Here is a 56,944-nt window from a genome sequence, read left to right on the forward strand (position 1 = left end):
ATAAAATTGATTGAGCTTTTTCAAAGAGTAGGCCGAAAGAAAGTTTTCTTTTTCATCAATATAAAAAAGTTGTTCTTTTAATTGCGGATGCTGATCCAGGCGTTGGTTATCGATGGAAATCTCCCCATCATCTAGTAAATAATGCCCAGCAATCGTCCGAAACAACGTGGTTTTCCCAGAACCATTGCGGCCGATTAATCCTACGAGCTCTCCTTTTTCCAAAGAGAAGTTCACGTTTTCTAAGACAATTGTTTGTTCCATTTTCTTGGTCACATGCTCGATCTTCACTGTGGATCGCCTCCTAACTCTTGTTCAAAGCCATTCATCCAATCGCTCAGCTCACGCATGCTGATCTGTAAATGGCGTGCTTCGATCACCAATTCTTTCAAACGTTCTTTCACTTGTAAGATCCGAATCTCATCGCGTGGCAGATCCTCAGTAACTTTCACAAAGGTGCCTTTTCCTTTGATGGTGACAAGTACTTGCTCATTTTCCAATACTTTGTAGGCTTTGCTGACGGTATTTGGATTCATCAACAGGCGCTTGGCCATTTCACGAACCGAAGGTACTTGGTCTCCGGCGGTTAGAACACCGTTCAGAATATCTTCTTTGATACTTAAAACCAATTGCTCATAGTAAGGTTTGCTGCTGGCTTTGTTAATGCGAACCACAAAATCAGCTCCTTTCATTTATGTGTACTAGTATACGTAGTACACTGGTGGAAGTAAAGTCATTTATGATAAAATAAACAAAAAGGAGCTGATGAGGACAATGGAGCGATGTGAATGGGCCAACAGTACACCAGCAATGCAGGAGTATCATGATACGGTATGGGGAAAACCTGAGTATGAGGATCAGCAGTTGTTTCGAAAACTGGTGTTAGATATGAATCAAGCAGGATTGAGCTGGCAAACGATTTTAAACAAGATGGCGAATTTCGATGCAGCATACGATCAGTTTAATATCATAAAAGTAGCGAACTATACGGAAGAAAAAGTGGAAGAACTGATGATGAATCCAGGAATCATTCGCAATCGACGAAAGATTGAAGCAGCGATCATCAATGCCCAAGAAGTTTTAAAAATCCAGCAAGAATACGGCAGTTTCTCCGCATTCTTGTGGCGATATGTCAATCATGAGCCAGTCATCAATGAATTTCAGCAGCAATCCGATGTACCGACCCATTCGGAAATCTCCGATCAGCTAGCAAAAGACTTGAAAAAGCGAGGCTTTAAATTTGTCGGAACGACAACTATTTACGCGTTTATGGAAGCGGTCGGCATGGTTAATGATCACTTAGTCACTTGTGTTTGTCGAAGGTCAGAAGCAATCGTAAAAATAAAGGAATGAGCCTAATTGGGAAAAGTGGTATTTTATGGTGCAATCAGCCTCGATGGCTATTTAGCAGGTATGGAGGATCAACTGGACTGGCTGTTTCAAACTGATACCGGTGTTGCAACGACCTATGAAGCATTTTTTGCAACCATCGACGCGACCGTGATGGGAAGAAAGACCTATCAAGAAGCAAAAAAACTGATGGATGATGGACTGCTATATCCTGAAAAGACCAACTATGTTTTTTCTCGTACCCGAAAAGAGCCGCTGCCGGATGCAACCCTAGTGTCAACGGATCCAGTTGCATTTGTTTCAGCATTAAAACAAGAGGAAAACGTATGGGTAGTAGGTGGGGGTTCCTTATTAAAACCATTGCTGGAAGCTGATTTGATCGATGAATGGTTTATTCAAATCGCGCCGGTGTTTTTAGGAGAGGGCAAGCGACTGTTTGAACCGGGGGATTATGCGAGACGCTTGACGTTTGTTGAAACAAAACAGATGGGGGAACTGACAGAACTTCATTTTGTCCGAAAGTCTGTGTCAGGCAGCGAGTAAAAAGCGCAAACGATTATTCTTCACAGTAAAAAGACCAAGAAACTCAGTGCCGAGTTTCTTGGTCTTTTTGTTTGGATTCTTAATTAGTTGAATCGTTGAAAGAGTTCAATATATTTTGCAATGATCGTTTCAAAGAAGCTTACTGTATCTGGGTTGATTTCGTTGTTTTCATCAATCAAGTTGGTGATTCCACCGATATAGGCTTCTGGTTGTTGTAGAGTAGGCATATCCAAAAAGACTAATGATTGACGTAGGTGATGGTTTGCACCAAACCCAGCGATCGCTCCTGGAGAAACGCTGACAACCAAAGCTGGTTTGCCACCCCAACTGCTAGCACCGTAAGGACGAGAACCAACATCTAATGCATTTTTTAATGCTGCAGGAACAGAACGATTGTATTCTGGTGTAAAGAAGAAGACCCCGTCAACGGCGCTTAATGCTTCCCGAAATGCTGTCCATTCAGCAGGAACTTTTCCTTCAACTTCCAAATCTTCATTGTAAAAAGGCAAGTTGCCGATTTCGATGAAAGATGCTTCAAAACCTTCTGGTAATAATGATGCGAATTTTTTCGCTACGAGTTTATTAAAGGATCCTTCCCGTAAACTGCCGACGATAAAACCAATTTTTTTTGTCATGTAAATTTCCTCCTTGTTGTTTTCTACTCATTAAGCTTACCAAAAGTAAGTGGATGGTGCAAATAAAACGATTTGACTTTAAAAAGTTTCTCTATTACTAATGATACGCGTCCTGATTCATTCTGGCAAAAGATAACCATGCTTAGAAAATAAGAAAGAAGAAACTTTTTTTAGCTGTAAAGAAAAAACTCTTTACACCATCGAAAAAACCTGTTAAACTAGCTCTTGTGATTAAATCAATGGAGGTGTAAATAATGGCAGTAAAAATTCGTTTAAAACGCATGGGTTCTAAAAAGAAACCTTTTTACCGTATCGTCGTAGCAGATTCACGTTCTCCTCGTGACGGACGTTTCATCGAAACAGTTGGTACTTACAATCCTTTACTAGACCCAGCTGAAGTGACAATCAAAGAAGATTTAGTTCTTGATTGGTTATCTAAAGGTGCGCAACCTTCAGATACAGTTCGTAACATCCTTTCTAAAGAAGGCGTTATGAAAAAACACCACGAAGCAAAATTCACTAAGAAATAAGGTGACTTTGGATGAAAGATTTGCAAGAATTAGTCTTAACGATCGTTTCACCACTTGTTACCAAACCTGAGGATATCAAGCTTGAGCTAGTAGAGTCAGATGATTTCTTGGAATATAATCTTACTGTGGCACCAGAGGATATTGGTCGTATCATCGGTAAACAAGGTCGGGTTGCCAAAGCAATTCGAACAATCGTTTACAGTGTACGGACAAATGGACCAAAAAAAGTTCGTTTGAATATCATTGATGGTAAATAAGCAAGAATGAAAAGCATTTCTCTTTGAGGAATGCTTTTTTTGTAAAATTCATGCTTAAGATGGAGGACAAAAAAAGGTGGTTTTGAGATAATCAAAAGGAGGAGGTGCTTGTATGTCTCAACTAATCGCATGGATCGTCGTTCTTTTGATCCTCGTCTTTATTTATAAAATTGGTTCTTTTCTTTGGCGAACGCTAGGGATCTTGTTGTTGCTCTTTTTAATTTGGGTCTATCGTGAGGAGATCATGACGCAATTGAACCAATGGACACAAAACTTTCGTTGGGGCGACCTATCGACGATCGCCAATCAAGTTTGGCAATGGATCAAGGATGGCTTTCAATCACTGCAAAATTGGGTGACAAATCTTTAAAAAATCAACAAAAAAATGACAGACAATCTGACTTGTTTGTCATTTTTTTTATTGAGGGGTATTCTTTGTATAAGGAGGGGAACATCATGAAAAAAGAACTAGGATTATTCGTTACGCTGCTGACGATGGGCGCCTTAGCTGGCTGCAATAATCAACAGGAACCAGAAACCAGTCAAGCCAGTAGTGCCGAAACAACAGCGACGAGTATGGTGGAAAGTACCCAAACGCAAGCAAGTAGTCAATCAGAAAAAAGTCAATCAAGTACGTCTTCTAGTCAGGCGGCTTCTAGGGATTCTTCAAACACGAATAGTACTGCAGATATCTACGCTCAAATACAAGCGGCATTCCCTGATCTTGTCTTGCCCAAGGACATTCCACTTGCTTCAGGTAAAGTGTTGAATGCGGCCACAGCTGGCAGTCAGTCCGATGCTTCGATTCTTTATTATGGAATTGATAAGCAGCTGCCTCTCAATGACAAGGCTTTGAACGAGGAAACACCGATTGCTGATTTTCAATCAAAAGACTATCAATCAGCGGATGAAGCTGCTGCAGCGGTCAATGTAACAGCTGATGATGGCGGACAAGCCGTTGATCTCGGATATGGCATTACTGGGCATATGCAAGGAGCTGCTGGCTCCAGTTATTTGAGCTGGCAAGAAGGAAATTGGTCATTGACTGTTCGAGCAGTCAATCAAGAGGAACAAGATCCAGTTCCGGTTGCCAAAGAAGTGGTAGCGTATCTGGAAGAAGCTATGCTCCCAGCGCCTGAGGTCGGTCAAATCACTATCGATATGGGAAAAAATGACCATACAGCAACTACAGTGGTTTGGCAACAAGAAAAGACACTTCGAACGGTGCAACATCAAGATGCACGTTCAGCATTGAAAATGGCCGTTTCTATGAATCAATAAGGTTCATATTAGGACAATGCCCCTTTGATCAAGCGTCGAAGGGGCAGTTTTCGCGCGATGATTTTGAGGAAAACATGGGGCGCTAGTAAACGGCTAGAATTCGCTACTTTGCTATGCTAAAATAGAACAGAAGTTAGAAGAAATGGGGAACGAACGTGACAGAATATTTAAACGTAGGAAAAATCGTCAATACACATGGAATCCGTGGAGAAGTACGTGTGATATCACAAACGGATTTTCCAGAAGAACGCTACCGTAAAGGGGCCGAATTGACACTTTTTCGTGAAAATAAAGAGCCAATAACATTGATTGTTTCAGGTCATCGCAAACACAAAAACTTTGATTTAGTGACGTTTGAGGGCTATCCCAATATTAACGATGTTGAACCGTTTCGTAACGGCATTTTAAAAGTTACCAAGGATGATTTGGTGGATTTAGCAGAAAATGAGTTTTACTACCATGAAATTATTGGTCTGGAAGTCGTCGAAGAAGATGGCACAATCATTGGTAAAGTCAAAGAGATCCTTTCACCAGGTGCCAATGACGTTTGGATCGTTCAACGAAAAGGGAAGAAGGATGCCTTGATTCCTTATATCGAGTCGGTTGTCCACACGATCGATCTTGAAAATGGTCAGGTCACTGTGGAAATCCCAGAGGGGTTGTTAGACGATGAGAATTGATGTATTGACACTATTTCCGCGAATGTTCGAAGGTCCTCTAGGAGAATCGATCATTGGCAAAGCAAGGGAAAAGGGACTGTTAGAAATCAACGTCTCAAATTTCCGTGACTATTCCGACAACAAACATCAAACAGTGGATGACTATCCTTATGGTGGCGGAGCAGGAATGTTATTAAAAGTCCAACCTGTCTATGACAATATCAAAGCGATCGAAGAAGCAGCACCAGAAACGAAGAAACGCGTGATCCTTTTAGACCCAGCGGGGAAACCTTTTGATCAAAAGATGGCAGAAGAATTTTCTACCGAAGAGCACCTCGTCTTCATTTGTGGTCATTATGAAGGATACGATGAACGAATCCGTTCATTGGTCACTGATGAAGTGTCACTGGGAGATTACGTCTTGACTGGCGGCGAATTGGGTGCAATGGTCATGATCGATGCGACGGTCAGACTATTACCAGAAGTTTTAGGCAATCAAACCTCCGCACAAACCGATTCTCATTCCACTGGTTTATTAGAACATCCGCAATATACACGCCCAGCAGAGTTTAAAGGCATGAAAGTACCAGAAGTTTTGATGAATGGCAATCATAAATTGATCGAGCAGTGGCAATTAAAAGAATCATTGCGCCGCACCTTTCAGCGCCGACCTGATATGCTAGAAAATTATCCGTTGACGGAAGAAATGCAGAAGCTTTTAAAAGAAATTGAAGAAGAAGCGAAAGCTGGCAACTAAAATAGTGCCAGTTTTTTTGATATTCTGCGCGATGACAAGAAAATTCTCTTTACAGACTGTGGTCGACTGTGGTAAGATGTTTCAGTGAGTGTAAACTCAACTATTACGATGTTCCGCTGGAGCTTTCATGCTTTAAGAATGTTTGGGAATAAGGAGAATGATAAACATGAATCCATTGATTCAAGAACTAACTCAAGAACAATTACGTACTGACATCCCAGCTTTCCGTCCTGGGGACACTGTTCGCGTTCACGCGAAAGTTGTCGAAGGAACTCGCGAACGTATCCAGTTATTTGAAGGTGTTGTCATCAAACGCCGCGGTGCTGGTATCAGCGAAACTTATACAGTTCGTAAAGTATCAAACGGTGTAGGTGTTGAACGTACCTTCCCATTGCACACACCACGTGTTGCACAAATCGAAGTTGTTCGTTACGGTAAAGTACGTCGTGCAAAATTGTACTACTTACGTGCATTACACGGAAAAGCAGCTCGTATCAAAGAAATTCGTCGTTAATCATTTATTATCAGATGAAGCAAAAGCCCTTGATTTCAAGGGCTTTTTTCTTTTGTCTGAGGTGAAAAAAACTTTCTATTCGTTGTGATAAAATCATGAAACGACTATAAGAATAGGAGGGGATCATTGCTGCATACCACTGGGTAAACTTGTATTTTGATGGGAACAGTCGTCTGAGTGAAACACAATGCCATCGACTGAAACTTTTTGTGGTCATTTATCGGCTATCCGATAGTGACAGATTGCAGGTTGAAGATTGTTTGATCGATCACCTTTCAGCATTATTTGCTTTTATGTGCAGAGAAGGAGAAAAAGGGAGTGAAAATTGTTAGAAAAACACTGATGAGGGACATCACGTTAAATACCAATATGACATTCAGTGCCTGAAAGAAAATAAATCGTAAATCACCGAATTGATAAAAAAAGGATTAGAGAATAATGGGGAAGACCAAGATTACATGTTTATGTAATTTCCTCTTGATAGGTTTTATTAAAACTTTTGTTATTTATCTGATGATTTTTTTCGTTTTTTTAGTCCTTGTAGTTTATGGAATTTGAAATCTAAGAAAAAAACTTGAATTATTTCATTATTTTTTTCTCATAAATGATTACAGAAAAAAAGCAATATATTCCCCTTTTTTTGATGGTTTCTATGGTAACCTTCTCGATAGGGAACTTTCTTTTATCTAGCTATTACTGACCTCTTCGTGTTAGTTAATTACTTCACAAATAAAAGAAAGTTCTTTATTTAAATGAACTGAAAGAGGTGTCTTTATGAAAGCAGCTGTAGTATCAAACGATAAGGTTGTAAAAATTGAGGAAAAAGAATTGAGAGCGCTTCGTCCGAATGAAGCATTATTGAAAATGGAGTGTTGTGGTGTCTGCCATACGGACTTGCATGTAAAAGATGGTGACTTCGGAGATGCATCTGGAATCGTACTTGGACACGAGGGAATCGGTAGAGTGGTCGCGATCGGTGATGATGTTACTTCTCTAGCAATCGGTGACCGTGCAAGTGTCGCTTGGTTATATGAAAGCTGTGGATCATGCGAATACTGTGTGAACGGGAATGAATCATTATGCCGTTCCGTTAGAAACGCCGGATATTCTGTAGATGGCGGTATGGCTGAAGAGTGTATCGTTGTAGCTGACTATGCAGTGAAGGTACCAGAGGGCTTAGGTTCTGCTGAAGCCAGCAGCATTACTTGTGCAGGTGTAACCACATATAAAGCGGTAAAAGTTTCTGACATTAAACCAGGTCAATGGATCGCGATTTATGGTTTAGGAGGATTAGGAAACCTAGCCTTGCAATATGCAAAAAATGTCTTTAATGCAAAAGTGATTGGGATTGATATCAACGAGAAACAATTGGACTTTGCAAGAGATCATGGCGCTGACCTTGTGATCAATCCTGCGAAAGAAGATGCGGCAAAAATTATTCAAGAAGCAACCGGCGGCGCACATGCAGCTGTAGTAACAGCTGTTTCAAAAGCAGCCTTCAATTCTGCTGTCGATGCCGTTCGTGCGGGTGGTACGATTGTAGCGGTTGGTCTTCCACCAGAAAGCATGGACTTGAACATTCCTCGACTTGTATTGGACGGTATTAAAATCGTCGGTTCCCTTGTTGGAACACGGACTGATTTAGCAGAAGCTTTCCAATTCGCAGCCGAAGGAAAAGTCGTTCCAAAAGTTGTCATGCGTCAGTTAGAAGAGATCAATGATATTTTTGATGAAATGCTTTCAGGAAAAATCAAAGGGCGAATGGTCATTGATTTTCAAGAGAAATAAATAGAAATAGAAAAACCAACGGGTGAATATTAAACGAAGGAGAAGATTTCGTGTGTAACTTATTGATCATTGATAGCAAAGAGCATGGAGCAGTTAACGATATGATTCGTTTGATCGATCGTCATTTTCCAAATGTCATCTTGCTTCCGACGGTTTGTTCAAAAAAAGCGCTTCAGCGTACCTGTCTTGAGCAGCCGGTTGAAATTGCAGTGATTAATGCGGATGGCGAAGAGGACTCTTTTGAATTATATAAAGTATTGCTTTCATTTTGCCCTAATGCAAAAGCAATTTTGTATTCTGCTGTAGAAAGTTTTGCTACCGCTCAAAAAGCGTTGCGTTACGGCTTGATTGATTACTTGGTCGAACCGATCACAAATGATTTTGTTTATGCATTGGATCGGGGAATTCAATCCATCAATCAGATTTCCTTGCTACACATCGAGAAAAATAATGAGGCTTCTCCTTCGCTTTCTTTAAGACATAAGATATTGCGCTATATTCATGAAAATTATAGAGAACATATTACGTTAGATACTTTAGCAGATCACCTGCATTTAAGCCGGTATCACACCAGTCGTTTGATCAAGAATACATTAGGAATGACCTTTTCATTGTACTTGATGATTTATCGTATTGAAGTTGCCAAAAAAGAACTATCAACAAGTGATCGATCAATCAGTGAAATCTCTGTCAGAGCAGGATTCAATGATCCAAATTATTTTAGTAAGAAATTTAAAAAAGCAACTACTTATACGCCAAAAGAGTATCGAAAAATTTATCGTGGGAAAGCTACCGTGATCGATTCAAGACTTGAGCTTTAAGTATTGAAAAAAACAGATCAGCTTGCAGTTGAATTGATTAGCGAAAAAATGGCTTCTATGCGATGCGTATCTGGTTACTTTTCCATAGGTGATAAAAGCAAAAGGCCTTTCATGCAAAGGTTTTTTTGCTTGGAAAAACGAGTTTTGAATGAGCTGATAGAAACCAACGGCGTAGGATAAGGTCTGATGTTTTTGTGAATCCAACGATAGATGCTATAATGAGAGCGGATTCATCAATACAACTTATCAAAGAAAAGAGGCAAGAAAATGGCGAATAAAATGGTGTTTATAAATTTGCCTGTCACTGATATCAAACGTGCAACCTCCTTTTATGAAGCGTTGGGATTTGTCAAAAATGAAGAGTTCTCAAACGAGACTAGCAGCGGAATGGTTTGGAGTGAATCGATTTGGATAATGTTGTTAGAACATGAGTTTTATCAACAGTTTCTGAATGGCAGACGTATTGGGGATACGAAGAACACGAGTAGTGCATTGATCGCGTTTAGCTTTGATACGCCAGAAGAAGCGAAGAATTTTGCAAAGATTGCAGAAGCAAATGGTGGCCAATCGTTCCAAGTTGATATGGGGATTCCAGAGGATATGATGGTCGGCTATGAAATCGTTGATCCCGACGGCAATCAGCTTGAATCAGCATGGATGAATGGCTATTAGCAAAGTGATCGTTTAAATAAAAAGTAAAAAAGTGGTTCAGGATGCAGTTCCTTCAAGAAGTTAGGCTTTTGTGCTAACTTTTTGAGGGCTGTTTTTTTTGACGGGATTCTTGAGTTTTGTAAGATTGATCAGTCCCCTTTGTCTAAATGCTAAAAAAGAGGTATGATACAAGAAAAAGGAGTGGAGACGAAGTGAAATATTCAACCAAATACAGCGACGCCATTCACATCCTCGCTTACATCCACCTCTTTAAAGGAACTGATTTATCAAGTGATCGGATCGCCCAGAGCGTTGAAACGAATCCTGCTTATGTTCGCCGGATTATGAGTGATTTACGGGTTGCTGGATTGATCGAAAGCCAAAGAGGAAAACCAAACCCTAAACTAACGAAGGAACCAAATGAGATTTCTTTGTTAGACATTTATGCGAGTGTTGAAAAAGATCACCATCTTTTACATGCAGACAAAAAAACCAACCCCAACTGCTTAATTGGGGGGAATATTCAAGGGGTATTAGAAGAAACCTATGATGTGCTGCAAAAGAAAATCGAGCAGGAGATGAGTGCCATCTCGTTGCAATCAATCATTGAAGGCATTCGAGGAGAAGCCAAACAGTAGATTGAACGGACACAACACAGTAAAAAGAACTTTCACCTGCTAAGCAATTTCTTGACAGGAAAGAAAGTTTCTTTTATACTCTAGTTGTAACTTGATTAGTAACAACTGTTTTAGTCAAACAAAAGATGAGGAAGGATGATTATCATGAAAATCGGTGTTATTGGCGCAACAGGAAATGCAGGTTCAGCTATTTATCAAGAAGCAGTACAGCGAGGACATGAGGTGACTGCTATCGTTAGAAATGAAGCTAAAGCCAAAGAACAATTTGGTGATACAGTCAAAACACTTACAAAAGATGCTTTTTCGTTAACAGAAGGAGACCTCGACGGGTTTGACGTATTGGTCGATGCGTTTGCGACAAGTCCTGACCAAGCGTACTTGCATGTGGATTTGGCAGCAAAATTAGTGCACCTGTTTCGAGAAAAGAACACACGCTTGTTCTTCATTTTAGGAGCTGGCAGCCTGTTCAACGAAGCGGGTGAACGCAATCTTACCGAATTGAAAAAAGCCCCAGGAAGTGAAAGCTGGATCGCGATCCCAGAAAATCAGTTAGATGAATATCTCTTTTTAGAAACCGTCAAAAATGTTCATTGGGTCGGGATTTCTCCAGGGAATCTATTTCAAGAGGGACCAGCTAAACCAGCGATTTTAGGCAAAGATCACTTGCTTTTCAACGACCAAAAGAAATCAGTAACTTCCAGCGGTACGTTAGCCAAAGCAATTCTTGATGAAATTGAAACAGTGCAACATGAAAATACTCGTTTTACTGTGATTGATGCAGAGTAGGTTCAACAAATGATTGACCCAATCGATCAGAATCGATAGCTGCATAGGTTGGCAAGTAGACTGTTTCAGGCAACTTCTTTTTTCACAATTTTTGTTTCCAATACCCAATAATTTAGACAAGACAAATCCTCTGTCTTTGCTTATAATCAAGGACAGAGGTGATAAAATGAATAAAAAAATCGAAGCGTATGAATTGATGCTTCTGCAATTAAAAGGGTTGCTAGAAGCGGAGAGTAATTGGATCGCCAACCTAGCCAACTCTTCTGCTTTACTGAATGAAACATTGGAAGATACAGTGTTTGCCGGCTATTATTTGTTTGAAGAAGGCGAACTGATTTTAGGTCCATTCCAAGGAAGAGTCTCTTGCACCAGAATCACATTAGGCAAAGGGGTTTGTGGGGAATCAGCAGAGAAAAAAACCACATTGATCGTACCCAATGTCAAAGAACATGAAAATTATATTTCTTGTGACTCAGCAGCGATGTCTGAAATCGTAGTTCCCATGGTGGTTGATGATCAGTTGCTTGGAGTGCTGGATATCGATAGTGGAAAAACGAACAGCTATGATGCGATCGATCAGAAATATCTGGAAGAATTTGCTGCTTTATTGGTAGCAAGCCGTCAATAAAGTACTTGTTTTTTAATTTTAACTATAAAACAACATAATGTTTTTAAGTGGGGCGTTCATTGAATAATGAACGCTTTTTTTAGTTATTATTTAAAAATGTCGGGCATATTACTTTATTTAATTAAAATTAGATGATAAAATGATAATACAATTAGAAAAATGAGTTTTTAAGGAGAGAATTATGGAAGCAGAAACTATTGTATTAGGTAAAGCATATGAATGTAAACCAGTCGGCTTACAAAGCCGCGTGATCGGTGAAGTGGTCAGAAAAATGGAACGGTGTGTCGTATTAAATGTGATCCGCTACGATGGGATCGATCATGAAGATATCGAAGAACGTTGCGGACGAGTAGTTGCAAAATACAATGAGATCTATCAACCAGCGCTAGTTGAATGCTTTTTTAGCTGATCCATTGGTAATCACCCAATCAAAATAAAATGAAACCATGCATGTAAACCAATTCCCTTAAAAAAAGACTGTTTCTCAGAAGCAGTCTCTTTTTTGATTCTTAGACTCAGGTACCTAGCAAAAGAAGTGCTATAATAGGCGAGAAAACAACAGAAAGCAGGGAATAGGATGGAACTAAAAAAGACGATGGTTGAGGAACAGCAGTTGCTTTTTGAATGGCCGAATGAAGCAGGCCAACTGCAAATTGTTAAGGGAAGTTTAGCGCAAGTCAAAGAAAATACTGTGCTATTTTTTATCAAAGACGGCCAAATTTTCTCAGTAGCAGACGATAAAACCTTTGACGACCAGTTAGAATACGACCGCTTGATGATCCTCACACCACCTTGGGAGATCATGGCTCCTTACTTAGTAGCCTATTATCAAGAACAATATCAGTTAACCAATGGGTCCAAAGCATCCATCGGCATCCCACAAGAGTTGCAGCAAACCATTGCTGCTAGCGCAAAACCATTTGATCGATTTATCGATTTTCTTGGCTATGGATCTACGAGCAAAAAGACGACAAAAGAGGCAAAAAAAGGGGGCAAACCAAGACACAAATGGTCAAAAGAATTACAAGATGAACCCTTCATGGTTGACTATCAAGGAAGTAAAGCAAGGGTCTATTGGCAAAAACGCAACGAGGTTCGAATTGAAAAAGGCGCAATTTTGAGTCAAGAGATTCCCTTGAATAAAGACGGATCGGTTGGTTTTTCTGCTCGTTTAGCGGAAAAAATTCGGCAAGAAAACCAAGCGGCGATCAAAGAGGGACACACGATTGAAGACGTTGTATTAAAAAGTGTCAACGAGGTAGGAATGTTTCTTTACTATGGGGGCACCAATGGTTGGCTACAATTAAAAGATCAGCAAGGAAGAACCTTGAACGAGCGAACGGTGGAGTAGAAAAGAGAGGCACTGAACAAGAAAGCGATCCACCATAGCTAAATCAATCTGCTTTGGTGGATCGCTCTTATAGTTTAACTAGGAGTAGCCTCTTCATTGATCAAGACAAATTCTTGACCGGTCTTGGACAAAACAAGGTTCGGTTTTGCAGTTCCTTCTTTTTCTGCTCGATACGCCTCTCGGTGCTTTTGCAAATGTTCGGGACGTTTTAACCAAGCTTGAAAGGCTTTTTTCTCAGTCCATTTTGACACCAACTGGAAAACGAGGCTGTCTTTTGATTCTGAAAACCATGCTTCAGCAGAGTGACAGCCAGCAAATGTTTTCATTGAGGCGGTATCTTTTTTCATTTTAGCAAGAAAGATATCTTTGCCTTCTGGAATGACTTCAAACGCAACGGTACGGATATACATGAAATTCCTCCTTTAACTGTGAGTGATTTCATTTAGTATAGCGCTAATTGAGAATGATTGTCAATTAGCTATGAAATCTTGTAATCTTTTTATCGATAGTCATTTTTTGATTAAATCCCTCAAAAGCCTTGAACAAATGAAAAAAGTACGTATAATTAATATACGTACTGAAGAGTCCGAAGAGTATTGGAGAAAATGGATACTTGGGGAAGTCTTTCTTTTCTCACGTGCAGTACTCTTCGTTTGTTTAGTGTACCACTCCCATTTTAAAATAGATACGTTTTTTTTGCTTTCTGAGGAGATTTCTTTTATTCCTTGAGTTGAAAGGCAAAAAAGTGGGAAGGTTCTGAGAAAGCGCTATGAAGACGAAATTTGCGTCTTTTTTTTGAAATGTTAGGAAAGAAATATTAGGAAAATAGTGGAAGTTTTTTTTATCCATTTTTCTTCGAAATGATGTATAAGAGAGTAGCCAAAGTTCTGATCGCTAGGAGATCAGAACTTTTTTGTGTGGTTTCTTGGAACTACTCCTTTCAACGATATTTAGCATAAAGTCGCTCTTTTCTAATTTTAACATTCAGAAGAGAACTTCTGACACAACTATGTAACCTCTTACATTTTTTGGTCGTGTTAAATTGACAGGCTGCATAAACATGCGGTAAACTCGGTACAACAAACAGAATTTTTTGAATTATCTGAATGTTAGAAGGGGATGAGTAGAAATGGGGAAACGCAGCAAATATGCAGTATCGCTTGTGTTACTAAGCAGCTTTTTTTTAGCAGCTTGTCAAAATGGCAATCAAGAAAACGAGACGGATTCATCAGCAGCTTCTTCCGCAGAGCAAGTGATCAATGTGCAATTTTCGGCGGAGATGGGCAGTGCCGATATTTCTTTAGCAACCGACTCTTATAGCTTTATTACTCTGAACAATGCTTATGAAGGCCTTTATCGCTTGGATGAGAACAATGTTCCAGTGATTGCCGGGGCAAGTGAAGAAGCTGAAGTCAGTGAAGATGGGCTGACCTACACCATTTCACTGCGGGAAGAGGCAAAATGGTCCAATGGCGATTCAGTTACTGCGGCTGATTATGTTTTTAGTTGGCAGCGAACAGTTGATCCAGCCACTGCTTCCAATTATGCCTATATGCTGGCACCCGTTAAAAACGCTGCCGCTATTTCAGATGGGACGCTAGATAAAAGCGAGTTAGGGATCGAAGCAGTCAATGATCATGAGTTGAAAATCACGTTAGAAAAACCAACACCTTACTTTTTATCTTTACTGGCTTTTCCAACCTTCTTCCCACAAAACGAACGTGTCGTGGAGGAATTTGGTGATCAATACGCCTTAACAAGTGAAAACGCGGCGTACAATGGACCATTCCTATTGACCAATTATGCTGGCCCAGGCACCGATATCCAGTGGTCATTGGAAAAAAATCCGGATTATTGGGATGCCGATTCAGTCAAACTTGAAACAGTTAATTTCGATGTCGTGAAAGACTCATCGACTGCTTATAACTTGTACGAAAGCGGACAAGCCGATGACATTATTCTAAGCGGTGAATTGGCGATGCAGAATGTGAATCATCCTGATTACATTGTTCAGCCTAGTGCAACCACTCAGTATTTAGAAATGAATCAAGCACCAGAAGATTCGCCTTTTCGAAATGCAAATTTGCGGCAAGCCATTTCTTATAGCATGAATCGGCAACAAATCGTTGAGAATATTTTAGGCAACGGCTCATTACCGGCTGTCGGTTTTGTTCCTTCTGACCTAGCTTTCAATCCAGAGACAAAAGCTGACTTTGTTGAGGATGCGGCAACCACGTTAGCCTTTGACGAAGAAAAAGCCCAAGAGTATTGGGAAAAGGCCAAGGCAGAACTGGGTATCGATACATTGTCTTTTGAACTGCTGACCTCAGATACCGACCAATCGAAAAAAATGGCGGAATACATTCAAGGAACCTTGCAGCAAACACTGGATGGATTGACTGTCGAAGTCACAAACGTTCCTTTTTCTGTTCGTTTGGATCGTTCCAATAGCGGCGATTTTGAGATGGTCATGAACAATTGGATCGGGGACTATGCAGATCCAATCAACTTTTTGGAATTGTTCAAAAAAGACAGTTCCTACAATCGTGGGAAATGGCTAAATGATGACTACGACCAATTGATCGAACAAGCCTCCAATGAAAATGCCAACGACCCAGAAGCCCGTTGGGAAAATATGGTGGAAGCAGAAAAAATCTTAAATGAAGATTTGGGCGTTATACCGCTTTTCCAAAGTGCAGAAGCACATCTGCGGTCGCCTAAGATCAAAGGCCTCATCGTTCATAGTGTCGGTGCTGCCTATGATTATAAAAATGTGTTTGTCGAAGAATAAGTAAAAAAAAACAATTCTTTCATACATCTACCGACTGACGTAGTCAAACAGTACTGCAGAAAAGAAGAACGCGATTCGAGCGTTCAGCAACTTGAGAACAAGGAATAAAGCCGTTCTTTATCTAGCAGTGAAGAGGAATCATTCATTCCAGCTAGATAAGAACGGCTTTTCTTTTTAGGGGGAACATGAATGATAATCACAGCAGTTGAAACCAAACGAATTCCGATCCAGCTGAATGCACCGTTTAAAACGGCGCTCAGAGAAGTGCACGCCGTCGAAGTGATTCGAGTGCTGCTTTCTTTTGACAATGGGATCGTTGGCATCGGAGAAGCAGCACCTACCGAAGTGATCACCGGTGATACAAAAGAAAGTATTTTAACAGATATCGAAACTGTCTTTGCCCCGTTCCTGTTAGGCAGAAAGGTAGATGCCCAATTGCTGGTAATGGATGAGCTTCATGCGTTAATCCAGCATCATACGAGCCCTAAAGCGGCGATTGATATCGCGTTGCATGATGCACTGGCTAAAGTAGCTAACTTACCGCTTTACCGCTATTTAGGTGGTTCTGCCAATACACTGACAACCGACTATACGATCAGTGTTGGTTCACAGGAGCAGATGCTGCAGGATGCGCAAGCGAAAGTCCAGGCGGGATTTCGCTCCTTGAAAATCAAACTAGGGGTAGGCGCGATCGAAGAGGAAGTTGCGAAAATTCGCCGCATCAATGAACGCTTGGCAGGAAAGATCCCCTTTCGAATCGATGCCAATCAAGGCTGGACCAAAGAAGAAGCGGTGCAGATTTTAGACCAATGGCAAGACATTCCGATCGAGTTTGTTGAACAGCCAGTAAAAGCCCATGATTTTGCTGGACTCAGCTATGTGACTGCTCGGACGACGATTCCGATCATGGCAGACGAAAGTCTTTTTTCCTATGAGGATGCCAAACGTTTGATTGCTGAAAACTGCTGCGATTATATGAACATTAAATTGATGAAAAGCGGCGGGATCAAAGAGGGACAAAAAATTTATCAATTGGCAAAAGAGCATCAAATGCCGGTGATGGTCGGTTCGATGATTGAAGGGTATGGGGGAATGGCGGCAGCCGCCCATTTTGCCTTGGGGATGGCGGATGTCCAATTTTATGATCTGGATGTTCCTTTTATGTGGGAGACCCAAACGACTTCCCCTGAAATGCAAGGGATTCTTCAGCGTCCAGGAAGCTTGAGCGTCACCGAACGCATCGGACTAGGAATCAACGAATAAACAGTTATGAGAGGAGCAAAGATGAAACAAATTGTTCAGGCTGGCTCTTCCTTCTTATGGAAGGAACCCAAAGAAAACAAAGTACTAGCAAAAATCAAAGCATTTCCTTTAGAAGCACTGCACACTTTTTTGACTGATGAAGATACGATGCGGCTTTATCAGGAAAGCTTAGTGGACTCCGAAGTATTATATGGAACGATTGTAGAAGTCATCGCCCAAATGGATGGTTGGTCCCATGTGATCGTCTTGGATCAAATAAGCAATAAACACCCACTCGGGTATCCTGGTTATCTGCCGAACGAGGTATTGAAGCCATTGTCACCAGACTATGCAACAGCTAAAAGAAGGATTGGTGTGATTGTAAAAGAAGCCGTGCTTGTTTTTGACTCGACCACACGACTTGTTTCTTTTGGAACAGTTTTACCACTTGTTGGGGAAACCGCAGATTCCTATCAAGTGGCTACGCCTAATGGACCAGCAACGATCGCTAAAGCTTTTGCTCAAGTCATTGTGGATACATGGACAAATCTGCCCGAGAAAATGATTACACTAGCAGAACAATTTGTGAATCAGCCCTATGTCTGGGCAGGCATTAGCGGCAGTGGCTTTGATTGTTCTGGATTCATGTATTCGCTGCATCGACTTCATGGTATTTTGATCCCCCGAGATACGATCGAGCAAGCACAACAAGCAAAGACTGTGCCTTACAGTCAGGCACAACCGGGGGATCTGCTGCTGTTTGCTTATGAAGAAGGAAAAGGCGAAGTCCATCATGTCGGTCTATATTTGGGGGATGACGAAATGATTCATTCAAGAACACCCGGATCGCGGGTCATGAAAACCAAAATCACTGGCTCTAATTATGAACCAGAGCTCGCAGTTGTGGCGCGTTATTGGCAAAACCAACCGAATGAATCACAGGAATGCTCATGAACATTTTTTTCATGATCATAAGGAAAGGGGCATTTGATGGGAAAAGATGACTTGCGTGTAGCAATTGATCCTATTCTAAAAAACTACCAGGCAACGTTGGAAATGGGGTTATGGATCGGTACGCCAACGGAATGTCTTGGTGACTATCAGAGTCATAAGTCATTTCCAGCAGCAAGTATCAGTAAGCTTGTATTGTATGCCTATTACCTTGAACAAATCATCGAAAAAAAGATCGATCCCCAACAGGTAATTTGTGTGAGCCTTGTTGATCTGACAGGGGGTGCTGGGGTGATCCGTCTTTTTCCTCAGAAGAAAGGTTGGACCATCAGTGAACTTCTCACGGCAATGATCGCCGTATCTGATAATACTGCGACCAATGTACTATTGGACTTAGTAGGGTTGCCCACGCTTCAGGCATGGATTCAGGAGCCGGAGATCCAATTTGAACGGTATATGATGCGACCGATCAAAGACAAAGAGAACCGCTTGACACCCTCGGCGGCTGCCAAACTGCTACTAAGGTGTGTGGAACGAGAAGAAGCTGCACTAGGATTTTCACCTTTAAATCAGCAGCAATTTCAAGATGGATTAGCGGGGAATTTTGCTGAAACTGCGCAGCCTTCTTGCCGCATTTTTAATAAGACAGGTCGTCTTGACCGCATCGAACACGATGTAGCATATTTGCAAGCCAATGAAACGACGATCATCATTGCGGCATTTTCCTATGATAAAGCCGGTAGTGGCCGAGGGATCAGTTGGCTAAGAGAAATTGGTCAAACAGTCTATCAGCAGTATTTTAAGTAAAATACGCTGCGTATCGAGTGCCTCTGAGTGAGGATCGATACGCAGCGTATTAATTATTTACAACAATAAAATCCCCCATATCATAGCGGTGCCGTGATTGGGAAAATTCAAAAGGCGTCCCATCGCCGAGGTAAACCGTTTGTTCCACTTCTAAAATGGGATCGGTGGCAGCACAAGCTAAGTATTGCTGGTCGTAGGTGTCTGCACGATCCGCTTTGATACGACGGACAGATGTTCCAATCGAGGAGTGGAGTTGGTTCGTGATGTAGCTATAGACGGAAGAGGTTAAGACTTCTTCGGTAATGCCAGGAATGACATGAAGCGGCATGATGGTATATTCTAAAACAACGGGTATATCGTCAAATAGACGCAAACGAACGATATCATAAATTTGCTGGTCACTGCGAATGTTTAGTTTTTCTTGTTCTTTCTCATCGGGAAAAAGAATGGCAAAAGAAATGATCTTGCTGGTGATCTTTCCTGTTTCTCCAAGGCGCTTGGTCAGCCCGCGATTGATCTTGGCGTTGTAATCGAAGGTTGAATAGGAATCGCTGATAAACGTACCCGTGCCTTTTTTACCGTAAATAATGCCTTCCATTTGTAAAATATTCAATGCTTTTTGAATCGTCACGCGGCTCGTTTGATAATCCGCAGCCAGTTCGGATTGCTTCGGCAATTTTTTCTCTTCTTCGTAAAACCCGTGATTGATTTTGCTCCGTAAATCGGCAGCGATGTCATGGTAGTTCGCCATTTGCTTCACCTCAAAATAATAATAAGTGATAAAACGAAGTATGTAAACGTGGAGCTTTACATACCCTGTTTTAAAGGCTTTTCCTGCGTTTACATTCTTCAAGAAATGAATTACATTTGTAATGTAATCGTTTTCTATCAATTGAAGAATAGGGTATAGGAGGGAGTTTTATGCAAGGATTTATGGATCGACTCGCTGACGTTTTGGGAAAATTTGCCAACAGGATCAACAATTTACGCTACATCATGGTCATTAAAAATGCCTTTGCTGCTTTGATTCCAGTAATCATTACAGGGGCATTTGGTACATTATTTTCAGCAATGGTTTTTGATGCTGAAAATGGATTGGCACAAATCGAGGTACTGCGCTTTTTAGAAAGTTTAAAACCAATCTCATCTGCGGTCAGTTATGTGACATTGAGTTTCTTAACGATCTATGCAGTGTTTCTGATTGGGATTGAGCTAGCAAAACTAAATAAGATTTCTGGGGTCTTTCCAGGAATCATCGCCGTGATGTCTTATCTTTCTGTTAATCCAATGATCTTTGAATTTTTGCACGAAGATGCGACGGTGGTTGCCGAAAACGTGCTGGCTAAGCAATACACGGACACGAAAGGTCTATTTTTAGGCATGTTCGTTGCAATCGTTTCCATCGAGCTTTATGCGTGGCTAGGAAGACAAAAACGGCTGCAGATCACGATGCCTGATAGTGTTCCAGGGAATGTTTCGGCAAGTTTTTCGGCATTGTTTCCAACGATTTTCACCGTGACCATCATCGCCACCGCTGGTTTTGCTATCAAAGCACTCACAGGGATGTATGCCTACGATATCATCTACAATGTCGTCCAACGACCACTGGAAGGAATCGTCCAAGGCTTACCAGGCATCTTGTTGTTGATGTTTATCGCACAAGTCTTTTGGGTCATCGGGATTCATGGGAACCAGATGGTCAAACCCATTCGAGAACCATTGTTGCTGGCAGCGATCGCCGTCAACACGGAAGCTTTTGAAGCTGGGAAAGAAGTACCCAATATCATTACGATGCCGTTTTGGGATATGTATATGAGTATGGGCGGCTCTGGCGTGACGATTGGTTTGCTGATTGCGATTTTGATCGTCGGTAAACGGGAGGACATGCGTCAAATCACTAAATTGTCATTAGCACCTGGAATTTTCAATATCAATGAGCCGGTGATCTTCGGAATGCCGATCATGCTGAATCCCATTTTGGCGATTCCTTTTATCCTCACACCGTTAGTAACAGGAACGATTGGATACGTGGCGACAAGTCTAGGCTTTGCCGCTAAAGCGGTGGTAATGGTCCCATGGCCGATGCCACCGATCGTCAATGCTTATCTAGCTACTGCCGGAGATATCGGGGCTGTGATCACGCAAGTGATCTGTATTGTCGTGGCGATTTTGATCTATCTACCTTTTGTTTTGGTAATGAATCGTACGACCAATGAAGTTGCATAAAGGAGTTTTGAAAAAATGGTAAAAATACCTGAAACATTTATTTTAGGGGCTGCTTCGTCTGCTTGGCAGACAGAAGGCTGGCAGGGAAAGAAAGAAGGGCAAGATTCGTATCTCGATCGCTGGTACAAAGAAGAACGCTTTGTCTGGCATAATGGCTACGGGCCTGCTGTTGCGACGAATTTTATGGAAAAGTTTTCAGAGGATGTTCAACTGATGCAGGAGGTTCATTTGACCCATTATCGAACATCGATCAACTGGGCGCGCTTCTTTACCGATCATGAGCAGCTGATCGTTGATGAAGACTATGCTGCTCATATCGATCAGCTTATCGACCAATTGCTTGCGGCTGGTGTCGAACCGATGCTTTGTTTGGAACATTATGAACTGCCAGCTAGTTTGATGGATGCCTATGATGGTTGGAGCTCGCGTAAAGTGGTCGATCTATATACCCGTTATGCCGAGATTGCCTTCGAACGTTACGGTGATCGAGTCAAACAGTGGTTCACCTTCAATGAGCCGATCGTTATTCAAACCCGTTGTTATCTTGACGCGATTCGCTGGCCCCATGAACAAAATACGAAAAAATGGATGCTTTGGAACTATCACAAAGTATTGGCATCCGCCCAAGCAGTGGCTGCCTATCATGAAAAAGGCTACGAGGGGCGCATCGGTTGTGTGCTAAATCCAGAAATGGTTTACGCACGCTCTTCCTCACCGGAGGATCAAAAAGCGCAAAAAATGTATGATCTCTTTTTCAACCGGATCTTTTTTGATCCAATGGTCAAAGGTCATTATCCAGAGGAACTTATCACACTTTGCCAAACCTATGACATCTACTTTGATCCGACAGAAGAAGATTTGGAAACGATCCGCACCCATACGGTGGATTTCTTAGGTGTCAATCAGTACTACCCGAAACGCGTGCGGGCACCACGATATCAATGGCATTCGGATACACCATTTCATCCAGAAATGTTTTATGAGACATTTGATTTGCCAGGAAAACAAATGAATAACTCCCGTGGCTGGGAAATCTATCCGAAGGTCATGTACGATATGGCTAATTATCTTAAAGAAAATTATGGCAATATTCCATGGCTGATCACTGAAAATGGTATGGGGCGGGAAAATGAAGAACAGTATATGGATGCCACAGGTCAAGTCCAAGATGATTATCGGATTCAGTTTATTACCGAACATCTTTACTGGCTGCTAAAAGCCGTCGAGGAAGGCGCCAACTGCGAAGGCTATATGCTTTGGGCATTTACCGATTGTGTTTCACCTATGAATGCGTTCAAAAATCGCTATGGTCTCGTACGAATCGAGCTAAATGAAGAACGGACTCGGTCATTAAAAAAATCAGCCGCTTGGTATCGTTCTCTGATTGATGAACGGTGGCTTCCATTTGAAGAAAAACCATTGATTCTGTAATAAAAACCCACGTTGATTTCCTCATCCTAAAGGAAATCAGCGTGGGTTTTCAGTTAAAAGGGTTGTTTATGAGGAGCAAGTTTCTCCCAGTCAAAGGTGACGCCAATCCCTGGTTCTTCTGGGGCAATCGCACAGCCATCGGATGGATCGATCACTAACGGTCTCGTGGTGTATTGATCGATTGGGAAACTGTGCATTTCGAGATACCCAGCATTAGGCATCGCTGCTAGTAGACTAACGTGCAATTCTTGCATGCCATGTGTAGAAACAGTTAAGTTACTTGTTTGTGTTAAGGCAGCAATTTTCAACCAGCCGGTGATCCCACCGCAATTGGAAGCGTCGGGTTGCGGAAAATCGACATTGCCATATTTGATCATATGAGCAAATTCGATAGGGGTGCGCAAGTTTTCTCCGCCTGCCACCGCAATTTGCCCTTCTTTAGCGATACGAGCGTAGCCTTCGTAATCTTCGGGGATCGTTGGTTCTTCAAGGAACAAAATGTCATAAGGCGCCATCAGTTTGGCGGCTTTGATCGCTTTTTCAACAGACCAGCTCATGTTGGCATCCACCATAAAGACAACATCGGGACCAATCAATTCTCTGACCGCTTTTATTCGAGCAATATCTTCGGCAAGTGTTTTTTGTCCCAATTTGATTTTGACCGCTTTTAATCCCATGTCTAAATATTTTTGATTATTGGCTAAGAGTTTTTCAAGAGGAAAGTTTAGATCAATCGCACCACCATAGCATTTTACTTTGTTGCTTGCGCCGCCTAAAAGTTTGTAGAGGGGTTCTTGTGCTTTTTTCGCACGTAAGTCCCACAAGGCGATATCACAAGCCGCAATGGCGAAACTTGCTAAACCGCCTCTGGCAACATAGTGGATTCCCCAGTTCATCTGATCCCACAAGGCTTCCACACATGCTGGATCTTTCCCTAAAAGGATCGCTTTTAGTTCTTTATCGATCAGTTTGGCGATCGATTCGCCACCGAAGCCACCAGTATACGTATAGCCGACCCCTTCACGTCCATCATCAGTAACGATCTTGACGATAGGCACTTCAAAGTGGGTGTGTAAGCCATGCTTCGCATCTTCCATGATTTCTGGAAGAGGTATCCGATAATACGCTGTTTGTACATCTGTAATTTTTGCCATTAAAAATCCTCCTCAAATTAATGTTCACGTGTGCATTTTAATGTTAACGTTTGCATAATCATGTTAGCATGGGAACGCGAGATTGACAAGACAAAAATCGCTCAAATTCAATACTTAGGAAACAAGAATGTCTCTTTTTAAGAGGTCATTCACTTAGGAGCGAAGCTAAAGGACCTCTTCAGAATATAAATAGAAATTGGAGAGATGTTATTAGAAATGAATTGAAAACCTTATAAATTGTCATAAAAAGGTATTTAATGTAATTTATAGACATATTTATTGAATAAAAATCATTTTTGTATTATGATTATCTTAACAACGAGCAATGAAGAGTACTGGGGCAGATGAAAGCTTGGGGAAGTCTTTTATTTGGGATACCTAGTACTCTTATCTTTCTTCAACGACAAGTGAAATACAAAAGAACGACTGAACTTCTTTGGTTCAGTCGTTCTTTTGTATTTCATAAAGCGATCGAGAGTAACTTGTAGTAAGGAAGAAAAAGTTTTTTCTCAATTGACAAAAGAATAATCATTGGCGGTTAAAACAGTACGAGCTTGTTCTACCTGATGCTCCTTGATTAAAATATAATCAGTATTGAAGGTAGAAACAGCAAAAATACTGATTGACTCCTCGGCTAGAAGGGAAGAGATTTTTGCAATAATGCCAATCAAGCTAAAATCCAGCACACCAATTATTTTCATCGCTTTCCATCCATCTTCTCTGTTTAGCGTTTCAGCTGGAACGTTTGCAGTTGGTAACACCAAAGAAAGTTCTTCTGACGTATGGGCAAAAAACAGAGGAACAATCTTCAGTATCGAAGGATCAATACTCTTTACTTGGATGACAGAAAAAGAGGGAGCCAGTAAGGTTAGTTTCATCTAATCACGTCCTTCGTTTGATGCTTTCATCATATCAAAGGATAAGAAAGAAGGGAAGGCGATTATCATTTGATCACGTACGATTCTAAGCGTTGTGTCGTTTCTGCGAGGCATAACAGACGGGTAGATTCTATGCAAATGAAAATAAGCGGTTAAAACTGATGGGTATACCTCTGTTTCTGGAGAAAAAGAAATATCAATTGGATCCGCAATCTATGCTGAATCAGATTTGAAATCAATCGAGTTAATAGAAAATAACTAGCACTCAATCATAAATCAATGGTTGAGTACTATTATTGTACATAAAATTATGGTGGACAGAGGAATGGAACATAAATCACTAATTGTTTGATTGGAAGAAAAATTGATACTGAGGATCATAAAGAGAAGAAGGAACATGCTAAATTTTACGAAGACCTTACAAGATTCAAGAAGAAGGTAAAGAACGCTTTGTAATATTTTGATCAACTTTAGTCAAGGAGGTGTGATGAATGGATAAATTTTTCAACTTTATTGAAAAAGGACTTTCCGAAGAAATTAATTTTTTTATGTTTTCCATAGATTTGGAACATTATTTAGTCGATCACTACGAGGAAATGTATACCGAAAACAAGGAAGCTACATTGTATCTGAATGATTTACTTCCTGATGAGGCTGAGAAAATGGAGCCTGGAATGAATCCAGATAGTTTTTGTGAACGAGTAAAGGAAATTGTAGAGAAATCGAAAACAATTTAATTAGCACTTTTTTTACTGAGGCAGAGTCATATCAAGCCAGCAACGAACTATCATAGATTGCTGATGATCAAGCAGATTATGAAACTTACATCAAGCTTTGATGAAAAGAAACATCTTCAAAAAATTTCATGCGATGAGGCAGGGAAAATAACTATTGTAGAAGCAAAGAAAGCCGTTGAGAACGCAAAACAGGAGTGGAAAAAAGTGTATCTAAAGATACTAAGGAGTAAAAAGCCTTAAATCAAAAATAGAGTAAAAAAATCAGCCCAAGAAAAACTCGTAAAAAAGAGATTCGTATACAATTTGGTGAGAAGGTACACCATTGAAGAGCATTGATTGCTTAAAAAAAGCATCTGACTTCACTTGAACAATTAATGTAGGTTCAATCGGTATAAGAAATACAATCTAAGAAAAGCGAGGAATAGCACATCGGTTTAAAGCTGATAATTAACCACCATTTGACTACCAAACATGAAAAACTACGAAAAACATTGTGGAACTGAAAATACAAAAAAAGTGTTAAAAACCTCTTTAAATCAAGGCTTTGAACACTTAGGAAAAACTACGAAAATCTAATTGATTTAAGCTTATGGAGATGGCGGGAGTCGAACCCGCGTCCAAACATATTGCTACCTAAAAATCTACGCTCATAGTCAACTCATTTGTAGATTCGCTTTACAGCTTGCCGAGTGACAGGCAGTCTGTATCGCTAGTCTGATGATCTCTTTTTTATCTTACAGACGGAAAGATAAAACGTATCCCACTTAGAATAGGACCCTTACTCGAGCACATGGGCGATGCCGAGAGGATCTACGCTAACTGTTTTTAGGCAGCTAAAGCGTAAGAGTTTTCGTTTTTAGCAGTTATATTTAACTGTAACGTTTTAACGTAGACGTAACCTACGAAGCGCAATTCAGGCTCAACTATGCCTGTCGAATCCGTAACATCCCCTTGATAAAAGGGGTATCGCTACCATTCACTAGTATACCATATTTTCGTGCGTGTGCAAAGAATCAGATTAAGTCAAAATGTTTCAGGGCGTGTACGATCCCGCCTTCGGTATTTTTCAAGGTCACGAAGTCTGCCAGCTCTTTTAACTCTTGAATCCCATTTCCCATTGCAATCTTGTGGTCACAAGCTTCTAAAAGGGCGAAATCGTTGCTGCCGTCACCAAAGCCAAAGGTAGGTACATCTTCTAGACCCAATAATTCTACCAAGGTTTTTACGCCAGTCCCTTTAGAAGTCCCGGATTTTACGACATCGATTGAAAAGGGCGTATTACGATAAAAAGTTAGTTCGGGAAAACGCTCATGATAATAAGCATCGTTGCCGACACCTAAAACCAACAACATATTGGTCCGATCAGTTTCATAATGCAGAGGATCGATTTCTGGTAGAGGGCTACGGACGTAGTTATATGCACCAACCATTTCCTCGGTGTGACCAGTCGCCCAATAGCCTTTCTCATTGTAATAACACAGCTCATCGCCATTGTCTTTGACGGCTTGGTACATCCTTGCGCAAAGCTCAGGCTTAAGGGTATCGGAAAAAACTTCTTTGCCATCAATGCGGATAAAAGCACCGTTCATGACGATGTTCGAGGTAATACCAGCTGCTTCACGAATAGCGGTAACTTCAGGTTCGGTTCTGCCTGTTGCAATGATCGGCAGTACTTGGTTTTTTCGCAACCTCGCCATCGCCTCAGCAATTTCCGAAGTGATTTGCGAGTGCTCATCTAAAAGTGTACCGTCAAGATCAAAAAAAGTTAATGCTTTATAGGTCATGTATCTTACTCCTAAGGTTTATAGTCATAGTCCACTCACAATCTTATCAAAGATTGAAAAAAAGGCAAACCTTTATGAATAATCGGTGAAGTTGTTGGTAGAAGAAAGAAATTCGAGTATACTATAGGAAGAATGGAGTGAAACGATGATTTTTTTAGTAATTGGCAGCATTTTTTTCTTGATTGGTCTCACTTTTTTTCTTTTTCCATCAAAAAAAATGAACCTTATTTATGGATACCGTTCCTATCTAGCAAAACAAAATGAACGCAATTGGCGACAGGCCCAAAAACTATCTGCCCGATTCTTTCTGCTTTTTGGCGGAATCATGGCGCTCATTGGGTTTGTCTTGAAATGGCAAGAATGGACCAATTTTTTTCTAGTTGAAATGCTCGTGATCCCTTGGTTCATCGTGCCGATCTTTGGCCTGATCGAAGAAAATCTGCAACGATTTGATAAAGAACATAGAGGTGAAGAAAATGAATATATTAATGATTGAAGACAATGAATCTGTTTCTGAAATGATGCAAATGTTTTTCTTGAATGAAGGATGGGAAGCAGTATTTAAATACGATGGCAAAGAAGGACTAGAGGCCTTTGCTGCTGAACCAGACAAGTGGGATATGATCACCCTTGACTTGAATCTTCCTTCCATGGACGGCATGATGGTGGCGCGCGAAATTCGTAAAATCTCTAGTACAGTTCCTATTATTATGTTGACGGCCCGTGATTCAGAAAGCGACCAAGTCATCGGGTTAGAGATGGGGGCGGACGACTATGTGACGAAACCCTTTAGTCCATTGACCTTGATTGCACGGATCAAGGCATTACACCGCCGCAGTGAATTGGTTGAAAAAACAACACCTGAAGCTTCCGATGCCACCTTTGATATCGTCACCGATCATTTCAAAATGAACACAAAAACAAGGGAAGCCTATTTAAATGGCAAACCCATCGATGGGTTGACGCCGAAAGAATTTGATTTGCTTTATACGTTAGCGAAAAAACCGCGACAAGTGTTTTCGAGAGAACAGCTGTTAGAACTGGTTTGGGATTACCAATACTTTGGCGATGAACGGACCGTTGATGCACACATCAAAAAACTAAGACAAAAAATTGAAAAAGTGGGGCCACAGATCATTCAAACCGTCTGGGGCGTTGGGTACAAATTTGATGATGCGGGTGCTGCTTAATGCGCTACCTGTATCAACAGCTGATTGCATTTTTCGTGGTGATCTTCGTGATCTTGATGACGATTGGTATTGCGTTTACTCAAATGACACGCCAAACGTTACAAGAACGGAATTATGAGCAGTTAATGGGGTATGCTTCGTCGGTCGCGACGATTTCGCAAATCAGTGATTCAGAATATTTACAGCAAAATATGACCCGGGATGGCTATCTACAGTATTCCTTGCGTTTGGCTGAGAATATTTTGAGCAACCAAGATATCTCCTTTGCTTTCTTTAAAAGTCCTGATGACATTATTTATCCACTAGATACCGCTCATGCTGTTGATTTTCCGATCTCTGAAAAAGACTGGCAATCCTTAGAAAATGGGGCGCGTCTACAACTGACTTCCGCCACAAATTTATACGGGGAAAAAGAACTGACTTCCTATGTGTTGATACCTTTTTCTGTCAATCGCACGGATTTTTACGGTGTAATGGTGGTTTCGCAATCGGCAAGCAGTATTTTGAATCTTGTCAGTGCTTTTAATCAAAACTTGTTTAAAGTTTGTTTGATCTCGATCGTTGTCTCATTATTGATCAGTTACCTTTTCGCTACGTTCCAAGTAAGACGGATCAATCGAATGAAACGAGCAACCAAAGAAATTACTAATGGCAATTTTGATATTTTCTTGCCGGTGCATAATCGGGATGAATTTGATGAATTAGCCGAAGATTTTAATTTAATGACGAAATCCTTAAAAGAATCCCAAGAAGAAATTGAACGGCAAGAAGAACGTCGTCGGCAATTTATGGCGGATGCTTCTCATGAGATGCGTACCCCGTTGACGACCATCAATGGCTTATTGGAGGGCTTAGAGTACAACGCAATTCCTGAGAATCAAAAAGACAATGCGATCCGCTTGATGAAAAATGAAACCAATCGCTTGATTCGATTAGTCAACGAAAACCTTGACTACGAAAAAATCAGGACCAATCAAATCTCGATGGTCATCAAAAAATTTGATGCGACGCAAACCATCAAAAATCTGTTGACGCAACTGGAGAGCAAGGCAGAAATTGCCAAAGATGTGCTGATTTTAGAAACAACCGAGCCAATCGATGTCTACGCGGATTATGATCGTTTCGTCCAGATCATGGTCAATATTTTACAAAATGCGATCCAGTTTACGGAAGATGGAGAAATTCGGGTCCGAATAGAAAAAGGCTATTTAGAAACGATTATCGAAATCAGTGATACGGGGATCGGTATGTCTGAAGAACAAGTCAAAAATATTTGGGATCGTTACTACAAAGTCGATCCGTCCCGTAAAAACCGTCAATTTGGCGAATCAGGTCTAGGCTTATCAATCGTTGAACAGCTCGTACGCCTGCACAAAGGAAAGATCAGTGTAGAAAGTGAACTTGGCAAAGGCACGACCTTTAAAATCTCTTTTCCAGATATCGACTTAAATGAAGAATAAGGAATCGACCGGCAGCAATTCGCTTAGCCGGTCGATTTTTTTGCGGTTCATTGGCAGCAGCCCAAACAAAAAGACTTGCTTTTGCAAGCAAGCCTTTTTGTATGAGGGCTATGTAAACTATAGATAAGTGGTATAGGGCGTATGGGCAAAGCATTCGTCTTCATGGATCAAATAGATGGCAACAGCAAATTGTTCGGCGATTTCTTGGCACAAAGGTAGCAGGATTTGGACCTCTTCTGTTGTTAACGTGCTCAAGACATTTTCGATTAAAAGGGTTTCTCTTTCTGAAAGTAACGCTAAGAGCAGCTGAATTTTGATCTCCTCAAAGGGGCCTAATTCTGTCCGCTCTTTTTTCAAAGCCGATAAGGGAAGCTGAACATAAGGCAGAACACCCTCTAAATCGCCCCCTTTTTTATTTGCAAGAGATACATTGTCCATGACGGATAAAAAGGGAACGGAAGGCCATTGAGCACGAATCAAGATGGCTTTTTTTTGTGAAAGCAGCAAACTTAATTCAGAAGTTTTTGTTTCATTGTCTTTCGAAACATAATAGAAACCAATTGGTTTCGTTAGCTGAGTTGGTTTTTCCATTGTTTTTTCCTCCAATACAGACTATGTCCGCTGGCAATCAAACCAGTAAAACTGGTAACAGCGGCAAGTAAGACGACAAGTGTGTGGCGTGTGCTTTCAAATAAAATAGCAAGCCAAGTGGTGCTGTTCAAATCGACATTTTGGACCAGAATTTGACTATTCTGCGGAATCGTAATGGCGAATTCTTGTCCAGGAAGACTTTGTACAGCCTCCCAAAAGTTATCAGAAGCACGCTCTCGATCAAGGGCAATGATATGCCCACTGAGTAATTCCCGCTGGAAATAAGGCTGGAAGAGTAGCAATAAGACAAAGGCGATCACAGCGGCTGCTAAGAGCGGCAAGAGCATTTCAATGATCTGCATCGCTACCCATTGTCTGGTGGTGGCGCCACTTGCTAACCAAGCTGTGTATTCCGAGCGTTTATATAATTGATAGTAAACTTGAAAGCCAATAAAGACCAGTGTAAAGGCACTAAAAATCAAATAGAACAGTTGATGATAGATTGTCGTGACTGGTTGGATCTCTTCGGCTACTTTCGTTTGCAGATCTTCTGTCGCCAAGAGATCTCTTGTTTGAGCGATCACTTGATCCATCGAATAGATCAAGGCAAACGTCACGATCAAGCCAATCACGGCAAAGAAGGATACAAGCGTATAAAGCACCATGGCTTTTTTATGATAAAAAATGCTGGCAATCGCAAAATGTATAGTTTTCATCTAAGTCACCTCATCCTAGTACATAGTATAAAAGGGGAGTTTGAATAAAGTATGAAGTTCTTGTAGTAAAATATCGAAGCTAAAAAAGTGGCAAGAAAGTTCGACTTTTTCCTATCAAATAGTGCAAAAAAATCCAGCAAGGCAGGTGCCTTACTGGATTGATTATTGGTTGTTCTTACTTTACTCGCCGCTATCTTGTTCCGTCATCTGCTGGTATTCTTGGAAGGTTTTTGTTTGATACAGATCGACGGTCGATTGATTACCATTTTGAGAAAAGGCACTAGTTGAATCACTGCCTAGATTCTTTTCAATGTCCATCATTTGCTGAAGGGCGTCTTTGTAGTTATAGGTCGAAGGATCAACTTCTTCTAGACCGCTTTTCGCGTAGAATCGTAAAAGGTCACCATTATTGATCTGATCAGAAACCGAAAGTTGCTTGTCGACTTTGGCTTTCCATTCATCGACTTTGGCTTTCCATTCATCGGATGGATCGTTGATCGGCATGCCGGTACGATTGTCATACAATGTACTGCTGTAGTAGGTGTAGTCTGGTGTCACAAAGTCGCCATCGCGGAAAGCAACCAGTTGTTCGTTTTGATCAGAGAATAAATCTTGTCCTAATTGGATATAGTTTGATGTATCCACACCCAGTAAGTGCAATAGGGTTGGCAAGGCATCGACTTGGCCACCATACGTATGATTGATGCCGCCGTTTGATTGTCCTGGAATATGAATCATATAAGGCACACGTTGTAACGAGGCATTGTCAAAGTTTGTCCATGTAGAACTTGTTTTTCCAAGCAATTCTGCTAAGTTACGGTTACGAGAATTGGAAATTCCGTAATGGTCACCATATAAAACGATGACTGAGTTTTCGTATAAGCCACTTTCTTTCAAGTAATTGAAGAACTCTTCCACGGCTTTATCCAAATAATTCGCGGTTGCGAAATAGCCATTGATCGTTTGATCAGAAGTGTTCGCTAGCGGGAAGCCGCCTTCTTCATTGGTAAATTCAGAATATGGGTAGTGGTTAGAAACCGCAATGAATTTTGAATAGAACGGTTGTTGCAGACGTTCTAAGTATTGTACGGATTGTTCAAAGAACGGTTTGTCATGTAGACCGTATTGGAATGAATTTTCATCATTGACATCATAATAAGATGCGTCGAAGAAATAATCATAGCCAAACCGTTTGTAGGTTTCATTTCGGTTCCAGAAGGTACCGGTATTTCCGTGGAAAACAGCACTGGTATAGCCTTGCGTTTGACCTAAAATATCTGGAGCTGCCTCAAAGGTATTTTTCCCACCCAGTTGAGTGAATAACGCTCCTTGATTCAATCCAAACAGGGAATTTTCGAATAATGTTTCGGCATCACTGGTCTTCCCAGCTTTTACTTGGTGGAAGAAATTATCAAAACTAAAGGTACTATCGCTATGGTATAAACTATTGATAAACGGCATGACTTCATGTTCCACGCCATCTTCATCTTTCAATTTATAATCGATCAAGAATTGCTGAACACTTTCTAAGTGAATATAAATGACATTCTTGCCTTTTGCGATACCGAACAGATCATCATTTGGTTCTGCGTAATGTTCTTTAACATAGCTCTCTACTTCGTTCATGTCGTTGGGACTCGCTTCGGCACGTACTTGCGAAGCTTGATAAGTTTGTACCCCATCATAAACCGTAAAGGCGTTGATCCCAAGGTATTTCACTAAATAGTCACGAGAAAACGTTCGAGTAAGCAGTTCAGGACGATCCGCTTCTGCTAAGAAAAGATTGGCAGAAAAGACCATGACAGCTAAGGTTGAGATCGCAAAAGCCATCCGTGCCCGCACAGGACGAGTGTCCATTTTGATTTTTTTCATTGAAAAGGCTGCAATCAGCACGATAAAGTCAATGAAGTACAACACATCGTAGGGACGGAACAAGCGAATTGCGCTTTCTCCTAGACCACTTGCTACTTTTCCTACACCGAGCATCGTGTTGATGGTGATAAAGTCAGTGAATTCTCGATAGTACGAAACATTAGAGAACAACAGCAGAGTCATCAAGAAATAGATCACAAGCATCGTGATATAAGCTGCTTTGGTTCTTCTTACGTACAATGCGATCGACAGCAACAACAAAGTCGTTGCGATCGGATTGATGAATAAGATGAAGTACTGAATGCTGCTTTCAATACCTAGGTGGAAGTCCACCATATAGGCAAAGATATTTTTTAGCCAAAATAATAGGGCTAATAGGAAAAAAAAGCCCATTCTTGTATTCACAAAGGTGGATACTTTATTTTTTTTCAAAGGAATCGTCCTCTCTTTTTCCAGTATAACCGGTAAATTACGATTTTACATCACAGTACATTTTACTAGGCTGTGAAAGACGTGTCAAATGAATTCCTTGTCATGACGCGGAATTAAGTATTTCTTTACTTTCAAGGATACAGACAATACTGTCGCTTTTTGCTATACTAAAAAGGAGAATGAATGGAGCAGATGAACATGAAAATAAAACTAACGAAGCAAGGATCAGCGAAGCTTCGCAAAAAGAATCCGTTGATCCAACGAGAAGATCTTCAACAAGCAATCGAGACGAAGGAGTGGGTCACCTTTATTGATCAGGCCAATCATTTCTTAGGTGTCGGCTATCTTGGGGAACAAAATAAAGGGATCGGATGGGTCGTATCCTTTGAAGAAACAGTGATCGACCAAGCATTCTTTGCGCAACGCTTTGCGAAAGCAAAAGGCAAACGCATTGCTTACTATCAAGATGACCTGACAGATGCCTTTCGTCTGTTTAATGGCGAGGGGGATCAATTGGGGGGACTTACCGTAGATTTGTATGGCGAGTATGTCGTTTTTTCTTGGTACAATGCCACCCTTTATCAACATAAAAAAGCGATCGTGGCGGCTTTTCGTCAAATATTTCCCGAGATCAAAGGGGCTTATGAAAAAATCCGCTTTGCGTCTGAGCTGCCTGAATCAGCATGGGTCTATGGAAAAACGGCACCTGAACCCTTACTGGTGAAGGAAAATGGCGTCACGTATGCGACGTATTTGAACGAAGGACTAATGACGGGCATCTTTTTGGATCAAAAAGAAGTTCGTGGGCAACTTGTTGATGGCTTGGCAGCTGGCAAGACGGTTTTAAATATGTTCAGTTATACGGGGGCGTTTTCTGTCGCTGCTGCTGTCGGTGGCGCTGCTCAAACAACGAGCGTCGATTTGGCAAAACGCAGTCTAGAAAAGACCCGCGAACAATTTGCAGTCAACGGCATTGATCCAGATACCCAGCGTATCCATGTCATGGATGTTTTCAATTACTTCAATTATGCCAGCAAAAAAGACTTGCGCTTTGATGTGATCGTTTTAGATCCGCCGAGTTTTGCCCGCAACAAGAAAAAGGTCTTCTCGGTTGCGAAAAATTATGGCGACTTAGTCACTGATAGTTTGGCGATTTTAGCGCCTGATGGCTTGTTGATCGCCTCAACGAATGCGGCCAATCTTTCACCGAGGAAGTTTCAAGAAATGATCGAAGCATCCTTAGAGAAAGCACACGTTGCTTATGAATGTATTCAAAGTTATCGTCTACCAGCTGATTTTGCGGTAGGTAAGCATTTTTCCGAAGGGAACTATCTGAAAGTATTCTTTTATCAAATGAAAAAGGAGTGAAGTAGATGAGCCGATCAAAACCAGTAACGTTAGACGGGAAAACACCGTTGATTTGTGTGCCATTGATTGGGAAAACCAATGAAGAGATCTTGAAACAAGCCATTGCTGCTGAGGAATCAGAGGCACAGATCGTCGAATGGCGTGTTGATCATTACAAACATGTCGAAGACCAGCAAGCGGTCTTAGATGCGTTATCACATATTCGCACGACATTAAAGCACAAAGAGCTGCTCTTCACTTTTCGAACCTTGGAAGAAGGGGGCGAGCGGGCGTTCACATTGACCCAGTACAAAGAATTGTGTTTAGCTGCTGCTGATTCAGGCTTGATCGATTGGATCGATGTCGAATTAGAGAAAGCTGAATTTTTAGGTCGAGCCTTTATTCAAGAAATCAAAAAGGCACAGGTAAAGCTGATATTGAGCAATCATGATTTTGAGAAAACGCCAGAAGATGCTGTGTTGATTTTAAAGATCGGCGTAATGAATCAATTTGGTGCCGATGTTGGCAAGTTAGCGATGATGCCCAAGCAAGTCCAAGATGTTTTACGTTTGATGGGGATCATTACTAAAGCGCGTGGCTTCAACCAACTGCCGTTGGCGATCATGTCGATGGGGGAGCTGGGGAAAATCAGCCGGGTTAGTGGGGCATTGACTGGTTCGGTCTTTACTTTTGCTTCGTTGCAAGGTGCTTCAGCACCTGGACAAATACCGATCGAACGAATGACCAACTACTTACAAGAATTTTCACTCAATGAGTAAGACCAGCCAAGGCCTTCTCTTAAAAGAAACCAAAACAAAAGAGGGATAAAATGGCGAAGAAGAAACAAAAAACCAATGCGATCCGTCAAGTAGAACAACAGAAAATCGCTTATAACGAATACACCTATGAGTGGTCGGAAGACCATCTCGATGCGCAATCCGTCGCTGTGCAACTAGCACGCCCGCAAGCCATCTACAAAACGCTGGTGGCAGTGGGCAACAAAACAGGTCCGCTAGTGGCTGTGATTCCTGGAAACAGAGAAGTGGATCTGAAAAAGTTAGCCAAAGTCAGTGGAAACAAAAAAGTAGAGATGCTGCATCTGAGAGATTTAGAAGAAACGACTGGCTATATTCGCGGCGGCTGTTCGCCGATCGGGATGAAAAAGCTCTTTCCTACTTATATTGATCGTGGGGCGCAGACACTGGAAGAAATCGTGGTTTCTGCAGGAAAGCGCGGGTTGCAGATGGGGCTTGCCCCACAAGCGTTGCAACAATTGACTAGGGCGATCTTTGCCGATTTGTTGGCACCTGAACACGAATAAAAAATCCCCGTGAACCATCTTGAAATGCCGTTCACGGGGATTATTTTGTACTATTTTATTCCATTACTTCAATATCGAAAACCTCAATATTTTCTAAACCACCATAAAAGTCAAACCATGGAGTGGCATATTGTTTTAGAATGGCGTTTAATTCTTCAACATTTTCTTTCCCTTGGGTGTCCAGCCATTCCAACAACGCTTTGGCACCTTGTTTCCCATAAATTTCCACACTATCGCGCCAAGTTGCTCGCCCACCTAAGATTCCTGAGAATTTAGCACCGTGTTGACCAGCAAAGGTCAATTCATCGCGAAAGACATTCGCTGGAACTCCCGCACTCAAATAGATAAATGGCCGAGTCGCGGCGTCACTGGCTTCTTTGAAGTAATTGGCTGCTTCTTCTTGCGTATAGACGGCCTCTAAGCCTTCTTTTTGGAAGCCTTCCACTAAGTCGAACTGAACCGGTACTTCGACTTTCAAAATATCGATATGGTAGTGATCTTTCGTCAATTCCTGAATGGTTCGGATGACCTTGCTCGGTTTGATCTTGGCAAAAGCAGGTGATTTGTCATCTGTGATCTCATCATCATAGACGATCGGTTCCACAAATAAGGGAATATCGGCCGCCTGTGCCTCCGTACCTAAACGCTCCAAAAACGCATGTTTGGTATCTAAAATCTCTTGGGGTTCATCTGGATTATAATAAACCAAGACTTTTGCAGCATCCGCACCTTTTTTCACCAAGCGCTGCAACGATTCATTGGGTAAAATCTCTGGCAAACGACCCGGCGTGTTGACATCATAGCCTGTTTTTTCATAGGAAAGGATCAAGCCAGCATTGGGATTCTTTGCTTCGATCCCTAAGAAGCCATATTCCTCATCTAACAGAATACTGCTGACATATTTGGTCAGTTCTTGGGAAACCAACTGTTTGAATTCATAAATGTGTTCCATCGTAAAGTCATCCGGTCCAGTTGCCGCCTTCATCATTTTTTTCATGGAACCACGTTGGTCGATCGCTAGTGCGGCAATCACACCGTCCTCATTTGAAAGTTTTTGCATTCGTTCAAATTTACCTCTTGAAATTCGTTTCATAAAAAAAACCTCCCTCGATCTTGCTATCTTTAGTCTACGCCTACTTTGAGAAAAACCCAACTAATAAGCAAAAAGAGGGGGAGAACCAGGTGTTCGCAGCTACAGGCCAGGATATTGCTGCGAACACCCGGGTCGTCGATCAATAATTGAAATAACTAGCTGTTTCTGCTGCGTTTTTTCCAGAAACATGACCCGTGCAAAACGCAGCGGTGATGTTGAAACCACCTGTATAACCATTGATATCCAGCAATTCACCGGCAAAATACAAGCCATTGATTTTCTTACTTTCCATGGTCTTAGGGTTGATTTCTTTCAGATGGACCCCGCCGCCCGTCACGAAGGACTTTTCTAATGGGAACGTGCGGACAATGGTGATTGAAAAGCCTTTGATCAAGGAAGCGAGCGCCGTCAACTGTTCCGGTGAGGCTTTTTCAGCAACCAGCTCATGCAAGTCTAGCTGCTGCAAAAAGAAGGTCATCAAGCGCTCAGGCAAAAAGCCAGCTAAAGCATTCGGCAATTGTTTCTTCGAAGCCGCAGACTGAATTAATTCTTGGGTCAAGGCTTCCTGGGCTTTCGTCGGCAGACAATCCAGAACAACCGTCACTGGTTGCTGCTTTTTCAATTCTTGGTTCACAAAAGAGGAACAGCGCAAAGCAGCTGGACCAGATAACCCAAAGTGGGTAAACAAAAGATCCATGGTATGGGCGACGATGGGCTTTCCTTTTTGATCCAAGACGCTCAAGGTGATGTCTTGTAAGGAAATGCCCTGCAAGGTCCGTTCTTGAATAAAAGATTCTTCTGAAACAAGCGGCGATTCGGTTGGATAAAGCGGCGTAATGGTATGCCCGACTTTTTTCGCCATCTTATAGCCGTCCCCCGTCGCGCCCGTGGAAGGATAGGTGCGGCCACCCGTCGTCAAAATCACGCTTGGGGCAGAGAACTCATCGGTTTCGGTTCGTACGCCGCGTATTTGGCTGCCATCATGGATCAGCTTGGTTACGACCGTATTCGTCAACAGGGTGACGTGATGATCGTTGATTGCTTGAAGCAGCGCTTCGACGATGGTTTTTGATTTGTTCGTCACAGGGAACATCCGTCCGTGGTCTTCTTCTTTTAAGACGACACCTAAGTCTGCGAAAAACGCCATTACATCATAGTTATTGAATTGGGAAAACGTACTATACAAAAACTTGCCGTTTCCTGGAATATGAGCAACTAAATCATCTACCGGCCGATTATTGGTTACATTGCAGCGTCCGCCGCCAGTCATCAATAGTTTCTTGCCGATTTTTTTGTTTTTTTCGATTAATAAGACCCTAGCACCTTGTTTGGCAGCGGTGATCGCAGCCATCATACCGCTCGTACCTGCACCAACAACGATGACATCATAGGTTTTTTCCATTCTTCTCACCTCTTTGGGATTGTAACACATCGCCTATGACTGCTGAAAGGAGAGGGCGATTTTTTTCGAATGATAAAAAATTCTGACAATTCTAAAAAAAAGCGTGCAATTTCAGAAAATTTCTTTAAAATAGAAAATATCTTAAAGGAGGTAATGCACTATGACCAAAGCTTCAGCTTACGTGAAAGAAATTCAAGCGAAGATTCACGAGAAAGACCAACACCAACCGGAATTTCTTCAAGCAATTGACGAATTTTTGCCTACGATCGTTCCCTTTTTAGAGGAGCATCCAGAATATATTGAATCAAATATCCTTGCACTCTTAACTGAACCAGAACGTTTTATCCAATTCAGAGTCCCGTGGCAAGACGATCAAGGCAACTGGCAAGTAAACCGTGGCTATCGGATTCAATTCAACTCTGCAATGGGGCCTTACAAAGGCGGCTTGCGTTTTCACCCAAGTGTAAACTTGAGTATTTTGAAGTTTTTGGCGTTTGAGCAAATCTTCAAAAACAGCTTGACGGGTCTGCCGATCGGCGGCGGCAAAGGCGGAAGTGACTTTGATCCAAAAGGCAAATCAGATGCCGAAGTGATGCGTTTTTGCCAAAGCTTTATGACGGAGCTGTCAAAACATATCGGACCTGACCTAGATGTTCCTGCTGGCGACATTGGTGTCGGAGGTCGGGAAATCGGCTATTTGTTTGGTGCCTACAAACGATTGAAACAATACGATGCCGGGATTTTAACCGGTAAGCCACTAGACTTCTGGGGCAGTAAAAACCGCACAGAAGCAACGGGTTATGGCGCTGTTTATTTCGTTAAGCATTTATTGACAGACTTAGATGAAACATTTGAAGGCAAAAAAGCGATCGTTTCTGGAAGCGGCAATGTTGCGATCTATGCAATTGAGAAATTGCAAGAATTAGGTGCGACCCCTGTCACATGTTCTGATTCCTCTGGTTTTATTTATGACAAAGACGGCATTGATCTGGCCTTATTAAAAGAGATCAAAGAAGTGAAACGCGAACGTTTGACGGCTTACGCCAAGGAACGGCCAACAGCGGAATATCATGAAGGGGCAACTGTCTGGGATTTTGATACTCCAGCGGAATTAGCCTTTCCTTGTGCGACCCAAAACGAGATTGATCTCTCGCAAGCCAAACGTGCAAAAGCCAATGGCGTCCGGGTCGTTTCTGAAGGCGCGAACATGCCTAGCTCATTAGAAGCAGCAGAATATTTTATTGAAGAAGGAATTTTCTACTGCCCAGGAAAAGCAGCCAATGCCGGCGGCGTAGCCGTTTCTGCTTTAGAAATGAGTCAAAACTCCCAACGATTGCAATGGGAAAAAGCCGAAGTCGATGCCAAATTGGATGATATCATGAAGTCGATCTATGAAGCATGCCGTGATACAGCTGAAACCTTCGATCAAAAAAATAATTTTATGTTAGGTGCGAACGTCGCAGGCTTTGAAAAAGTTGCTAAAGCAATGTTTGCTCAAGGACTTGTCTAAAATCACCCAACAGGCTACCTATCAGGAATTACTTGAAAAAAGTTGGAAAAAAACGTAAAGTAGGTAGTGTATGAAAAACTATTTTTTCAAGGAGGACAAATCATGTCACACATCAAGTTTGACTATTCGAAAGTAGCACCATTCGTAAACGAATACGAATTGAGCTACATGCAAAGTCAAGTTACAGCAGCAGACAAACAATTACGCGAAGGAACAGGTGCTGGTAGCGACTTTTTAGGTTGGATCGACCTTCCTAAAAATTATGACAAAGATGAATTTGCGCGTATCAAAAAAGCGGCTGAAAAAATTCAATCTGATTCTGAAGTACTAGTCGTGATCGGGATCGGCGGATCTTATTTAGGAGCGAAAGCAGCGATTGATTTCTTAAATCATTCTTTCTTTAACTTGCTACCAAATGAAGAACGCAAAGCACCTCAAATCTTTTTTGCCGGTAATTCGATTTCTTCAACATACTTAGCAGATTTGATCGAAATCATCGGTGACCGTGACTTCTCTGTGAATGTGATCTCAAAATCAGGAACAACTACTGAGCCAGCGATCGCTTTCCGTGTTTTCAAAGAACGTTTGATTGAAAAATACGGCAAAGAAGAAGCCAACAAACGGATCTACGCAACAACGGATAAAGCGAAAGGTGCAGTAAAAGTTGAAGCAGATGCTGAAAACTGGGAAACCTTTGTGATTCCAGATGACGTCGGCGGCCGTTTCTCTGTATTGACTGCTGTTGGTTTATTACCAATCGCTGCCAGTGGAGCAGATATCGATGCCTTGATGCAAGGGGCAGCAGATGCTAGCGATGCTTACGCAAGTGACGACCTTGAAAAAAATGAAGCGTATCAATATGCAGCAATGCGTAACATCCTTTATCGCAAAGGCAAAGTAACCGAATTGCTGATCAACTACGAACCAGGCATGCAATACTTCTCAGAATGGTGGAAACAATTATTCGGCGAGTCTGAAGGAAAAGACCAAAAAGGGATCTATCCTTCAAGTGCAAACTTCTCAACAGATTTGCATTCTCTTGGTCAATACATCCAAGAAGGCCGTCGCAATATCTTTGAAACTGTCGTAAAAGTTGAAAAACCACGCAAATCAATTGCGATCCCTACACAAGAAGCAGATCTTGATGGTCTTGGCTACTTAGAAGGAAAAGAAGTTGATTTTGTTAATACGAAAGCTTTTGAAGGAACGTTACTTGCCCATACAGATGGGGATGTACCTAATCTGTTAGTAAAAATTCCTACAATGGATGCGTACACGTTAGGTTACACGATGTACTTCTTTGAGATCGCTGTAGGTATCTCTGGTTACTTAAACGGTGTGAACCCATTTGACCAACCAGGGGTTGAAGCGTACAAGAAAAACATGTTCGCCTTACTTGGCAAACCAGGTTTCGAAGATCTTGCAAAAGAATTGAACGAACGTCTATAATTCGACAAAGAAACGCCTTGTGCCAGTTCTGATTGGCACAAGGCGTTGTTTTATTTTCGCGTTTGTTGTGTTACTCGATAGTTGATCCAAAAAATCAGCGGTCTTCTTTTAATCCCCAAAGCAACGCAGCAGACAATAGTCCAAAGATACAGGTTTGAATAATTGGCATTTGACTCATCTCCTTTTGATTTCCTTTAGTATAAAATGCTTTTTAAGAAGTGGCACGAACAAACCAGTGCGTTTGAACGAACGAAACTGTCATTTCTTGGTGACAAATGCGTGATAAATTGAAATAAAACGTTTTCAATTTGATGCTTTTTTGTTATTATATCTTTATGAAAGAAAACGGTTGAGGTGAGGATATGGAGAATATTACGATCGGTGAAAAATATGTCTGCCAACCTGTCGGGGCGAGCAAGCCTGTGATCGGTGTGGTGGAAAAACTATACGTACATACGGCGTTGATCGTCGTTTCAAGATATGAAGAAGAAGATCAAGCACAAGTAGAAGCTTGTAATCGTCGGATGATCGTCAGTTTCAATAAAATTTGTACGCAAACGAACGTTGCCTAACCAACTAGCAAAAAATGCTGCTCAACGGATCACCGTGAGCAGCATTTTTCTTTGTGTGAGATCAGCCAACGCCAATCACGAAATTCAATAGTTTGTCTGAATAAGTCATGTCTTCTTCCGACAAACTCAACTCTTCATTTAAAATCCCCATTTGGTCAGTAATGATCCCGTCTACACCGTAAAAACGCATTCGGCTGATAGTATCCGCATCATTGGGGGTCCAAACGAACACTTCCTTGCCATCGGTCCGGGCAGAAGCGATGAAGTTGCGGTTGATCGTACTGTATTCCATTGTCAGAAAGTCGGCACTGGTCAGTGGCGGCCCTACGACATTGAAAGGCATGATGTATCCCGACGTCAATTCAGGCGCCTTATCTTTTAATTCTTCAACAACTGTATAGGAGAGACTTTGCATAATATGCCCATTTGCAACTAAATCCTCTTGGTATCGGTCTAAGAAGGCATCTACGAGTGCCGCAGTATCTTTTTGTTGGGTTTTGATCTCCACCAGTAATTTTTGGTCCAACTGATTGGCAAGCGCCAAGTACTCGTCAAAAGTTGGAATACGGGCTGTCTGGTTGTTTTCTGAAACCGTCAGTGATTCGGCGTAACTCAAGGGCAATTGCTCGGGTTTTCCTTTGCCGCCTGTCAAAGGCCGGTAAGAAAAATCATGGTAGACAATAAAATGACCATCACTTGTTTGCTGGACGTCCATTTCCACGTAGTCCGGCTGATATTTCTCACTAGTAAATCGTAACGCTTCAAGGGAATTTTGGACCCCTTGTCCGTCGCTTACCCCTCGATGGGAGATCGTTACCGGATGGATCGAAGCAGCTGAGGTCAGATAGTTCATATTATACAGACTAACCCCAACACCAAAAAGTACCGTGACCAAGGTAAACAAGGAACTTTTCAGTCCTAGAAAATGTCGCTGGTTCAATGGTTCTTGGTGGAACCACGAAGGGATCTCTGGTAAAAAGCCTTCATCATCCATGAAATCAACGATGATGTAAAAAATAGCCACGGTCGATAAAATGACATTCAGTAACAAAATAAACTGCAAGAAAGTCATAATAAAAACAGCACTATACAACGCATAGTCCGGTGTAACAACTTCAATCACTGCTTGAAGGGTAATAAGCAGCGTGAAGCCCAGAGTCGTGATCAATAAGATACTACCACCGATAAAGACAAATTGACCAACGATGGCAAAAAAACGGCGTTTTGTTACTTGGAGGCTTTCTTTGATCGCTTTTCGAAAGGGCAGATCACGTAAAATCATTTCCGGTAAGGCAAAGATCACGCGAATCCCCAAGTAAATCAACAAAACATAAACCAAAAGCACTGCCCCAATGATCAAGACACGATTGGCAAAAATAAAGTCCATGATAAAGGCAGGAATTTTGATTTTTGCGAGTAAATCCGAATTAAAACTCAATCCACCGATGGGTAAAATCAGTAAGAAGTAAAAAAGGAAAAATAAAAAGGTCATCGGCCGTAATTTGCGCAATTGCAAAATAGTCATTCGTAACAATTGCCGCAAGCTGATGGGCTGCTTCTTTTTGATAAAATAGACACTCAGCAGTAAGAAAGTAAATTCAAAAAAGACGGCTAATAAGATCAAAAGCAAAATCAGGGTTAATGAGAGCAACACAACAGGGTGATCTGTAAAGATACTACCGATATTATCGAAAGAAAGATAAGGCAAGCCGCCGCGCTTTAAGACGAACTTGGTGGAAGCTGATAATATCGGGATCACTAAGAACAACAAGGCACCGTGCATCAATAAAACATCACGGAAGTAGGCATTGCTGTCTTTCAAAAAATCCCACGTGTTGACTAAGCTGTTTTTTAAATAATTCATGGTCGTCATCCTAACAAAGTAAGTATTGTGGTTCAATTTATTCTAGAAAGGCGGTAAAAAAGAGCCGAACAGTTTTAGAAGCACATTTGCCACAGGCATAGTTCCCTGTTTGAAAAGCAGCTTCTTTACGTTCGGCTCGCTGAATTGATCGTTTTTCTTACATATGATTCTTATCCGCCTAACAAACCAGTTAAGAATGTTCCACCGTAAATCAATGCCATACTGTACAAGAAAATTGAAGCAGGTTTTGCCAACAAAATAATCAACGTAAATTTCTTCACTGTCATGTTGGTCAAGCCAGCCATTAGACAAAGGGCATCATCTGGGGCAACCGGTAGAAAGATTGCAAGGGCGAAAAGTTTTTCAAATCGGCTTTGGTTGTCTAACCAGCCGATATATTTATCGTAAGTTTTGTCACTGATCATACTTAAAATGAATGGTTTACCATATCGTCGGCCAAGCAGGAAAATAATGACAGAACCAATACTGATTCCTACATAGTTATAAACGAATCCTAGATAAGGACCGAAAATCAAGACACCTGCAGCGCTGGAGACACCACCGGGAATAATCGGGATCACTACTTGCAAGATCTGCAATAGGATAAAGACGATTGGTCCTAAGATAACGGAATTTCCAACTAGACCTCGCAGTGCATTAATGTCTTTGAAAACACCTAGATTGATAAAATAGATGGTTAACGCGATCGATAAACCTAAGCCAATAATAGAAATCGTATTAATGATACGACGAGAAGTTGCTATGCTCACAGGACTTCATCTCCTTTATGTTTCATAATCTCACTATACGGGGTGAGACCAGAAAAATCCAGTAAAACAAATGACAAACGTCAAACAGTTTTGTAAGGTATGCCCTTATTATAAAAGAAGTCCGAAAAGAAAACATTGTACTAAAGTCTGAAATAAGAAAAATTTATAGTTTCTGCGCGCCAATAGTTTCAGGAGATTTTTTTATCTGGATGACGTTTTTTTGTGCGTTTCACTTGCCAGCGATTGACGATCTTTTCAACCACACTCGTCATCATGAACCCGCCGGCAATCGCCCCAGCGGTGATGACAACGATCATCAGATTTTCAAAACCGACAAAGTTGTCGCCCAAAGCGAATTCTCGAACGGCTTTGTAGGCAGGCCCACCCGGTACGAGGGGAACGAGGCTAGGAATGTTAAAAATGATCATGGGCATTTTTTTTCTGCGGGAAAAAAAGATGCTGACGCAACCGACGGCAAATGCGGCTAAGAAGTTGGCACTGCCTAGACCGTAGCCAATCGTTTGCAATGACCAATAGATCATCCAGCCAACCGTTCCAGCAATGCCTGTGGCAACTAAGGCTCTTTTAGGAATATTGGTCAAGATGCCGAAGGTTACAGTGCTTAAGAAGCTGAAGGAAAGGTGAATAAAAATCGTCATGAGATCCCTCCAAATAATGTGAAGACCGTGGCGATGCCTACACCGATCGCGGCAGCAGTAAAGATGGCCTCTGTTCCCCGAGCTGTGCCACTAATGAGATGGCCCGCCAAGATATCCCGAAAGGAATTGGTGATTGCTACACCAGGAACTAAGGGCATGACGGCACCGATAATCAAATTATCGACGTTTTGTGCGATATGAAGAGAGACCGCTAAGACAGACAAAGTACCGATCAGTAAGGAGGCACAAAACATATCCAAAAAGCGAATGTCGATCAGTTTCTTGACCCAATACGCACACAAAAAGCCAAGGCAGCCAATGACGAAGGTCGCTAGAAAGTCAAACCAAGCACCGCCAAAAATAATCATTAAGGTACTGCTGACCACGCCAGCACTAAGAACCTGTAGCCAGTAAGGAAAACTTGGTGTTGTCTGATTGACCTTTTTTAATGCCTCATGCAGTTCCGCTAAGGAAAGTTTCTTTTCCGCATAGGCGCGAGAGAGCCCATTGACGGCAACGATTTTTTCGAGATTGATGACTCGATCATGAACATTTTCTACTTGTGCATAGTGGCTACTGCGTAAGCCCATAAAAAGTCCAGTTGCTGTTACATAACTAATACTCCCTTGCTCTCCAGCGTTTGCCGCAATTCGATTCATCGTATCTTCCACGCGATACACTTCCGAGCCGTTTTCCATCATGATTTTCCCTGCTAATAAGCAGGTCTCCAATAATAGCTCTTTTGATTCAGCCATTTCCAAACCCCTTTTTCAATCGAATTTGCGTGCTACACTCTTAGTGTACAATTTCAGCGAGTTTTCAACAAGAAAGAAAAGTAGATTTGAAAAATAACTAGAACGCCATCCGTTGGATTTTTTGTGATAAATGAAAAAAGCAGAACATTTCCTATTACTAAACATTCGTTTTTAGTGAACAAAGTGAATAGAAATAAGATAACGGAAGGAGTGTTTTATTTTTAAAAAATGAATATCTCGGTTACAATTAAATAAATATAAAAAGGGGGATTTATTGATGCGAAGGAAGGTCTATACAAGAGAACACATTTTGAAGGCCGCTTATGAACTGATCAATAGAGAAGGTTTTGGCAACTTTACGGCCCGGAATATCGCTAAGCACATGGGAATTTCTACTCAACCAATTTATCTTGAGTTCGAAAATATGCAGGACTTAAAAAATACCTTGGTGGAGGCTGTTTTCAAAGATTTATCGGAAAATGTTTTTCCAGTCGTTCGAACAGGAGACAAACTTGTTGATTTAGGCCTGAATTATATACGCTTCGCGCAAGAGCAGCACAATCTCTACATCGCCCTTTTTATCGACGACTACGGCGGTGGGAAATTGATGCATGATTTTTCATCCACCTATTTCAAATCCTTGATCAAATCAGAAGAAAAATATGCAGATCTATCCGAAGATGCGATAAATGCACTACATAATGGCGCATGGATCGTTGTGACTGGTTTGGCTTCCTTAATGTCGGCGGGTATCATCACACCCACCGATGATCAGATCATCAAAATCATCAACGAGACGATCGAAGGCGTAATCGAAAAGAAAGAAAACTATATTTTCGATTAAAGAACAAAAAATCTGTATCCATTTCCATTTTGGATGCAGATTTTTCTTGACATTTTTTGTAAAACTAGCGAAAATAACTGTTATGGAGAGTTGGCAGAGTGGTAATGCAGCGGACTCGAAATCCGCCGACCCGGTTCATCCCGGCGCGCAGGTTCAAATCCTGTACTCTCCTTATACCAACGCTTTGGAGCGTTTAGCCTATCTTTCGAGATAGGCTTTTTTGTTTGTTGTGGGCAGAAGAATATAAATGACTGCCGAGGTTGATCGATAACCATCTGAAAAGCGATTAACCTACACTCGGTCTAGAAAACAGCATAATTGTTCCGTCAACTTGCCGATATCTTTTTTGCTTGTGGTCCTGCAACAAACGAAAAGAATCAATCGGGCAAACGTGATAAGGCGTATTCAATTTGTTCAGAAGTAAAGCCTTCAAAGGAAAGTTGGCTCGCCACACGCTCATCCGATAAGGATAAATTTTGCGAGTAGCGAATCGCTTTTTTCAATGCTTGCTCGTTCCAATCGGCATCCACGGTGGCTACGGCAAAGTCTGCTGCGCTCTCAGAAAAATCTTCATAGAGTAGTTGGCGTTTTAAGCTCGACTGAGAAAACGCATTGCTGGATAAGTATCTTTCTGCACGATTCAGTGCATTTCTTTCTTCACGAGAAAGTTCAGGTGTATGTTGCTCGTTGTTCGCGGGTTCTTCTTGTTGTGCGCTACTTGCTTCGTTGTTGCCAGCTTTTTGTTCTCCTTGTGGTTGTTCCATGGAAGCAGCGGCATCGCCAAAGGATTCGCTTTGCCTTGATTCGTTACGTAAAGAAAGGCTTAATTGCGCAGTGATGCTATCGAAAGATGTCACATCTTGGTAGAAGGACAAGCCACCATAAGAAAACAAGGCAATAAAAGCGGAAGCGACAATGATCAAAACGTTTCGATCTCGTTTTGCATTTTGTTTTACAAGCCCAATATAAAATAAGACAATGCCAAAAACGAAACAGAACAATCCAATGAAAAACAAAATGGCGAAAAACGTAGCCATAAAAATTCCTCCTAAATAAAAGTCTCCTGAAAAGACAATAGTACTATGTTCTGTACCAGAAAACAGATTTGTCTTTTCATGAATAGAGGAAAAGGATGATTTGACAAATGTAACGTGTATGCTATTAATGGATCATTCATAAGTATTAAAGGAATGACGCTCAAGAATGACTAGTGAAATAGATGGTAAACTTAATAAAAGCACAGTTGTATCAGTAGGAGGCAAGAAGATGGATTTTGAAGAAAAAGATTATTTTATGCGTTATACAAAAGTTGCGGCACAGGGATTGAGTAAGTTTATTACGCAAGGATCTGTTGATGAAATCTTACAGCTAGATGAACAGCAAAGTGGACAGAAGCAAGAAGTGGATGCTGCAACAGACAAAAGCGAGCCAAAAAACAAGAAAGCACCTAGCTAATTATTTCCTTAGCGAGGTGCTTTCAGTACGAATCGGTATCCTTCATTTGGATAAACTCCTTATGCAGTTTTTTTCAATTCTTGTACAGCTTGCTCGATCGTAATTCCAGTCGCAAAATGATTCGCATCTTTTTTATCGAAAACGATAAATAAATTCAATTTGGTATCCAGAGTTACACGATATTGTAGATCTGTGTTATAGAATGTCATAGTCATTCTCCTTTCTTAAAACTTGTCATTGAAAGGCAACGGTTAGTTGATAACGAAATTCCATAGTTAGAATAACACTTTTTTTCACAATAGTCCAATAAAACTATCAAACGAACAAATCTGACTGATTATTTTCAGGAAATCAATGCTGAGAATGGCAGCAAAAGAAGTTTGCTGGAGTCAGTAAATTCGGGAAAAGTATCTTTGTATATTTTCAGAAAAATAGAATTCATAAAAAATTTCTTAAGAATTTTGAGGATAGCTATTTTCTTAGATAACAAATTTGTAAGATTGAGAGTATGAGATGATTGGAAACCTTGATATCATAAGGTTTATCTTCAAATTGTGTTTTGTGCAAAAATATATTGATTGTATTTTTTTGAAAAAGAGATCGTATCTCTTGAATTCTATGGTATGATTTACTTTAGAAAAATGAAAATGGATTATGAAAACGGATGTGAAAATATGTGCGGAATTGTCGGCTTTGTCAATTCAAAAGACCAAAAAGAAATCATTATTGAACGCATGATGGACCGGATCGTTCATCGCGGACCAAACAGTTCAGGGAAATTTACCGACGACCGAGTGGCATTAGGGTTTCGTCGTTTATCGATCATCGACTTAGAAGGTGGCTCACAACCAATTTTTAATGAGGATCGAACAAAAGTAATCATTTTTAATGGTGAAATTTACAACTTTCAAGTATTGCGTGAGGAATTGATCCAAGCAGGTCATGTCTTTTCTACCCATGCGGATACCGAAGTAGTCTTACATGGCTATGAAGAGTGGGGGATTGATGTTTTGCAGCGCCTGCGGGGAATGTTTGCTTTTGCCATCTGGGATACTCAAAAACAAGAGCTTTTCGGCGCGCGGGATCACTTTGGCATCAAACCGTATTACTATGCACAAATGAACGGCAGTTTCATGTTTGGCTCTGAAATCAAAAGCTTTTTGCCTCATCCAGATTTCAAGAAAGAATTAAACCAGGAGGCGTTGAAACCTTATTTGACGTTCCAATACTCGCCTTTGAACGGAGAAACCTTCTTTAAAGGCGTTCATCGTTTGCAAGAAGGGCATTATTATCTGTTTAATGAACAGGGATTGACGATCAAGCAGTACTGGGATGCAGATTTTTCAGTGAAAGAAAATCATTCAAGAGAAGAATGGGTCGATAAAATCGATCAAGCAGTCCAAGAATCAATTGCCGCTCATCAAATCAGTGATGTTGAAGTCGGCTCATTTTTATCCAGTGGTGTCGATTCAAGTTACGTGGCCTCGGTCTTGCGCCCAGATCACTCATTTTCAATTGGGTTTGATGACAAAACCTACAACGAAGCGATCGAAGCCCGCAAATTGACGGAAAAGCTCGGCTTGAACAACACAGCAGCGGTCATCGATGGTGAAATGTCCTTTGAGGCATTTCCGCTGATTCAGTATCACTTGGACGAACCGGATTCTAACCCAAGCTGTGTCCCTTTGTACTTTTTAGCCAACCTAGCAGCACAGCAAGTGCGGGTCGTTCAATCTGGGGAAGGGGCAGATGAATTATTTGCCGGTTATGCTGCCTATGGCTTCCACACAAACTCTAAAGCGGTTCGCGTTTTTGCCCAAGGCTTGAAAAAACTGCCGCAAAACATCCGCTTTCGTTTAGGGCGTCAAATCGGCAAAATGAAAAACTTCCATGGTCGAATTCATCTTTATGAAGCAACGGCACCTGCCCAAGACTTCTTTATCGGGCAAGCCCTGGTCTTTGAAGAAGAGGAAGCACTACAGCTTTTAAAACCAACGTATCAAAAAGGACCATCTGTTGCTGAAATCGTTGCGCCTCATTATGAGAAAGTCAATGGTCTCAAAGACGAGGTCAACAAGATGCAATATTTGGATCTTCATCAATGGATGCCGAAGGATATTTTGTTAAAAGCAGACAAAATGTCCATGGCGAGTTCTTTAGAATTACGGGTTCCGTTACTGGATATCGAGATGCAAAAACTGGCGCAAACGATCCCGACGAAATATTTGATCAATCAAAACAATACGAAAGATGTGTTTCGACAAGCGTCAAACCGTCATTTGCCAAAAGAATGGGCAAACCGTGAAAAGCTAGGCTTTCCTGTACCAATCAAGGCATGGCTGAAAGAAGGAACAGGGTATGAAGCAGTTAAAGCCCTTTTTGAGTCAGACTTTGCAGCAACCTTCTTTGATCAAACAGCGATTTTGCAAATGCTAGAAGACCATCGCCAAGGAAAACCGAATCTTCAGCGAAAAATCTGGACGATCTTTACATTCTTGACCTGGTACAAAGTATTCTTTATTGATGAATCGATTCCCGAAGCCAAAGAAATCGTTTATGAAACACTTTGATTTGAATATGGAAGCAAAAAAAAGCTGATGCGGACAATCCCGCATCGGCTTTTTTTATAGACCTAAATATTTTTCCAAGTAATCGACCATGCCATCTTCCGCATTGGTTTTGTCAGTAACATCATTTGCGATCGATTTTAATTGTTGCGTGCCATTTGCCATAGCAACGCCCCAACCCGCATAATCCAGCATCTCCAAATCATTGTGTTCATCACCAAAAGCGATGATATCTTGCCGATCCAAAGACAAAGAATCCGCGATCACCGAAAGACCAAGTGCTTTATGGACCCCTTTTGGTACGATCTCTAAGATGGCTTGAGGTCCGCCCCACGTGCGAACATCGACTGCATCGTCAAATTGATCCTTGATACGTAAAGAAACAGATTCTGCTAATTCATTTTCGGTTTTCACCAGTAATGAAGTGGGATCCGTTTTTAAATTTGCTAATAGATTTTTTTCGGAAGCATTACCCGAAAAGAAAAAGTGTTGATCAAATCCGCTTAGGTCATCGATGAAAAAGGTTTCACGATTTTCTGCTGCCACAAACGTCAGCCCCAGCTGCTCTTTTTGTGCCATGAGCTCAAACGCAATTTCTCGAGAGATCGAGTGCTCCATTTCGTTTGCCCATACTTGTCGAGGTTTATGGACCAACCCACCGTTAAAATTGACCATTGGTGTTGTGAGCGCCAATTCTTTATAGAATTGATCACTCATACGAAAAGGTCTTCCTGTAGCGATGGTAACAAAGTGTCCCGCTTTGGTGGCGCGAACCAGTACCTCACGTGTGCGAGGGGAAAGTTGGGATTCAGTATTTAAGGTTGTGCCATCTAAATCAATGGCGATGATTTTTGGTTTCAAAAGACTCGCTCCATTCTCTTATGGTAGTGGCTTAAGTGTAACATATTTCTGTCATTTCACAATACAAGTAAGTTTTCGATAAGTTTTCATAATAGTTACAAAGTAAAACACGAACATTAAACGTTTTTGGTTCGTTTTATTCGGAAAAAGGTTTGAAAAGCGAAAATTATTCCCTTATAATTTGTAATTGTTCGATGAAAAGCGCAATTATTCATTTTTTCTTTTCATAGAAACGATTAAAGTTCAGGAGTGAAACATAACATGGAAAAGTTTTTCAAATTAAAGGAGAATAAAACGACGGTTTCCACAGAAGTGATGGCTGGGGTCACCACCTTCTTCGCGATGAGTTATATTTTGTTTGTGAATCCGACGATTTTATCTGCTGCAGGCATGCCGTTTCAAGCTGTTTTCTTAGCAACGATCATCGCTTCAGTGATTGGTACCCTGATCATGGGCTTATTTGCAAATGTGCCTTACGCGCAAGCACCTGGAATGGGACTTAATGCATTCTTCACCTTTACCGTTGTTTTTGGTTTGGGGTATACGTGGCAGCAAGCATTAGCGATGGTTTTCATCTGCGGCCTGATCAACATTTTTATCACGGTGACTCGAATCAGAAAAATGATCATTCATGCGATTCCAGAAAGCATGCAGCATGCAATCGGCGGCGGGATCGGGATCTTTGTGGCTTATGTAGGGATCAAAAATGCCAACTTGCTAAACTTCAGTGCAGACACTGCCGCAGTGACGGGTTCAGTTGTCGACGGTGAGACGATTGTGAGTGCCAATTTTAATGGGGGGATCGTCCCAGCTTTGGCGAATTTCAATAATGCACCTGTTTTGTTAGCAGTGATTGGTTTAGTAGTGACTACTTTATTAGTGGTGAAAAATGTACGTGGGGCAATTATTTTTGGTATTTTAGGAACGACGATCATTGGTATTTTGATGGGTGTGGTGGATTTAAGTGCCATTGATTGGCACGGGAATTCATTAGGAAGTTCCATCAGCGAACTAGGAATCACATTTGGCGCTGCGTTTGGCTCTGAAGGAATGGGCTCACTATTCAGTGATTCTGCCAAAATCCCTCAAGTAATCATGACGATTTTAGCATTTAGCTTATCAGATGTCTTCGATACGATCGGTACCTTTATCGGGACTGGACGTCGTACAGGGATCTTTTCGAAAAAAGATGAAGAAGCGGTTGAAAATAGTAACGGGTTGAATACGAAAATGGATAAGGCTCTTTTTGCAGATGCCGTAGCCACGTCTGTAGGGGCCATCGTAGGGACCTCAAATACAACGACTTATGTGGAATCAGCAGCTGGCATCGGTGCTGGTGGACGCACGGGCTTGACTTCCGTTGTGGTGGCAGCACTCTTTGCGATCAGCAGTATCTTTTCTCCACTGATCTCAATCGTTCCCGCACAAGCGACAGCACCGGCGTTGATCTTAGTTGGGGTAATGATGATGGCTTCTTTTGCAGACATCAAGTGGACTGATCTAGAAGAAGCAGTTCCCGCTTTCTTTGCATCTATTTTTATGGGCTTGTCTTACAGTATTTCCAACGGGATCGCTGTTGGTTTCATTTTCTATGCATTAGTGAAAGTAGTGAAAGGAAAAGCCAACGAAGTGTCTCCGATCATCTGGGTCGTCAATGCGTTGTTTATCCTAAACTTTGTCATTTTGGCTTTGATCAGTTAAGTTTAATGAAGAAAATCTTTCTGTATTTTAAATGCAGAAAGATTTTTTATTTGATTATTACTCACGATACGGTATAGTATTTGTGAAAGAAGGTTTGTAAATGAAGATTGATTGGAAACGAAATCTACTGATTTCATGGGTAGGTTGTTTTTTTACGGGTGCCAGTTTTAGTCTTGTCATGCCATTCATTCCCTTATATATAGAAGAGTTAGGCGCTCCAGAGAGTCAAATTGAGTTGTTTTCTGGATTAGCAATCTCAGTAACGGCGTTTGCGGCGGCTATCATTGCTCCAGTTTGGGGAAATCTAGCAGATCAAAAAGGTCGTCGTTTAATGATGATTCGCGCGGCTGCGGGGATGACAGTGACGATGGGTTCTTTGGCTTTTGTACCGAATGTCTATTGGTTATTGATCATGCGTTTCTTTACCGGAATTTTATCGGGGTATATTCCAAATGCGACTGCGTTGATCGCTTCGCAGGCGCCTCGAGAAAAAAGCGGTTGGGCGCTTGGGACATTGGCTACAGGAGCCATCGCAGGGAATTTGATTGGTCCTTCCATGGGTGGGGCGTTGGCGCAATGGTTCGGCATGAAAAATGTTTTTATCATTACCGGTGTCGTGCTGCTAATTACGCTCTTGCTCACGATTTTTCTCGTTCAAGAAGATTTTGAGCCGGTTGAAAAGGGCGATCTGCTGTCCATCAAAGAAATTTTTGGTCAAATCAAAAATATGCAGTTGCTTGTTGGCTTGTTTATTACGTCACTGATTTTACAGCTAGGTGTAACCAGCATCAGCCCAATCCTCACATTGTATATTCGTGATTTAAGCGGGGATACGGGCAATATTTTGTTCGTCAGCGGATTGATCGTCTCTGTTGCCGGTGTTTCAGCGATTATCTCCTCGCCGTTTTTAGGCAAAATCGGTGATCGTTATGGCAATCACAAAGTACTATTGGGGGGCTTAGTGCTATCATTTTTCTGTTTCATTCCGATGGGCTTTGTTTCTACTCCGTTTCAATTAGGCGTGTTACGCTTCTTGCTTGGTTTTTCTACCGGTGCCTTGATGCCGTCCATCAATACACTGATCAGCAAGATCACCCCGATGGAAGGGGTCAGCCGCATCTACAGCTACAACCAAATGTTTTCTAACTTTGGGCAAGTGTTAGGTCCGATGGTCGGTTCAACGGTGGCAGCTGGTTTTGGTTATCCCGCTGTCTTTTGGGTAACTAGTGGGTTTGTACTGATCAATATTTTTATCTCAGGATTTAATTTCCGTAAAAGCTTACGTAAAACGGACATCAGTGAATAGTTGAAAAGAAAAAAAAACCAGTTACAATAAAGGTAACTGGTTTTTTTTTAATGGCTTGTCTTTTCAGGCGCTGGTGCGATAATACCAACAAGAATGATCACCACACCTGTGACCAAAGAGATGATTGAAGTTAATTGAAAATCATAAGTTGCTCCAGCAAGTGAGCTGCCTAGATAGCCAACGACTTGACCTAATACAAAAGTCCAAAATAAAGTGACTAGGTAACGCATGACGACACCTCTTTTCTGCGTATCTTCCATTTCGACTTTAGTTTATCACAAAAATATTTATTGTAAAGATTTTCACTTTTTCATTTTGTTTTTCAAATCTATTTACTAGCAGAAAGAAAGAGAATTTTCATTTTTGGAGGGATTTCAATGTATTCACAGCTCACCACCTTAAGCGCCTATTCGTTGCTGCAAAGTACGATCAAAATTCCTCACTATATAGAGCAAGCCAAAAAGATGGGCTATCAGACATTGGGGCTGACCGATCATAATGTTCTCTATGGCGCGGTCGAGTTTTATCAACAATGCCTAGCACAGGGCATCAAGCCGATTTTTGGCGCTTTGTTCGACTGTACCTTCGGAGAGGGATCAATGTCCTTTCCATTGTACGTATTTGCCAAAAACCTCAAGGGCTATCAAACCTTGATGCGTTTATCAAGTGAAAAAATGATCACCGAGCAGTTGAATTTAGCTGCTTGTGATTCTTTGCAGGATCTCTTTGGTTTGCTGCCTGAAGGCGAGGGGTTTCTGCCTTCTCAGCACGATGATCTAGAAGCCAATCAAGAAGCACTGCGAGCAATCAGCCATAAATTTGATTCTGAGAGCTTGTTTTTAGGGATTACTAGCAAAGGGCTAGATCCAGAAACGATCGCTTGGTTTAACGAGCAAAACATTGCACCATGTGCGTATCAACCCATCGCGGCTTTAGCACAAGAAGAAGCCTTTGCAGTCAAAGTGATGACCCATATCAAAGATGGTTCGCAAATTGAAGACTTTCGTCAGGCAAAAGAGCAAGCGACTACGCAGCTTTTTTTACAACCGGCAGACCAATTGACTGCGTCATTTGGCGAAGCGTCGCAGGCATTGATGAATAATCAGCGGATTGCAGCTGAATGCGCCGTCGAGCTGCCGCTGCATCAGCGGCTGTTGCCTCATTACCCGTTACCAGCAGAAGAAAATGCTGCGGACTATTTGCGCAAAATTTGTTTTGAGCGTCTGCCTCAGCGTGTTGCCCACGTTACATCGGCGTACGAACAGCGTTTGGATTATGAGTTGTCCGTTATCCATAAGATGGGCTTTGATGACTATTTCTTGATTATTTGGGACGTCATGGACTTTGCCCACCAACAAGAGATCGTTACCGGCGCTGGACGGGGATCGGCTGCTGGAGCACTGGTGGCATATGTTTTATCGATCACCGACGTAGATCCAATCAAATACGATCTTTTGTTTGAACGATTCTTGAATCCAGAACGTTACACGATGCCTGATATTGATTTAGATATTCCTGACAATCGCAGAGACGAGATTTTACAGTATGTGCGCCAAAAATATGGGCAAGAATATATGGCACAGATTGCCACGTTTGGTACCATGGCGGCCAAAATGGTTTTGCGAGATGTTTCTCGGGTCTTTGGTCTCTCGCAAAGTGAAGCTAATCGCTGGTCAAAAGCCATCCCCAATGCCTTGAAAATGACCTTAGATCTTGCTTATGAACAATCCAATCAGCTGCGAGAGCTGGTTTCGTTCAATGAGCGGAATCAAGTAATGTTTCAAGTCGCCAAAATCTTAGAAGGACTGCCCCGTCACGTATCGACCCATGCCGCCGGTGTGGTGATCAGTGACAAGAATCTGCTTGATTTGGTGCCTTTGCAAGAAGGCAGCGATGGGATTTGGCTGACCCAGTTTACCATGAATGACGTGGAAGCCATTGGCCTATTGAAGATGGATTTTTTAGGTTTGAGAAACTTGTCGATCATTGATAATACCTTGAAAGGTATCAAACGAATCAG

The 56,944-nt window shown here is 41.5% G+C and carries 60 protein-coding genes, 1 tRNA gene and 1 other RNA gene (2 of these 62 only partly in view); 40 read left to right on the forward strand and 22 right to left on the reverse strand.

The window, feature by feature from the left end:
* Both IGI92_RS04740 and IGI92_RS04745 read right to left on the reverse strand, forming a co-directional pair.
* Positions 1-288 carry the start of an ABC transporter ATP-binding protein gene (locus IGI92_RS04740; protein WP_005237238.1) on the reverse strand. 594 nt of this gene lie to the left of the window's left edge, so only the first 288 of its 882 coding nucleotides appear in the window; its start codon is at positions 286-288; its stop codon lies off the left edge, out of view.
* Positions 285-671 (reverse strand): GntR family transcriptional regulator, encoded by a 387-nt coding sequence (locus tag IGI92_RS04745; protein WP_008377404.1) that lies wholly within the window; start codon positions 669-671, stop codon positions 285-287. Before IGI92_RS04745 ends, IGI92_RS04740 begins: the two co-directional genes overlap by 4 nt.
* Positions 672-771: 100 nt before the next feature.
* On the opposite strand from IGI92_RS04745, the gene IGI92_RS04750 reads away from it, so the two are divergent.
* On the forward strand, positions 772-1,350 hold the full coding sequence (locus IGI92_RS04750) for a DNA-3-methyladenine glycosylase I (protein ID WP_016619836.1): 579 nt from the start codon (positions 772-774) through the stop codon (positions 1,348-1,350).
* 6 nt (positions 1,351-1,356) lie between these two features.
* Positions 1,357-1,890, forward strand: a complete 534-nt coding sequence (locus IGI92_RS04755; RefSeq protein ID WP_005237235.1) for a dihydrofolate reductase family protein — start codon at positions 1,357-1,359, stop codon at positions 1,888-1,890.
* A gap of 83 nt (positions 1,891-1,973) precedes the next feature.
* On the opposite strand, the gene IGI92_RS04760 is transcribed toward IGI92_RS04755, so the two are convergent.
* On the reverse strand, positions 1,974-2,525 hold the full coding sequence (locus IGI92_RS04760; protein ID WP_016613846.1) for an NADPH-dependent FMN reductase: 552 nt from the start codon (positions 2,523-2,525) through the stop codon (positions 1,974-1,976).
* Positions 2,526-2,779: 254 nt separating this feature from the next.
* Between IGI92_RS04760 and rpsP the strand changes: the two genes are divergently transcribed.
* From rpsP to IGI92_RS04835, 15 genes are all read left to right on the forward strand, one after another.
* On the forward strand, positions 2,780-3,055 hold the full coding sequence (rpsP, locus tag IGI92_RS04765) for a 30S ribosomal protein S16 (protein ID WP_005228917.1): 276 nt from the start codon (positions 2,780-2,782) through the stop codon (positions 3,053-3,055).
* Positions 3,056-3,066: 11 nt separating this feature from the next.
* A complete protein-coding gene (locus IGI92_RS04770) occupies positions 3,067-3,312 on the forward strand; it encodes a KH domain-containing protein (RefSeq protein ID WP_005228918.1) in 246 nt (81 codons plus the stop codon).
* 112 nt (positions 3,313-3,424) lie between these two features.
* Positions 3,425-3,682: a hypothetical protein gene (locus tag IGI92_RS04775; protein WP_005228919.1), complete on the forward strand. Its 258-nt coding sequence runs from the start codon at positions 3,425-3,427 to the stop codon at positions 3,680-3,682.
* Between the two features lie 86 nt (positions 3,683-3,768).
* Positions 3,769-4,593, forward strand: a complete 825-nt coding sequence (locus tag IGI92_RS04780; RefSeq protein WP_430608204.1) for a hypothetical protein — start codon at positions 3,769-3,771, stop codon at positions 4,591-4,593.
* Between the two features lie 155 nt (positions 4,594-4,748).
* A complete protein-coding gene (rimM, locus tag IGI92_RS04785; RefSeq protein ID WP_430608205.1) occupies positions 4,749-5,273 on the forward strand; it encodes a ribosome maturation factor RimM in 525 nt (174 codons plus the stop codon).
* Entirely contained in the window at positions 5,263-6,009 is a 747-nt protein-coding gene (trmD, locus tag IGI92_RS04790; protein ID WP_005237230.1) for a tRNA (guanosine(37)-N1)-methyltransferase TrmD, read from the forward strand. Before rimM ends, trmD begins: the two co-directional genes overlap by 11 nt.
* 166 nt (positions 6,010-6,175) lie before the next feature.
* Positions 6,176-6,523: a 50S ribosomal protein L19 gene (gene rplS / locus IGI92_RS04795; RefSeq protein WP_002357176.1), complete on the forward strand. Its 348-nt coding sequence runs from the start codon at positions 6,176-6,178 to the stop codon at positions 6,521-6,523.
* A gap of 774 nt (positions 6,524-7,297) precedes the next feature.
* Positions 7,298-8,311 carry an alcohol dehydrogenase AdhP gene (gene adhP / locus IGI92_RS04800; protein WP_008377614.1) on the forward strand — a complete coding sequence of 338 codons (1,014 nt, stop codon included), beginning with the start codon at positions 7,298-7,300 and terminating at the stop codon, positions 8,309-8,311.
* 101 nt (positions 8,312-8,412) lie between these two features.
* Positions 8,413-9,132 carry an AraC family transcriptional regulator gene (locus tag IGI92_RS04805; protein ID WP_176285408.1) on the forward strand — a complete coding sequence of 240 codons (720 nt, stop codon included), beginning with the start codon at positions 8,413-8,415 and terminating at the stop codon, positions 9,130-9,132.
* Between the two features lie 267 nt (positions 9,133-9,399).
* Positions 9,400-9,804, forward strand: coding sequence for a VOC family protein (locus IGI92_RS04810; protein ID WP_005237221.1), 405 nt, complete (start codon positions 9,400-9,402; stop codon positions 9,802-9,804).
* A gap of 191 nt (positions 9,805-9,995) precedes the next feature.
* Entirely contained in the window at positions 9,996-10,421 is a 426-nt protein-coding gene (locus IGI92_RS04815; RefSeq protein ID WP_034878711.1) for an Rrf2 family transcriptional regulator, read from the forward strand.
* Between the two features lie 135 nt (positions 10,422-10,556).
* Positions 10,557-11,207: an NAD(P)H-binding protein gene (locus IGI92_RS04820; RefSeq protein ID WP_082741566.1), complete on the forward strand. Its 651-nt coding sequence runs from the start codon at positions 10,557-10,559 to the stop codon at positions 11,205-11,207.
* 166 nt (positions 11,208-11,373) lie between these two features.
* On the forward strand, positions 11,374-11,835 hold the full coding sequence (locus tag IGI92_RS04825) for a GAF domain-containing protein (RefSeq protein ID WP_008377623.1): 462 nt from the start codon (positions 11,374-11,376) through the stop codon (positions 11,833-11,835).
* 181 nt (positions 11,836-12,016) lie between these two features.
* On the forward strand, positions 12,017-12,244 hold the full coding sequence (locus IGI92_RS04830; protein WP_005237217.1) for a hypothetical protein: 228 nt from the start codon (positions 12,017-12,019) through the stop codon (positions 12,242-12,244).
* Between the two features lie 168 nt (positions 12,245-12,412).
* Positions 12,413-13,186 carry a hypothetical protein gene (locus tag IGI92_RS04835; RefSeq protein ID WP_218193508.1) on the forward strand — a complete coding sequence of 258 codons (774 nt, stop codon included), beginning with the start codon at positions 12,413-12,415 and terminating at the stop codon, positions 13,184-13,186.
* A 74-nt stretch (positions 13,187-13,260) separates the two neighbouring features.
* Here IGI92_RS04835 and IGI92_RS04840 read toward each other — a convergent pair whose 3' ends face one another.
* Positions 13,261-13,596, reverse strand: coding sequence for an antibiotic biosynthesis monooxygenase family protein (locus tag IGI92_RS04840; protein ID WP_420657485.1), 336 nt, complete (start codon positions 13,594-13,596; stop codon positions 13,261-13,263).
* 719 nt (positions 13,597-14,315) lie between these two features.
* Between IGI92_RS04840 and IGI92_RS04845 the strand changes: the two genes are divergently transcribed.
* The 4 genes from IGI92_RS04845 to IGI92_RS04860 all read left to right on the forward strand — a co-directional run bounded on the left by IGI92_RS04845 (position 14,316) and on the right by IGI92_RS04860 (position 18,977).
* The gene (locus IGI92_RS04845) at positions 14,316-15,977 is read left to right on the forward strand and encodes a peptide ABC transporter substrate-binding protein (protein WP_244733304.1); all 1,662 of its coding nucleotides are present in this window, start codon (positions 14,316-14,318) and stop codon (positions 15,975-15,977) included.
* A 189-nt stretch (positions 15,978-16,166) separates the two neighbouring features.
* A complete protein-coding gene (locus IGI92_RS04850; RefSeq protein ID WP_275626275.1) occupies positions 16,167-17,240 on the forward strand; it encodes a dipeptide epimerase in 1,074 nt (357 codons plus the stop codon).
* A 21-nt stretch (positions 17,241-17,261) separates the two neighbouring features.
* A complete protein-coding gene (locus IGI92_RS04855) occupies positions 17,262-18,173 on the forward strand; it encodes an NlpC/P60 family protein (protein ID WP_430608207.1) in 912 nt (303 codons plus the stop codon).
* Between the two features lie 36 nt (positions 18,174-18,209).
* Positions 18,210-18,977, forward strand: a complete 768-nt coding sequence (locus IGI92_RS04860) for a serine hydrolase (RefSeq protein ID WP_430608208.1) — start codon at positions 18,210-18,212, stop codon at positions 18,975-18,977.
* 49 nt (positions 18,978-19,026) lie between these two features.
* Here IGI92_RS04860 and IGI92_RS04865 read toward each other — a convergent pair whose 3' ends face one another.
* Positions 19,027-19,728, reverse strand: a complete 702-nt coding sequence (locus tag IGI92_RS04865; RefSeq protein WP_034872495.1) for a GntR family transcriptional regulator — start codon at positions 19,726-19,728, stop codon at positions 19,027-19,029.
* Positions 19,729-19,898: 170 nt separating this feature from the next.
* Between IGI92_RS04865 and IGI92_RS04870 the strand changes: the two genes are divergently transcribed.
* The gene (locus IGI92_RS04870; protein ID WP_061053887.1) at positions 19,899-21,203 is read left to right on the forward strand and encodes a PTS sugar transporter subunit IIC; all 1,305 of its coding nucleotides are present in this window, start codon (positions 19,899-19,901) and stop codon (positions 21,201-21,203) included.
* Between the two features lie 15 nt (positions 21,204-21,218).
* A complete protein-coding gene (locus IGI92_RS04875; protein WP_430608209.1) occupies positions 21,219-22,634 on the forward strand; it encodes a glycoside hydrolase family 1 protein in 1,416 nt (471 codons plus the stop codon).
* Positions 22,635-22,687: 53 nt separating this feature from the next.
* On the opposite strand, the gene IGI92_RS04880 is transcribed toward IGI92_RS04875, so the two are convergent.
* Positions 22,688-23,788: a mandelate racemase/muconate lactonizing enzyme family protein gene (locus IGI92_RS04880; RefSeq protein ID WP_430608210.1), complete on the reverse strand. Its 1,101-nt coding sequence runs from the start codon at positions 23,786-23,788 to the stop codon at positions 22,688-22,690.
* Between the two features lie 509 nt (positions 23,789-24,297).
* On the reverse strand, positions 24,298-24,666 hold the full coding sequence (locus tag IGI92_RS04885) for an ACT domain-containing protein (protein WP_005237205.1): 369 nt from the start codon (positions 24,664-24,666) through the stop codon (positions 24,298-24,300).
* A gap of 491 nt (positions 24,667-25,157) precedes the next feature.
* Here IGI92_RS04885 and IGI92_RS04890 point away from each other — a divergent pair, with 491 nt between their 5' ends.
* A complete protein-coding gene (locus IGI92_RS04890; protein WP_301389341.1) occupies positions 25,158-25,403 on the forward strand; it encodes a nitrogenase subunit molybdenum-iron protein alpha in 246 nt (81 codons plus the stop codon).
* Between the two features lie 587 nt (positions 25,404-25,990).
* Here the strand turns inward: IGI92_RS04890 and ssrA are convergent.
* Positions 25,991-26,354: a transfer-messenger RNA gene (ssrA, locus tag IGI92_RS04895) on the reverse strand.
* A gap of 62 nt (positions 26,355-26,416) precedes the next feature.
* Positions 26,417-27,187 carry a Cof-type HAD-IIB family hydrolase gene (locus IGI92_RS04900; RefSeq protein WP_008377647.1) on the reverse strand — a complete coding sequence of 257 codons (771 nt, stop codon included), beginning with the start codon at positions 27,185-27,187 and terminating at the stop codon, positions 26,417-26,419.
* A gap of 145 nt (positions 27,188-27,332) precedes the next feature.
* On the opposite strand from IGI92_RS04900, the gene IGI92_RS04905 reads away from it, so the two are divergent.
* From IGI92_RS04905 to IGI92_RS04915, 3 genes are read left to right on the forward strand one after another with little or no spacing between them, the layout of a single operon-like run.
* Entirely contained in the window at positions 27,333-27,683 is a 351-nt protein-coding gene (locus IGI92_RS04905; protein ID WP_430608212.1) for an SdpI family protein, read from the forward strand.
* Positions 27,664-28,377, forward strand: a complete 714-nt coding sequence (locus IGI92_RS04910; protein WP_005237200.1) for a response regulator transcription factor — start codon at positions 27,664-27,666, stop codon at positions 28,375-28,377. The genes IGI92_RS04905 and IGI92_RS04910 overlap by 20 nt, the downstream gene beginning before the upstream one ends.
* A complete protein-coding gene (locus IGI92_RS04915; protein ID WP_005237199.1) occupies positions 28,377-29,837 on the forward strand; it encodes a sensor histidine kinase in 1,461 nt (486 codons plus the stop codon). The genes IGI92_RS04910 and IGI92_RS04915 overlap by 1 nt, the downstream gene beginning before the upstream one ends.
* 117 nt (positions 29,838-29,954) lie before the next feature.
* Here IGI92_RS04915 and IGI92_RS04920 read toward each other — a convergent pair whose 3' ends face one another.
* From IGI92_RS04920 to IGI92_RS04930, 3 genes are all read right to left on the reverse strand, one after another.
* Entirely contained in the window at positions 29,955-30,428 is a 474-nt protein-coding gene (locus IGI92_RS04920; protein ID WP_005237198.1) for a hypothetical protein, read from the reverse strand.
* Positions 30,407-31,144, reverse strand: a complete 738-nt coding sequence (locus tag IGI92_RS04925) for a hypothetical protein (protein WP_005237197.1) — start codon at positions 31,142-31,144, stop codon at positions 30,407-30,409. The genes IGI92_RS04920 and IGI92_RS04925 overlap by 22 nt, the downstream gene beginning before the upstream one ends.
* Positions 31,145-31,324: 180 nt before the next feature.
* Positions 31,325-33,409: an LTA synthase family protein gene (locus IGI92_RS04930; protein ID WP_430608486.1), complete on the reverse strand. Its 2,085-nt coding sequence runs from the start codon at positions 33,407-33,409 to the stop codon at positions 31,325-31,327.
* 237 nt (positions 33,410-33,646) lie between these two features.
* Here IGI92_RS04930 and IGI92_RS04935 point away from each other — a divergent pair, with 237 nt between their 5' ends.
* The 3 genes from IGI92_RS04935 to ybaK are packed head-to-tail and all read left to right on the forward strand — an operon-like array spanning position 33,647 to position 36,116.
* Positions 33,647-34,816 carry a class I SAM-dependent rRNA methyltransferase gene (locus IGI92_RS04935; RefSeq protein WP_430608213.1) on the forward strand — a complete coding sequence of 390 codons (1,170 nt, stop codon included), beginning with the start codon at positions 33,647-33,649 and terminating at the stop codon, positions 34,814-34,816.
* Between the two features lie 5 nt (positions 34,817-34,821).
* Positions 34,822-35,574: a type I 3-dehydroquinate dehydratase gene (gene aroD / locus IGI92_RS04940; protein ID WP_005229128.1), complete on the forward strand. Its 753-nt coding sequence runs from the start codon at positions 34,822-34,824 to the stop codon at positions 35,572-35,574.
* A gap of 50 nt (positions 35,575-35,624) precedes the next feature.
* Positions 35,625-36,116: a Cys-tRNA(Pro) deacylase gene (gene ybaK / locus IGI92_RS04945; protein ID WP_005237194.1), complete on the forward strand. Its 492-nt coding sequence runs from the start codon at positions 35,625-35,627 to the stop codon at positions 36,114-36,116.
* 55 nt (positions 36,117-36,171) lie between these two features.
* Here ybaK and IGI92_RS04950 read toward each other — a convergent pair whose 3' ends face one another.
* On the reverse strand, positions 36,172-37,209 hold the full coding sequence (locus IGI92_RS04950; protein WP_005237193.1) for a tagatose 1,6-diphosphate aldolase: 1,038 nt from the start codon (positions 37,207-37,209) through the stop codon (positions 36,172-36,174).
* 139 nt (positions 37,210-37,348) lie between these two features.
* Complete coding sequence (locus IGI92_RS04955; RefSeq protein ID WP_016613916.1) at positions 37,349-38,611, reverse strand: NAD(P)/FAD-dependent oxidoreductase; 1,263 nt, start codon at positions 38,609-38,611, stop codon at positions 37,349-37,351.
* 160 nt (positions 38,612-38,771) lie between these two features.
* On the opposite strand from IGI92_RS04955, the gene gdhA reads away from it, so the two are divergent.
* From gdhA to IGI92_RS04970, 3 genes are all read left to right on the forward strand, one after another.
* Positions 38,772-40,121, forward strand: coding sequence for an NADP-specific glutamate dehydrogenase (gene gdhA, locus IGI92_RS04960; protein ID WP_087664370.1), 1,350 nt, complete (start codon positions 38,772-38,774; stop codon positions 40,119-40,121).
* 102 nt (positions 40,122-40,223) lie between these two features.
* Positions 40,224-41,570 (forward strand): glucose-6-phosphate isomerase, encoded by a 1,347-nt coding sequence (locus IGI92_RS04965; RefSeq protein ID WP_005229134.1) that lies wholly within the window; start codon positions 40,224-40,226, stop codon positions 41,568-41,570.
* Positions 41,571-41,932: 362 nt separating this feature from the next.
* The gene (locus IGI92_RS04970) at positions 41,933-42,142 is read left to right on the forward strand and encodes a hypothetical protein (protein WP_430608215.1); all 210 of its coding nucleotides are present in this window, start codon (positions 41,933-41,935) and stop codon (positions 42,140-42,142) included.
* A 61-nt stretch (positions 42,143-42,203) separates the two neighbouring features.
* Here the strand turns inward: IGI92_RS04970 and IGI92_RS04975 are convergent, their stop codons facing one another.
* From IGI92_RS04975 to IGI92_RS04990, 4 genes are all read right to left on the reverse strand, one after another.
* Positions 42,204-44,006, reverse strand: a complete 1,803-nt coding sequence (locus IGI92_RS04975; protein WP_034878703.1) for a glycerophosphoryl diester phosphodiesterase membrane domain-containing protein — start codon at positions 44,004-44,006, stop codon at positions 42,204-42,206.
* 170 nt (positions 44,007-44,176) lie between these two features.
* Complete coding sequence (locus tag IGI92_RS04980; RefSeq protein WP_005229140.1) at positions 44,177-44,776, reverse strand: TVP38/TMEM64 family protein; 600 nt, start codon at positions 44,774-44,776, stop codon at positions 44,177-44,179.
* A gap of 188 nt (positions 44,777-44,964) precedes the next feature.
* Entirely contained in the window at positions 44,965-45,435 is a 471-nt protein-coding gene (locus IGI92_RS04985; RefSeq protein WP_005237187.1) for a threonine/serine exporter family protein, read from the reverse strand.
* A complete protein-coding gene (locus tag IGI92_RS04990) occupies positions 45,432-46,190 on the reverse strand; it encodes a threonine/serine exporter family protein (protein WP_016619873.1) in 759 nt (252 codons plus the stop codon). Before IGI92_RS04990 ends, IGI92_RS04985 begins: the two co-directional genes overlap by 4 nt.
* A 277-nt stretch (positions 46,191-46,467) precedes the next feature.
* Here IGI92_RS04990 and IGI92_RS04995 point away from each other — a divergent pair, with 277 nt between their 5' ends.
* Positions 46,468-47,034 carry a TetR/AcrR family transcriptional regulator gene (locus IGI92_RS04995; protein WP_005237185.1) on the forward strand — a complete coding sequence of 189 codons (567 nt, stop codon included), beginning with the start codon at positions 46,468-46,470 and terminating at the stop codon, positions 47,032-47,034.
* Between the two features lie 84 nt (positions 47,035-47,118).
* Positions 47,119-47,206: transfer RNA gene (locus tag IGI92_RS05000), tRNA-Ser, on the forward strand.
* Between the two features lie 205 nt (positions 47,207-47,411).
* Here IGI92_RS05000 and IGI92_RS05005 read toward each other — a convergent pair.
* Complete coding sequence (locus tag IGI92_RS05005) at positions 47,412-48,071, reverse strand: Ltp family lipoprotein (protein ID WP_086316978.1); 660 nt, start codon at positions 48,069-48,071, stop codon at positions 47,412-47,414.
* Between the two features lie 229 nt (positions 48,072-48,300).
* Here IGI92_RS05005 and IGI92_RS05010 point away from each other — a divergent pair, with 229 nt between their 5' ends.
* Positions 48,301-48,489 (forward strand): hypothetical protein, encoded by a 189-nt coding sequence (locus IGI92_RS05010; protein WP_034872503.1) that lies wholly within the window; start codon positions 48,301-48,303, stop codon positions 48,487-48,489.
* Between the two features lie 59 nt (positions 48,490-48,548).
* On the opposite strand, the gene IGI92_RS05015 is transcribed toward IGI92_RS05010, so the two are convergent.
* Entirely contained in the window at positions 48,549-48,698 is a 150-nt protein-coding gene (locus IGI92_RS05015) for a hypothetical protein (protein WP_005229155.1), read from the reverse strand.
* A gap of 465 nt (positions 48,699-49,163) precedes the next feature.
* Here IGI92_RS05015 and asnB point away from each other — a divergent pair, with 465 nt between their 5' ends.
* Complete coding sequence (gene asnB, locus IGI92_RS05020; protein WP_061054487.1) at positions 49,164-51,059, forward strand: asparagine synthase (glutamine-hydrolyzing); 1,896 nt, start codon at positions 49,164-49,166, stop codon at positions 51,057-51,059.
* A 54-nt stretch (positions 51,060-51,113) separates the two neighbouring features.
* On the opposite strand, the gene IGI92_RS05025 is transcribed toward asnB, so the two are convergent.
* Positions 51,114-51,917, reverse strand: a complete 804-nt coding sequence (locus IGI92_RS05025) for a Cof-type HAD-IIB family hydrolase (RefSeq protein ID WP_005229159.1) — start codon at positions 51,915-51,917, stop codon at positions 51,114-51,116.
* Between the two features lie 261 nt (positions 51,918-52,178).
* On the opposite strand from IGI92_RS05025, the gene IGI92_RS05030 reads away from it, so the two are divergent.
* Together IGI92_RS05030 and IGI92_RS05035 are read left to right on the forward strand one after the other, a co-directional pair.
* Complete coding sequence (locus IGI92_RS05030) at positions 52,179-53,618, forward strand: NCS2 family permease (protein WP_005237180.1); 1,440 nt, start codon at positions 52,179-52,181, stop codon at positions 53,616-53,618.
* 100 nt (positions 53,619-53,718) lie between these two features.
* A complete protein-coding gene (locus IGI92_RS05035) occupies positions 53,719-54,924 on the forward strand; it encodes a multidrug efflux MFS transporter (RefSeq protein ID WP_016619879.1) in 1,206 nt (401 codons plus the stop codon).
* A gap of 47 nt (positions 54,925-54,971) precedes the next feature.
* Here IGI92_RS05035 and IGI92_RS05040 read toward each other — a convergent pair whose 3' ends face one another.
* Positions 54,972-55,154 carry a YjzD family protein gene (locus IGI92_RS05040; protein ID WP_008377814.1) on the reverse strand — a complete coding sequence of 61 codons (183 nt, stop codon included), beginning with the start codon at positions 55,152-55,154 and terminating at the stop codon, positions 54,972-54,974.
* Between the two features lie 147 nt (positions 55,155-55,301).
* Between IGI92_RS05040 and dnaE the strand changes: the two genes are divergently transcribed.
* Positions 55,302-56,944 carry the 5' end (the start) of a DNA polymerase III subunit alpha gene (gene dnaE / locus IGI92_RS05045; RefSeq protein ID WP_430608216.1) on the forward strand. The gene runs 1,669 nt beyond the window's last position, so the window shows 1,643 of its 3,312 coding nt (coding positions 1-1,643); it begins with the start codon at positions 55,302-55,304; the stop codon falls past the right edge of the window.

Source organism: Enterococcus sp. DIV2379 (genome assembly GCF_050542965.1).
Classification (GTDB): Bacteria; Bacillota; Bacilli; order Lactobacillales; family Enterococcaceae; genus Enterococcus_D; species Enterococcus_D entomosocium.

Bases quoted from the DNA above. Each gene is read 5' to 3' on its own strand.
- IGI92_RS05035 (WP_016619879.1), top strand. From the start codon at position 53,719: ATGAAGATTGATTGGAAACGAAATCTACTGATTTCATGGGTAGGTTGT.
- IGI92_RS04990 (WP_016619873.1), bottom strand. From the start codon at position 46,190: ATGGCTGAATCAAAAGAGCTATTATTGGAGACCTGCTTATTAGCAGGG.
- IGI92_RS04760 (WP_016613846.1), bottom strand. From the start codon at position 2,525: ATGACAAAAAAAATTGGTTTTATCGTCGGCAGTTTACGGGAAGGATCC.
- IGI92_RS04995 (WP_005237185.1), top strand. From the start codon at position 46,468: ATGCGAAGGAAGGTCTATACAAGAGAACACATTTTGAAGGCCGCTTAT.
- IGI92_RS04915 (WP_005237199.1), top strand. From the start codon at position 28,377: ATGCGCTACCTGTATCAACAGCTGATTGCATTTTTCGTGGTGATCTTC.
- IGI92_RS04985 (WP_005237187.1), bottom strand. From the start codon at position 45,435: ATGACGATTTTTATTCACCTTTCCTTCAGCTTCTTAAGCACTGTAACC.
- IGI92_RS04855 (WP_430608207.1), top strand. From the start codon at position 17,262: ATGAAACAAATTGTTCAGGCTGGCTCTTCCTTCTTATGGAAGGAACCC.
- IGI92_RS04805 (WP_176285408.1), top strand. From the start codon at position 8,413: ATGATTCGTTTGATCGATCGTCATTTTCCAAATGTCATCTTGCTTCCG.
- IGI92_RS04935 (WP_430608213.1), top strand. From the start codon at position 33,647: ATGAAAATAAAACTAACGAAGCAAGGATCAGCGAAGCTTCGCAAAAAG.
- IGI92_RS04820 (WP_082741566.1), top strand. From the start codon at position 10,557: ATGATTATCATGAAAATCGGTGTTATTGGCGCAACAGGAAATGCAGGT.
- IGI92_RS04825 (WP_008377623.1), top strand. From the start codon at position 11,374: ATGAATAAAAAAATCGAAGCGTATGAATTGATGCTTCTGCAATTAAAA.
- IGI92_RS04850 (WP_275626275.1), top strand. From the start codon at position 16,167: ATGATAATCACAGCAGTTGAAACCAAACGAATTCCGATCCAGCTGAAT.
- IGI92_RS04885 (WP_005237205.1), bottom strand. From the start codon at position 24,666: ATGAAACTAACCTTACTGGCTCCCTCTTTTTCTGTCATCCAAGTAAAG.
- ybaK (WP_005237194.1), top strand. From the start codon at position 35,625: ATGGCGAAGAAGAAACAAAAAACCAATGCGATCCGTCAAGTAGAACAA.
- rpsP (WP_005228917.1), top strand. From the start codon at position 2,780: ATGGCAGTAAAAATTCGTTTAAAACGCATGGGTTCTAAAAAGAAACCT.
- IGI92_RS04770 (WP_005228918.1), top strand. From the start codon at position 3,067: ATGAAAGATTTGCAAGAATTAGTCTTAACGATCGTTTCACCACTTGTT.
- IGI92_RS04780 (WP_430608204.1), top strand. From the start codon at position 3,769: ATGAAAAAAGAACTAGGATTATTCGTTACGCTGCTGACGATGGGCGCC.
- gdhA (WP_087664370.1), top strand. From the start codon at position 38,772: ATGACCAAAGCTTCAGCTTACGTGAAAGAAATTCAAGCGAAGATTCAC.
- IGI92_RS04920 (WP_005237198.1), bottom strand. From the start codon at position 30,428: ATGGAAAAACCAACTCAGCTAACGAAACCAATTGGTTTCTATTATGTT.
- IGI92_RS04810 (WP_005237221.1), top strand. From the start codon at position 9,400: ATGGCGAATAAAATGGTGTTTATAAATTTGCCTGTCACTGATATCAAA.
- IGI92_RS04890 (WP_301389341.1), top strand. From the start codon at position 25,158: ATGGATAAATTTTTCAACTTTATTGAAAAAGGACTTTCCGAAGAAATT.
- IGI92_RS04750 (WP_016619836.1), top strand. From the start codon at position 772: ATGGAGCGATGTGAATGGGCCAACAGTACACCAGCAATGCAGGAGTAT.
- IGI92_RS04835 (WP_218193508.1), top strand. From the start codon at position 12,413: ATGGAACTAAAAAAGACGATGGTTGAGGAACAGCAGTTGCTTTTTGAA.
- IGI92_RS04840 (WP_420657485.1), bottom strand. From the start codon at position 13,596: ATGTATATCCGTACCGTTGCGTTTGAAGTCATTCCAGAAGGCAAAGAT.
- IGI92_RS05005 (WP_086316978.1), bottom strand. From the start codon at position 48,071: ATGGCTACGTTTTTCGCCATTTTGTTTTTCATTGGATTGTTCTGTTTC.
- asnB (WP_061054487.1), top strand. From the start codon at position 49,164: ATGTGCGGAATTGTCGGCTTTGTCAATTCAAAAGACCAAAAAGAAATC.
- IGI92_RS04905 (WP_430608212.1), top strand. From the start codon at position 27,333: ATGATTTTTTTAGTAATTGGCAGCATTTTTTTCTTGATTGGTCTCACT.
- IGI92_RS04830 (WP_005237217.1), top strand. From the start codon at position 12,017: ATGGAAGCAGAAACTATTGTATTAGGTAAAGCATATGAATGTAAACCA.
- IGI92_RS04950 (WP_005237193.1), bottom strand. From the start codon at position 37,209: ATGAAACGAATTTCAAGAGGTAAATTTGAACGAATGCAAAAACTTTCA.
- IGI92_RS04910 (WP_005237200.1), top strand. From the start codon at position 27,664: ATGAATATATTAATGATTGAAGACAATGAATCTGTTTCTGAAATGATG.
- IGI92_RS04925 (WP_005237197.1), bottom strand. From the start codon at position 31,144: ATGAAAACTATACATTTTGCGATTGCCAGCATTTTTTATCATAAAAAA.
- IGI92_RS04875 (WP_430608209.1), top strand. From the start codon at position 21,219: ATGGTAAAAATACCTGAAACATTTATTTTAGGGGCTGCTTCGTCTGCT.
- IGI92_RS04930 (WP_430608486.1), bottom strand. From the start codon at position 33,409: ATGGGCTTTTTTTTCCTATTAGCCCTATTATTTTGGCTAAAAAATATC.
- IGI92_RS04860 (WP_430608208.1), top strand. From the start codon at position 18,210: ATGGGAAAAGATGACTTGCGTGTAGCAATTGATCCTATTCTAAAAAAC.
- IGI92_RS05040 (WP_008377814.1), bottom strand. From the start codon at position 55,154: ATGCGTTACCTAGTCACTTTATTTTGGACTTTTGTATTAGGTCAAGTC.
- IGI92_RS04970 (WP_430608215.1), top strand. From the start codon at position 41,933: ATGGAGAATATTACGATCGGTGAAAAATATGTCTGCCAACCTGTCGGG.
- trmD (WP_005237230.1), top strand. From the start codon at position 5,263: ATGAGAATTGATGTATTGACACTATTTCCGCGAATGTTCGAAGGTCCT.
- IGI92_RS05010 (WP_034872503.1), top strand. From the start codon at position 48,301: ATGGATTTTGAAGAAAAAGATTATTTTATGCGTTATACAAAAGTTGCG.
- IGI92_RS04880 (WP_430608210.1), bottom strand. From the start codon at position 23,788: ATGGCAAAAATTACAGATGTACAAACAGCGTATTATCGGATACCTCTT.
- rplS (WP_002357176.1), top strand. From the start codon at position 6,176: ATGAATCCATTGATTCAAGAACTAACTCAAGAACAATTACGTACTGAC.
- IGI92_RS04845 (WP_244733304.1), top strand. From the start codon at position 14,316: ATGGGGAAACGCAGCAAATATGCAGTATCGCTTGTGTTACTAAGCAGC.
- IGI92_RS04955 (WP_016613916.1), bottom strand. From the start codon at position 38,611: ATGGAAAAAACCTATGATGTCATCGTTGTTGGTGCAGGTACGAGCGGT.
- IGI92_RS04965 (WP_005229134.1), top strand. From the start codon at position 40,224: ATGTCACACATCAAGTTTGACTATTCGAAAGTAGCACCATTCGTAAAC.
- IGI92_RS04775 (WP_005228919.1), top strand. From the start codon at position 3,425: ATGTCTCAACTAATCGCATGGATCGTCGTTCTTTTGATCCTCGTCTTT.
- IGI92_RS05030 (WP_005237180.1), top strand. From the start codon at position 52,179: ATGGAAAAGTTTTTCAAATTAAAGGAGAATAAAACGACGGTTTCCACA.
- adhP (WP_008377614.1), top strand. From the start codon at position 7,298: ATGAAAGCAGCTGTAGTATCAAACGATAAGGTTGTAAAAATTGAGGAA.
- IGI92_RS05015 (WP_005229155.1), bottom strand. From the start codon at position 48,698: ATGACATTCTATAACACAGATCTACAATATCGTGTAACTCTGGATACC.
- IGI92_RS04900 (WP_008377647.1), bottom strand. From the start codon at position 27,187: ATGACCTATAAAGCATTAACTTTTTTTGATCTTGACGGTACACTTTTA.
- IGI92_RS04975 (WP_034878703.1), bottom strand. From the start codon at position 44,006: ATGAATTATTTAAAAAACAGCTTAGTCAACACGTGGGATTTTTTGAAA.
- IGI92_RS04865 (WP_034872495.1), bottom strand. From the start codon at position 19,728: ATGGCGAACTACCATGACATCGCTGCCGATTTACGGAGCAAAATCAAT.
- IGI92_RS04870 (WP_061053887.1), top strand. From the start codon at position 19,899: ATGCAAGGATTTATGGATCGACTCGCTGACGTTTTGGGAAAATTTGCC.
- aroD (WP_005229128.1), top strand. From the start codon at position 34,822: ATGAGCCGATCAAAACCAGTAACGTTAGACGGGAAAACACCGTTGATT.